The organism is bacterium, assembly GCA_035505375.1.
Taxonomy (GTDB): Bacteria; Hydrothermota; Tepidihabitantia; order Tepidihabitantales; family Tepidihabitantaceae; genus UBA2258.
Window position 1 is genome coordinate 1 of sequence record DATJQV010000078.1, and the last position, 44,942, is coordinate 44,942.

Annotated in this window: 37 protein-coding genes and 1 tRNA gene; 25 read left to right on the forward strand and 13 right to left on the reverse strand. The window is 63.7% G+C overall.

The window, feature by feature from the left end; genetic code table 11:
• Positions 1 to 222: 222 nt before the first annotated feature.
• The gene (locus VMH22_12565; protein HTW92525.1) at positions 223 to 507 is read right to left on the reverse strand and encodes a hypothetical protein; all 285 of its coding nucleotides are present in this window, start codon (positions 505 to 507) and stop codon (positions 223 to 225) included.
• Positions 492 to 809 carry a hypothetical protein gene (locus tag VMH22_12570; protein ID HTW92526.1) on the reverse strand — a complete coding sequence of 106 codons (318 nt, stop codon included), beginning with the start codon at positions 807 to 809 and terminating at the stop codon, positions 492 to 494. Before VMH22_12570 ends, VMH22_12565 begins: the two co-directional genes overlap by 16 nt.
• 593 nt (positions 810 to 1,402) lie before the next feature.
• Here VMH22_12570 and VMH22_12575 point away from each other — a divergent pair.
• The 3 genes from VMH22_12575 to VMH22_12585 all read left to right on the forward strand — a co-directional run bounded on the left by VMH22_12575 (position 1,403) and on the right by VMH22_12585 (position 4,952).
• Entirely contained in the window at positions 1,403 to 3,358 is a 1,956-nt protein-coding gene (locus VMH22_12575; protein ID HTW92527.1) for a carboxypeptidase regulatory-like domain-containing protein, read from the forward strand.
• Between the two features lie 491 nt (positions 3,359 to 3,849).
• A complete protein-coding gene (locus tag VMH22_12580) occupies positions 3,850 to 4,011 on the forward strand; it encodes a hypothetical protein (protein ID HTW92528.1) in 162 nt (53 codons plus the stop codon).
• A gap of 65 nt (positions 4,012 to 4,076) precedes the next feature.
• Complete coding sequence (locus tag VMH22_12585; protein HTW92529.1) at positions 4,077 to 4,952, forward strand: nucleotidyltransferase; 876 nt, start codon at positions 4,077 to 4,079, stop codon at positions 4,950 to 4,952.
• Between the two features lie 126 nt (positions 4,953 to 5,078).
• On the opposite strand, the gene mltG is transcribed toward VMH22_12585, so the two are convergent.
• Complete coding sequence (mltG, locus tag VMH22_12590; GenBank protein HTW92530.1) at positions 5,079 to 6,056, reverse strand: endolytic transglycosylase MltG; 978 nt, start codon at positions 6,054 to 6,056, stop codon at positions 5,079 to 5,081.
• 79 nt (positions 6,057 to 6,135) lie between these two features.
• Positions 6,136 to 6,594, reverse strand: coding sequence for a Holliday junction resolvase RuvX (gene ruvX / locus VMH22_12595; protein ID HTW92531.1), 459 nt, complete (start codon positions 6,592 to 6,594; stop codon positions 6,136 to 6,138).
• A 335-nt stretch (positions 6,595 to 6,929) separates the two neighbouring features.
• On the opposite strand from ruvX, the gene fusA reads away from it, so the two are divergent.
• The 3 genes from fusA (at position 6,930) to VMH22_12610 (ending at position 10,393) form a co-directional block, all read left to right on the forward strand.
• On the forward strand, positions 6,930 to 9,023 hold the full coding sequence (fusA, locus tag VMH22_12600) for an elongation factor G (protein HTW92532.1): 2,094 nt from the start codon (positions 6,930 to 6,932) through the stop codon (positions 9,021 to 9,023).
• A 138-nt stretch (positions 9,024 to 9,161) separates the two neighbouring features.
• A complete protein-coding gene (locus VMH22_12605; protein HTW92533.1) occupies positions 9,162 to 9,713 on the forward strand; it encodes a hypothetical protein in 552 nt (183 codons plus the stop codon).
• A gap of 32 nt (positions 9,714 to 9,745) precedes the next feature.
• Positions 9,746 to 10,393, forward strand: a complete 648-nt coding sequence (locus VMH22_12610; protein HTW92534.1) for a hypothetical protein — start codon at positions 9,746 to 9,748, stop codon at positions 10,391 to 10,393.
• A gap of 31 nt (positions 10,394 to 10,424) precedes the next feature.
• On the opposite strand, the gene nth is transcribed toward VMH22_12610, so the two are convergent.
• From nth to VMH22_12625, 3 genes are all read right to left on the reverse strand, one after another.
• Positions 10,425 to 11,018: an endonuclease III gene (gene nth / locus VMH22_12615; GenBank protein HTW92535.1), complete on the reverse strand. Its 594-nt coding sequence runs from the start codon at positions 11,016 to 11,018 to the stop codon at positions 10,425 to 10,427.
• A 107-nt stretch (positions 11,019 to 11,125) separates the two neighbouring features.
• Positions 11,126 to 11,539 (reverse strand): hypothetical protein, encoded by a 414-nt coding sequence (locus tag VMH22_12620; protein ID HTW92536.1) that lies wholly within the window; start codon positions 11,537 to 11,539, stop codon positions 11,126 to 11,128.
• Positions 11,540 to 11,719: 180 nt separating this feature from the next.
• A tRNA-Gly gene (locus tag VMH22_12625) sits at positions 11,720 to 11,790 on the reverse strand.
• A 236-nt stretch (positions 11,791 to 12,026) separates the two neighbouring features.
• On the opposite strand from VMH22_12625, the gene VMH22_12630 reads away from it, so the two are divergent.
• On the forward strand, positions 12,027 to 13,085 hold the full coding sequence (locus VMH22_12630; protein ID HTW92537.1) for an efflux RND transporter periplasmic adaptor subunit: 1,059 nt from the start codon (positions 12,027 to 12,029) through the stop codon (positions 13,083 to 13,085).
• A 93-nt stretch (positions 13,086 to 13,178) separates the two neighbouring features.
• Positions 13,179 to 16,316, forward strand: a complete 3,138-nt coding sequence (locus tag VMH22_12635; protein HTW92538.1) for an efflux RND transporter permease subunit — start codon at positions 13,179 to 13,181, stop codon at positions 16,314 to 16,316.
• Between the two features lie 926 nt (positions 16,317 to 17,242).
• Here the strand turns inward: VMH22_12635 and VMH22_12640 are convergent.
• Entirely contained in the window at positions 17,243 to 19,963 is a 2,721-nt protein-coding gene (locus tag VMH22_12640; protein ID HTW92539.1) for a beta-propeller fold lactonase family protein, read from the reverse strand.
• A 576-nt stretch (positions 19,964 to 20,539) separates the two neighbouring features.
• Between VMH22_12640 and VMH22_12645 the strand changes: the two genes are divergently transcribed.
• The 11 genes from VMH22_12645 to VMH22_12695 all read left to right on the forward strand — a co-directional run bounded on the left by VMH22_12645 (position 20,540) and on the right by VMH22_12695 (position 28,052).
• Positions 20,540 to 20,923, forward strand: coding sequence for a NusG domain II-containing protein (locus VMH22_12645; protein ID HTW92540.1), 384 nt, complete (start codon positions 20,540 to 20,542; stop codon positions 20,921 to 20,923).
• Positions 20,907 to 22,151: a Gx transporter family protein gene (locus tag VMH22_12650; protein HTW92541.1), complete on the forward strand. Its 1,245-nt coding sequence runs from the start codon at positions 20,907 to 20,909 to the stop codon at positions 22,149 to 22,151. Before VMH22_12645 ends, VMH22_12650 begins: the two co-directional genes overlap by 17 nt.
• Before the next feature lie 106 nt (positions 22,152 to 22,257).
• Positions 22,258 to 22,860: a sigma-70 family RNA polymerase sigma factor gene (locus VMH22_12655; GenBank protein ID HTW92542.1), complete on the forward strand. Its 603-nt coding sequence runs from the start codon at positions 22,258 to 22,260 to the stop codon at positions 22,858 to 22,860.
• 57 nt (positions 22,861 to 22,917) lie between these two features.
• A complete protein-coding gene (locus VMH22_12660) occupies positions 22,918 to 23,379 on the forward strand; it encodes a zf-HC2 domain-containing protein (protein ID HTW92543.1) in 462 nt (153 codons plus the stop codon).
• Positions 23,379 to 23,903 (forward strand): hypothetical protein, encoded by a 525-nt coding sequence (locus tag VMH22_12665; GenBank protein ID HTW92544.1) that lies wholly within the window; start codon positions 23,379 to 23,381, stop codon positions 23,901 to 23,903. The genes VMH22_12660 and VMH22_12665 overlap by 1 nt, the downstream gene beginning before the upstream one ends.
• A gap of 29 nt (positions 23,904 to 23,932) precedes the next feature.
• Positions 23,933 to 24,547 carry a Spy/CpxP family protein refolding chaperone gene (locus VMH22_12670; GenBank protein ID HTW92545.1) on the forward strand — a complete coding sequence of 205 codons (615 nt, stop codon included), beginning with the start codon at positions 23,933 to 23,935 and terminating at the stop codon, positions 24,545 to 24,547.
• Positions 24,548 to 24,684: 137 nt separating this feature from the next.
• Positions 24,685 to 25,527, forward strand: a complete 843-nt coding sequence (locus VMH22_12675) for a carboxypeptidase regulatory-like domain-containing protein (protein ID HTW92546.1) — start codon at positions 24,685 to 24,687, stop codon at positions 25,525 to 25,527.
• A gap of 231 nt (positions 25,528 to 25,758) precedes the next feature.
• On the forward strand, positions 25,759 to 26,244 hold the full coding sequence (locus VMH22_12680; GenBank protein HTW92547.1) for a hypothetical protein: 486 nt from the start codon (positions 25,759 to 25,761) through the stop codon (positions 26,242 to 26,244).
• Positions 26,245 to 26,253: 9 nt separating this feature from the next.
• Positions 26,254 to 27,009 carry a hypothetical protein gene (locus tag VMH22_12685; GenBank protein HTW92548.1) on the forward strand — a complete coding sequence of 252 codons (756 nt, stop codon included), beginning with the start codon at positions 26,254 to 26,256 and terminating at the stop codon, positions 27,007 to 27,009.
• A gap of 156 nt (positions 27,010 to 27,165) precedes the next feature.
• Entirely contained in the window at positions 27,166 to 27,627 is a 462-nt protein-coding gene (locus VMH22_12690; GenBank protein ID HTW92549.1) for a hypothetical protein, read from the forward strand.
• A complete protein-coding gene (locus VMH22_12695) occupies positions 27,624 to 28,052 on the forward strand; it encodes a hypothetical protein (protein ID HTW92550.1) in 429 nt (142 codons plus the stop codon). Before VMH22_12690 ends, VMH22_12695 begins: the two co-directional genes overlap by 4 nt.
• Positions 28,053 to 29,464: 1,412 nt before the next feature.
• Here VMH22_12695 and VMH22_12700 read toward each other — a convergent pair.
• Both VMH22_12700 and VMH22_12705 read right to left on the reverse strand, forming a co-directional pair.
• Positions 29,465 to 30,298, reverse strand: coding sequence for a hypothetical protein (locus tag VMH22_12700; GenBank protein HTW92551.1), 834 nt, complete (start codon positions 30,296 to 30,298; stop codon positions 29,465 to 29,467).
• A 176-nt stretch (positions 30,299 to 30,474) separates the two neighbouring features.
• Positions 30,475 to 32,277, reverse strand: coding sequence for a PQQ-binding-like beta-propeller repeat protein (locus VMH22_12705; protein HTW92552.1), 1,803 nt, complete (start codon positions 32,275 to 32,277; stop codon positions 30,475 to 30,477).
• Positions 32,278 to 32,383: 106 nt separating this feature from the next.
• Between VMH22_12705 and VMH22_12710 the strand changes: the two genes are divergently transcribed.
• The 3 genes from VMH22_12710 to VMH22_12720 are packed head-to-tail and all read left to right on the forward strand — an operon-like array spanning position 32,384 to position 36,979.
• Positions 32,384 to 34,114 carry a PQQ-binding-like beta-propeller repeat protein gene (locus tag VMH22_12710; GenBank protein HTW92553.1) on the forward strand — a complete coding sequence of 577 codons (1,731 nt, stop codon included), beginning with the start codon at positions 32,384 to 32,386 and terminating at the stop codon, positions 34,112 to 34,114.
• 6 nt (positions 34,115 to 34,120) lie between these two features.
• A complete protein-coding gene (locus VMH22_12715; protein ID HTW92554.1) occupies positions 34,121 to 35,917 on the forward strand; it encodes a PQQ-binding-like beta-propeller repeat protein in 1,797 nt (598 codons plus the stop codon).
• A 57-nt stretch (positions 35,918 to 35,974) separates the two neighbouring features.
• Positions 35,975 to 36,979, forward strand: coding sequence for a 7-cyano-7-deazaguanine synthase (locus VMH22_12720; GenBank protein HTW92555.1), 1,005 nt, complete (start codon positions 35,975 to 35,977; stop codon positions 36,977 to 36,979).
• A gap of 61 nt (positions 36,980 to 37,040) precedes the next feature.
• On the opposite strand, the gene VMH22_12725 is transcribed toward VMH22_12720, so the two are convergent.
• Positions 37,041 to 37,682 carry a hypothetical protein gene (locus VMH22_12725; GenBank protein ID HTW92556.1) on the reverse strand — a complete coding sequence of 214 codons (642 nt, stop codon included), beginning with the start codon at positions 37,680 to 37,682 and terminating at the stop codon, positions 37,041 to 37,043.
• Positions 37,683 to 37,783: 101 nt separating this feature from the next.
• Here VMH22_12725 and smc point away from each other — a divergent pair, with 101 nt between their 5' ends.
• Positions 37,784 to 41,284: a chromosome segregation protein SMC gene (gene smc, locus VMH22_12730; protein HTW92557.1), complete on the forward strand. Its 3,501-nt coding sequence runs from the start codon at positions 37,784 to 37,786 to the stop codon at positions 41,282 to 41,284.
• Between the two features lie 3 nt (positions 41,285 to 41,287).
• On the forward strand, positions 41,288 to 42,172 hold the full coding sequence (ftsY, locus tag VMH22_12735) for a signal recognition particle-docking protein FtsY (GenBank protein HTW92558.1): 885 nt from the start codon (positions 41,288 to 41,290) through the stop codon (positions 42,170 to 42,172).
• A gap of 46 nt (positions 42,173 to 42,218) precedes the next feature.
• Here the strand turns inward: ftsY and VMH22_12740 are convergent, their stop codons facing one another.
• A complete protein-coding gene (locus VMH22_12740) occupies positions 42,219 to 43,883 on the reverse strand; it encodes a HEAT repeat domain-containing protein (GenBank protein HTW92559.1) in 1,665 nt (554 codons plus the stop codon).
• Positions 43,874 to 44,236, reverse strand: a complete 363-nt coding sequence (gene cutA / locus VMH22_12745) for a divalent-cation tolerance protein CutA (GenBank protein ID HTW92560.1) — start codon at positions 44,234 to 44,236, stop codon at positions 43,874 to 43,876. Before cutA ends, VMH22_12740 begins: the two co-directional genes overlap by 10 nt.
• 94 nt (positions 44,237 to 44,330) lie before the next feature.
• Here cutA and VMH22_12750 point away from each other — a divergent pair.
• A partial coding sequence (locus VMH22_12750; protein ID HTW92561.1) for an NAD-dependent epimerase/dehydratase family protein occupies positions 44,331 to 44,942 on the forward strand: 612 nt, incomplete at its 3' end.

Consider the following 44,942-nt stretch of genomic DNA (forward strand, 5'->3'; position numbering starts at 1 on the left):
CCACCAATCGTCAGTCGTACTGCGTTGAGTTTGTACTCACGCGTATAGCTCTTTCGCGGTCTCTTCTCCAGACTCATTCATTACCTCCGGTCTCATGCTACACCCACTTACCTTGGTGTCCATGCTACCGGGGGCACTCCACGACATCAGTCGGCAGCTAGCGCGACTCGCGCAACCACAATGTCGTGACTGTAGCCGTGTAGAACAAGAGCCGAGCGTAACTCAGGCCCGCTCCGCTGCCGAACGAGTGTGGCTCCTGTGCCGGGTGATGACTGACTGGTGCCCCAGAGCCCGGACCCGCGCGTGGGCGATCCGGCAGAAGTAATCCGTCATCGCTTCCAGCAGCTCGAATCCCGCCTGCTCCTTAGTGTCAACAGCCGACGGGTCCGCGGTGCGACATGCGATGAGAAACCGGTCCTTGTCTGAACAACTAAGCACCGCCAGGCTGCCGAGTTCCCCGGCAGCACCCGGGGTCGCCGACCTCAACTCGGTTACGATACGACCCACGGTGTCGGGGGTGTCCACTGGGCTGCACAATACAGGGCCGCGCCCGAAGGTGCGGCTTCGTTCCTTACCGGCTTTCGCCAGCTGCCGGCATGGGTCCAGTAACCGGTGAAGCACGTGTGCATGGTCTCACCGCTGCCGCGCGAGATGGTCAAGGCCGCCACCCCGCTCTGCACGACTGCCGTGGTACCCAGCGACGTTGCACCCTGCGGCGTACTCTGGACGGGAGTGAGCTTCGGGTCTACGCCCGCGCAACCTAGCGCCGTCTGGAGCAGAAACACGAACGCCTGTACTATGAACTGCATGATACTTCACCTCCTTTCTCCTAACCTCTTGCTTCTGACATCTAGCATCTGACTTCTGACTTCGTCTTGTCTCCTGAGAATGGGGACAGTCCAAAAGGTGGACACGTCCACGGAGCGACGCGAGGGACGCGTCGCGGATGTGTCCCCGGCGCTTGTCAGCGCGGTACAGTCCCCATTTTCCGCCCTTTTTCCAAGGGCGGCCGGCGGGCTCTCTGCTGGCCGCGTCTGTCAGTTAAGCTCTGACCGAGCCCGAAAGCAGGACGTGCCGGCGACTGCCCCGGTTTGCACCGGGACCTCCTCACCGTGTTCGATTCGGTCGGCGAGAGCAAGCAGAGCCAATGCCTTGACGTTGGCGATGGCCGCGGGGCGAGTCGGGCCATAGTCCGGAAGCCGGGAGTCAACGCCGCGAACGGCTTCCCGAACTGCAGCGGGAGGAACTGCGCGGACCCGCGTGGAACAGCGCCGGATTCCGGGCGGAACGCAGGCATTGACAAGCGCGGGGCGAGGCTGAGAATATGAGTCGAGCCTCCGCTTGTACGGAGGCAAGGGCAAGCGTGCCCGGGTCCCAGCGGATTTCGCCATCGGAGGTGGTAATGAAGAGAATGTTCGTGCTTCTCGCAGGCCTGGCGCTGGTCGCCGGCCTGCACGCAGCGGACACTACCGGTATCTCCGGTATTGTCGCCAACGCCCACAACGGGCACCCGATTGCGGGCGCGGCGGTGTGCACCGGCCACGGCGGCGCATGCACCGATTCCAACGGCTATTATCTCATCCCGATTCAGGCCGGCACCTACCAGGTCACTGCCTCGGCCACCGGGTTTCAGTGCGAGGTGTACCCCGAGTCGGTCGTCGTCGTTCAGGGACACGTTACCGACAGCATCGATTTCGCGCTGGTGCCGCTCGATACTTCGCACGGCACAATCTCGGGCAAGGTGACCGACGCCCAGACCGGGAGCGGGATTGACGGCGCCCTGCTGGTCGCCTGCGGCCCGGACGGAAGCGGCGAAACCCATTCGTATGCCTGCGGCGGGTATCAGATTGCGAGCCTGCCGCCGGGTAAGTACCAGGTCAGCGCTTCCGCGACCGGGTATGAGCCGGCCACGTACCCGGAGTCGGTCGTCGTGGTCGGGGGACAGAATACGCCGGACATCGATTTCGCCCTGGTCCCGACCGGCGGCGGGCACGGCGGCATCGCGGGCTTCGTGTCCGATTCCTTGACCGGCGACGCCATCGCCGGGGCGCTGGTGACCGCGACCGGGCCGCACGGCAGCGGGCAGGAGCATACCTGCCAGCACGGCGGATACCTGATATCGAACCTGCCCGCGGGCAAGTACTCGGTCTGCGCTCAGGCTCAGGGGTACAAGTCCAAGGTGTATCCGGAGTCGGTGGAGGTCATCGGCGGCCAGGTCACCGAGCAGATCAACTTCGCGCTCGCGCCCGACAGCGCCGAGACCGGCGGGATTTCCGGGCAGGTGACGAACTCCGTGACCGGCGACCCGATATTCGGCGCGCTGGTTGTGGCGCATGGCCCCAGCCATGGGCAAGGGAACACCTGTCAACACGGCTACTACTACATCGGCGAGCTGGCACCCGGAATCTACGAGGTCGTGGCCGGAGCGCGGGGGTTCAAGACATCAGCCCCGGAGACGGTCGAGGTCCACACGGGGCAGGTGACGCAACACGTGGACTTCGCGCTCGAACCGGAGGACGGCCAGACCGGCGGAATCTCGGGTACGGTGACCGATTCGGTGACCGGGGCTCCGATTGCCAGCGCCACGCTGTTCGCCTGGGGTCCGGGCGGGCAGGGCTGGGCCACGTCGGATTCCATGGGCTACTACCTGATCCAAGAGCTGCGCCATGGCAAGTACCTGGTGCGAGCCTGCGCGTACGGCTACCACCCGAAGGTCTATCCGGAGAGCGTCCTGGTCGTACCGGGCCAGGTTACCGAGAGCATCGGTTTCGCACTGGCCCCGAGCCACGGCGGCGGCATGGCCGGCTTCGTGTATGACGGTATCTCCCAGACCGAGCTGAGCGGCGCGCTGGTTACCGCCACCGGCTCCAAGGGAAGCGGCCAGGCCTATACCGGCACGTGGGGCGAGTACCGGATTGAGGGGCTTGAGCCCGATGATTATTCGGTGACCATCACGGCGCCGGGCTATCACGCGGGCGCGTACTTCGAGCCGGTCATGGTCCAGACCGACGTGATTACGTCGTTCGTCAGTCCGGCCATCTATCAGTTGACGGGCGTGCAGGAATCACGCGAGCCGGCGGACGGCGTCCGGCTTTCGGTGGTGCCGAACGTGTTCAGCCGCAGCACGACGGTCCGCTGGCAGATAGCGGAGGGCGGCCGGGCGGTGCTGCGGGTGTTCGACAAGGCCGGGAGAGCGGTGCGGACCCTGGCGCATTCGCGGCTGGACCGCGGTTCCTTCTCGGTCGTCTGGGACGGCAAGGACGCCAGCGGCACCCGGCTGGCGCGCGGGACCTATTTCGTGGAGCTTCGCAGTCCGGGCGGCAGGCTTGTTACCCGCGCGGTGCTGGTCAACCGATAGCTGAGACTTAACTGCTTGCGGGACAGCGCCGTGAATCCGACATTGGAGCTTTCGAGCTTCAATCGGAGTTGGCCCCGGCGGCCCCTGTCGGACAGCACGGATTTCGAGTTTCTCTGCTTTCGTGGCTTCAACATCGGTTCCGGGGGCTCAGGCGGGGACTCGACTCGACGTCTGGGAGGTTCTAGAATCGACTTCGTTAAGAGGGCACTTAGCCGAAAGGCAACGATATGTATGATGTGAGACATGCTGGTCGCGCCCCGGTCGAGAGCAGGGCCGGAGCCGGTATGAGGGTGTGTGCCCGGCCGTCGGCAAGTGAGCCTCTATTCCCCGTCCACACGACGCGGACAAGTTCCCCTGTCCACGCGAAATCTGCGCTGTGAACATGAGCAGGGAAATCTGCGTCCGCTTCCCGGGCAGGGTCTCGGGCCGGACCACGGCCTCGCTGCCGCGCGACCTCGATGTCCGCAATCCAGGCGAAGGAATCCGGGCTGGTGCAGAAAATCAGACCGGCGCTGTTACCCGAGGGCGTCGAGCCGCATGCCATGTCCGACAATCCGGAACGCCGGGAAGTGAACCACGCTCCCTCGCGCGTCATCTACCCGTCCCGGGCCATGCCCCATTCGAGCCCGGCGAGCACAGGCGCATCGCCGTGAAGGCAATTGACTTCAGAAGGGAACGGGACCGAGGGGACGAAAGCAGCGGGCGGCAGGGAAAGTAGATGGCGATTCCTGAGATCCAGCTTGAGGCGTGGTCCCACCAGGGACCGGTCGCGACGGCGTTGAAGGCTTGCGCATCGGTGCGGGCCGCGCTTGACGCCTTCGACCAGTGGCCGGATGATGTCTGGTTGGAGCCGTATCTCCGGGGGTCGTACAACAATGACACGAACATCAGCGGAGACAGCGACGTTGACCTGGTGGTGCAGCTCAATTCCACATTCCGGACCAATCTGAGCAGCGAACAGAAGGCCGCCTACAAGATCAGGCCCGCCACCTACCCGCTTCGCGAATTACGTAAGGATGTGCGCAAGGCATTCACCGCTTACTACGGCGAGTTCGAGGTCGAGTCGAAGGGAAATGCGATCATGGTGATGACCTCGTTCCCGCCGACCGCCGTGATCCCCGCCCTGGCCTACCGCCGCTATCCCGCCGCACCGCGCAACGGGGATGACTACGCCGAAGGCATGATCTACTATGAGTTCGAGAGCAAACGCTGGGTAGTGGATTACCCGAAGCAGCACGCCGAGGGTGTCACCGCGAAGCAGAAGGCGACCCACGGCTGGTTCAAGCCTACCGTCAGGGTTTTCAAGAACATCCGGTGGCAGCTTCTGGAAGTGGGCGCGCTCAACATCAACGACGCGTCGTCGTACTTCATTGAGTGCCTGCTGGGCAACGTGCCGGAAGGCAAGTTCGGCCCCACCTACGGAGACACGGTCGCCGAATCCCACGACTGGCTGGTCCAGGCCGACATGGCTCCATTCAAGTGTCTCAACGGCATCACGCCGTTGTTTGGTACGACACCGGATTGCTGGTCAACCAAGAAGGCGCTGCGGTTTCTGGCGGCCGTGCGGGCACTCTGGAAGCAATGGTCTCAGTAGGTGAGCCCGATCCCGCGTTCTTCGTCTGTCGTTGGCCCGGTTCCAGTCCCTGATTCCTGAATTCCGGTCCATCCGAATCATGAATCCGCGCCATCGGCGTACGTGGTTCAGCGGTCCGGCTGCGGGTTAGTTCCCGGCGTCGACGGTGCGGCAGGCAGCGGCGTGCTCGGAGGCCGTGCGGGAGAAGATGTGGGTGCCGTCGCCGCGGGCGACGAAGAAGAGGTAGTCGTTCCGTTCCGGGTTGAGCACGGCCTTGAGGGCGCGACGGCCGGGACTGCAGATCGGCCCGGGCGGCAGGCCCTTGTGGAGGTAGGTGTTGTAGGGCGAATCGAGCTTCGTGTCTTCAACCGAGAGCCGGCCTTTGCGCTCGGGCAGCAGGTACTCGACCGTGGCGCAGGATTGTAGCGGCATGTTCCGGCCCAGCCGGTTGAGGAAGACGCCGGCGATGCGCGGGAATTCGTCCGGAACCTCGGCTTCGCGCTCGACAATTGAAGCGAGAATGACAACATCCGAGACGGCGAGTGGCGATTGGCGAATGGCGATTGGCGAGTTCGAGAGTTCGGAGAAGACGGAGAGGAACTGGCGGACCAGGCGGCGCACGACTTCGGATGGCGGTGAACCGGTCTGGAAGTCGTAGGTCTCGGGAAACAGGCAGCCTTCGGCCGTCGCACCATCAACGCCGAGGTCCCGGAGCAGGTTCGTGTCGGCGCAGGCCGCAAGGAAGCTATCCGCCCGGCAGATGCCGCGTTCCGCCATTGCCTCGGCAACCTGGGGCATGGTGTAGCCTTCGGGAATCGTGACTGAGACGTCGGCGGGCAGCTCGCCGGAGAGCAGCCTGAGCGCACGGCGTTCGCCGGTGCCGACCGCAAACCGGTAGTGGTTGGGCCGGATGCGGCTGCCGTAGTTGTGAAACCAGGCGTAGAGGAAGAACAGCGGTTTGGAAGCGATGACCTGCTTCGCGGCCAGCGTGTCCGCAAGCGCGCCGATGCTGATGCCCAGCGGGACGGTTACCTCGACGCCGCGGCCGTTCGTTTTCGGGCCGTGCGTGGCACAGGCGAGCGAACCCAGCAGGGCAAAGGACAAAGTGATAAGGACAAAGGACAAAGCAATTGGGAAAGGACAAAGTAAGGAGTCCCGGCCGGTTTTAGCCTTGGTACTTTCCACTTGCTTTGTCCTTACGACTTTATCCTTTGGAGTTCTCCGCAAGAAAGTCCTCCAGGATGATCGTTGCCGCAATCCTGTCCACCGCTTCCCGGCGCTTTTTGTCCTTGCCCGTGGCGGCGCGCCGGCCGGGCGTGAGGTCTCTGCGTCCACGGGTTTCCTCAAGCACCTCAATCGCCCGCGCCGTTGAGAAGCGCTCGTCGAAGGTGGTCACCGCCAGGCCGGTTGCCTTCTTCAATTGCCCGGCGAAGCTCCGCACCTGTTCCGACCTGCGGCTGGGCTTGCCGGACTGAGCCACCGGGAGACCGACGACAATCTCGTCCGCTTCCTGTTCGGCGACGAGGCGCTTGAGCGCCGCGAGCAGCTCGTTCTCGCTCGCGTGGTGGATGGTCGGCAGGGCCCGGGCGATGGTGCGGGTCGGATCCGACACCGCAACGCCGGTATGCCGCTCGCCGTAGTCAATGCAGAGGATGCGACCCATAACCCTAAAGTGTAGGAGACACGCCGCGCTCTGTCCAGCGAACGGGATCAGTGCAGCAAAGGACAAAGTGACAAGGACGAAGGGCAAAGCAATCGGGAAAGGCCCAAGTTCCCAGGTCTGGCCGCTTCCGGCTTGTTACTTACCTCTTGCTTTGTCCTTACCACTTTGTCCTTGTTACTTAAGGAAACTATCCAAGGGGCATCTGGGTCGCCCAAACTGCGACTGGCGTGCCGGCTGAAGGCGCGACGCGGGCGGGCGGGTCGGCTGTTCGACGCGGCTGATGGCGTCAAGCGTTGCTGGACATTCCTCCGCCCCCGGCTACAATGGTGGTCAACATGGCACGAGAGTTTCCAATCGAGAAGGTCCGCAACATCGGAATCATGGCCCACATCGACGCGGGCAAGACCACGGTTTCCGAGCGCATCCTGTTCTACACCGGTAAGTCGCACAAGCTGGGCGAGGTGCACGACGGCGAGGCCCAGCTCGACTGGATGGAGCAGGAGCGGGAGCGCGGCATCACCATCACCAGCGCGGCCACGACCACGGTCTGGAACGACCACATGATTAACCTGATCGACACGCCCGGCCACGTGGATTTCACGGTCGAGGTGGAGCGGAGCCTCCGAGTGCTCGACGGGGTCATCGGGCTCTTCTGCGCGGTCGGCGGGGTCGAGCCGCAGTCGGAGACGGTCTGGCGCCAGGCCGAGAAGTATGCGGTGCCGCGCATCGCCTTCGTGAACAAGATGGACCGGGCCGGCGCGGATTTCTACAGCGTGGTCGAGCAGATACAGAAGGAACTCGGGGCCAATGCGGTGCCGGTGACGATTCCCATCGGCGCCGAGGAGAACTTCGCGGGCATCATCGACCTGGTTGACGACGTCGCGGTCTATTACGACGAGACGGACCAGGGGATGACGTGGCGCGACGAGCCGATTCCCGACGCGATGCGCGACGTCGCCCGGAAGTGGAAGCAGAACCTGCTGGAGAAGGTGGCCGAGGTCGACGACAAGCTGCTCGAGAAGTTCCTGCGCGATGAGCCGATCGGCAACCGGGAGCTGTCCGCCGCCATCCGCGCCGCGACCCTGTCCCACAAGATTTGCCCGGTCATCTGCGGCAGCGCGTTCAAGAACAAGGGCATTCAGCGCCTGCTCGACGCGGTCGTCTCCTACCTGCCGAGCCCGGTCGATCTGCTCCCGACCATCGGCACGCACCCGGGCGGCGAGGAGGTGGAGCGGGTTCCCTGGGACGACGGGCGGCTGGCCGCGCTCGCGTTCAAGGTTGTTGCGGACAAGCACGTGGGCAAGCTGGTTTATGTCAGGGTTTATTCGGGCACACTGAAGGCAGGCAGCTACGTCTACAACTCGACCCAGGAGAAGGACCAGCGGGTCGGGCGGCTGCTGCGGATGCACGCGAACCGACAGGAGCAGGTGGAAGCGCTCTATTCGGGAGAAATCGGCGCCGTGGTCGGGCTGTCCGATACCGTCACCGGCGACACGGTCTGCGTCCGCGAGGCACCGATAGTATTGCAGGCGATTGAGTTCCCGGCGCCGGTCCTCTCGATCGCCGTGTCCATCGCCGACCGGAACGACCGCGAGAAGCTCTCGCACGGCCTCGCGCGACTGGCCGAGGAGGACCCGACCTTCATTGTTACCGCAGACCCGGAGACCGAGGAGACCGTGATTTCCGGCATGGGCGAGCTGCACCTGGAGATTATCGTTGACCGGCTGCGCCGCGAGTTCGGGGTCGTGGCCAAGACCGGAGCCCCGCAGGTCGCCTACCGCGAGACGGTCACCGGCCACACCGACATCAATGAGAAGTACGTGAAGCAGACCGGCGGCCGCGGCCAGTACGCGCACGTGGTGATGCGGCTGGAACCGCTCAAGGCCGGCGAAGGGTTCGAGTTCGTCAACAAGGTGGTGAGCGGCCGCGTGCCGAAGGAGTACATCCCGGCGGTCGAACGCGGCGTGGTCGACGCGATGAAGAAGGGCGTGTATGCCGGGTTCCCGGTCGTGGACATCCGCGTCTCCCTGCTCGACGGGTCGTACCACGAGGTGGACTCCAACGACCTGGCGTTCAAGACCTGCGCCGGGCGCGCGTTCCGCAAGGCGTTCATGCAGTGCAGCCCGCAGTTGCTCGAACCGGTGATGAGCGTCAACGTGGTGACGCCCGAGGATTCGGCCGGCCCCATCATGGGCTCGCTCTGCAACCGGCGCGGCCTGATTTCGGGCATGGACCAGCAGGGCAACGCCAAGGTCATCAAGGCGCTGGTGCCGCTGGCGACGATGTTCGGGTACGCGACCGATCTGCGCAACCAGAGCCAGGGCCGGGCCGTCTTCACGATGCACTTCGAGCACTACGAGGCGGTGCCGTTCTCGGTGGTGGAGGAAATACTGGCGAAAAGGGGTAAGGACTCCAAGGCAGAAGACTAGGATGCGAACGAAGCTGGAACGCAGAGCCGGACCAGCACTTCTGCCATCTAGCTTCTAGCATCTGGCTTCTGACTTCGCCTGCGCGGTTGCTCCCCCTGCCGTCCTTGACTTCCGTTCCGACAGTCGCACAATCTCCCCGTGACCAAGGCGACCCGCGAGAGTCTTTTCACGCTTGCCTACGTGGCAGCCGGAATGGCTGCGGTTCTCATCGTCGGATACCTCACATTCCACCACCGGTTCTTCCATATGCCGCGCCCGCTGCTGCCTTTTCTCATCGTCGGCCTGGCCGGCTCGCTGATGTACGCGGTCGTGCAGATGCGCGGGGCCGGCCTCGGCATCCTGATGATAGTGCTGCTCTACCTGATTCAGGTCGCAATGATGCCGCCCATCCGGCCCTACACGCTCGCGTCCGCGGCCGTCTACGCCCTGCCGGTAGGATTCGCGCTCATGGCCGGGGCCTACGCGCAGAAGGCGCTGGGCAGGCGCCTCAAGATCGGCCGGTTCACCGTCATGGGGCTGATCCTGGCGGCCGGGTACGGTTTGATGATGGTGCTGTTCCTCATCCGGTCGCGCTACGACATTCACGCGGGAACGGTTTTCGGGCAGGCGTTCATCGGGTTCAAGCTGGGCGCCGCAATGGGGTTGGGATTCGAGCTTGTTGACCTTGTCGGGCCTCGGCCGCAGGCCTGATTACTCACCCCCGGTCCCCGGCCGCTGACTTCTTGCGCCTCTCATCATGGTCCGCCGTCCTTGACCGACATCGCCGGCGTTACCCGCTGCTGCGGGCCCAGGATATCTACAAGCTCGCCCATCAGGGAGTGTTCGGACCGGGGCACATCATCAGCAGTGCGGGCGCAGCCAGAAGGTCGCTGCGGGAGGAGGTCGCCGCGCTGCAAGTCCGAAGTCCGAATGACGAATGTCGAATGCCCGAGCCGCGGTTTGAGCCGTTGGAACCCGAGGGAAAGGTCGTGCGTGTGAATTTGAGGCCGCTGCTCGCAAGAGGCGGAAGGATGAGGGATGAACGAGGCAGGCACGGAACGGGCGGCACGGACATCGGCTGGCTGGCGGAGGCGTTGGTCGAGAGCGCGCGGCGGGTGAAGGGTGACCCGGAGCGGATGCGTCGCAGGCTGGCGGCTGCAGTCAGGTGGTGTCGCGGTCGCCTGCCCCGGCAGGCAGCGGCACTCGAACGCCTGGCAGCGGTGGCCGCGGAATCAGGCTATCCGGCACTCCACCATTCGCGCACTTATGCCCGCGCCTATCGTCCGGCGTACCGCGTGATACTCAGGTCCTGCCTGGGCCCGAGGTTGAAGTCGAGCCAAAGGGCCGGAAGAAACGACAGGCGAAGTCAGAAGCCAGAGCCTGGAAACTAGATTTCAGAAGTGCCGGAAGCTGTTCTGCGCTCTAGCTTCTCGCTTCCACCTTCGTCTGTCCTGTCTGCGCTACCCCGCGCTTCGGACAGAGCCGGGTGAGCGGGCAGATTGAGCAGAGCGGCATCCGCGGCCGGCAAATGGTCTGCCCTAGTGCCACCAGCAGATGGTTCCAATCCTTCCAGATATGGCGGGGCAGAGTCTCCATCAACCCGCGTTCGGTGTCGACGGGCCGTGCGGTTCGCACCAGGTCAAGCCGGTTCGAGATGCGCTGGACGTGGGTGTCGACCGCGATTGCGGGCAGTCCGTAACCCTGACTGAGAACGATGTTCGCGACCTTGCGGCCGACCCCGGGAAGTTCGAGCAGTTCCGCCAGGGTCCGGGGAACTTTGCCGTCCGGGCGTGCGACCAGCATCCGCGCCAGTTTCGGCAGCAGCCCGGCCTTGGTACGGTAGAACCCGACCGGGTAGATGAGTTTCTCGATGGCGGCCGGGTGCAGGCGGGAAAGCGCGCGCGCGTCCGGAGCGCGCCGGAACAGGCGAGCCGAGGCCGCGGCGGTAACAGGGTCCTGCGTGCGGGTGGAGAGAACCGCGGAGACGAGAATGCGGAACGGGTCTTTTCGCGGCATCAGCTTCACCGGTGCGTCCATTGCCGGATAGGTACGGAGCAGGGTTGCGCTGATGAGCAGGGCGCGGCGGCGGTCGGCAAGGGGCGGGGACGGGCGAACGGGTGCGGTCAGGAGTGGGAAATCAGTTTCAGCCCGATGAGGAACGCCATGGTAAGCATCAGGGCGACTGACGCAGCCAGAAGCGTACCGTGCCAGCGCATGTGGGGCGGCGTCTGGCCCGGCTCGCTGCGCGTGAAGGTCAGTAGCGCGGCAACGAACGCGGCGACCAGCAAGATGATGGACACCAGCTTGTGGCCGGAAAGGGTGATGCCCCGATGGATGTTCTTGAGGGCCATGTTGGCAAGCAGGCCGATGACGAAGTTGGCGATGCAGAGCAGCAGGAAGGCGATCGACCGGCTGCGCTGGCGGCGCATCGGGAAGTCCCAGTCGCTCACCTTGGACAGGCTGGTCTGGGCAGTCATCAGCCCCAGCACAATCGTGCCGATGGCGATGACCGGATGGATGAAAGCATACCAGGGCATGGCTAAGAGAGAAGTCCTAAGGACGAAGTACGAGTGACGAATGCAGGAAGTGCCGGCCGATAGTGGCCGCTATGGCCAATAACGGGCGAAATCCGAACGCCCGAATTCGGCATTTGCCTACATTCGAGCTTCAATCGGGTTTCAAGCTTCGTCATTCGAACTTGGCCTAGGTTCCAGAAGAGCGGCCAACGGGAATCGAACCCGTGTAACCGGCTTGGGAAGCCGGAGCTCTACCCCTGAGCTATGGCCGCATGTTACAATACTAAAGGAGGCTGCGTCTCAGTCAAGCTATGGCCGGAGCGAGGGCATGGGGGCAGAAGCACGCGGTCAGTGATGTAGCTCGCCCGGCACTGCCATCAAGTGCTCCGGCGGGCCGGGAACATCCGCCGCGGGCGCCCCGCCGCAGGGAAAGCAACCGGCTTGTGTCTTAATAGTATCTTTATACCACCCGACAAACTTAGTCGCTATAATCACTGACCAGAGAGTCATGAAGATCAAGAAATCCCATACGGCGGTCGGCATCGTCGTCCTGGTACTCATCGGTATTGCCGTCGTGCGGATTGTCACCCGTGGCTCGGCCCGCCATGGGCGGCGCCAGGGCACGTCGATTGTGCGGGTGGAGATACCGTCGCGGGACACGATTACGTACACGCTTCAGTCAACCGGCGACGTGGTCGCGATGCAGGCCGCGACCATCGTTGCCAAGGTCGGCGGCAGTCTGGAACGGGTGAGCGCGAACATCGGGGACGAGGTGCAGGCAGGCCAGTCCCTGGCGCTGATTGACACGATCGAACTGGCGCTGGCGGCAAGGCAGGCCGAGGCGACGTTCGCCACGGCCCGTGCCACCTATGAACGGGCCGGCCAGTTGCGGGCCGACAGCCTGGTGTCGCCGCAGGATTTCGACAACGCCGAGGCGGCGGAGAAGGTCGCGGAGACGAATTTCCGGACCGCGCAGGTTCGGCTCGGGTATGCCAATGTCACCGCGCCGTTTGCGGGCACAGTCACCGTGCGCCAGCTCGACCCCGGGGCCGTGGTGACCGCCGGGACCATGCTGTTTACGCTCGCGGACTTTGACAGCGTCAAGGTTGTGATTAACGTCGAGGAGAAGGACGTACCACTGGTGACAATCGGATCGCGGGTCATGGTGGTGGCCGATGCCCTGCCTCAGGATACGTTCGTGGGCCGTGTGGGCCGAACCAGCGATGCCGTTGACCCGGCGACGCGGACCATGCGGGCTGAGGTCTTCGTGGCGAACCCGAAGCATCGGCTTAAGCCCGGAATGTACGCAACCGCCAGCCTCTTCTTGTTCCAACATCCCGACGCCGTAACGGTGCCGGCGGCCGCTGTGCTCAGCGTCGCCGGCGACACGTTCGTCTACGTGGTGAAGGGTGACACCGCACGGCGGGTGGCGGTGCGCACGGGAATCGAGCAGGGTGCGCGGACCGAGATCGTCTCCGGACTTGCCGGCGGCGAGAGCCTGATTACCACCGGGCAGCAGTACGTGAAGGACGCTTCGCCGGTCACGGTCCAGCCCGGCGGTCGATGATACGAACGGGGTCAAGGAACAGAGGAATCCGGGATTCCAGTGTCCGGCACTAGACCGCTCGAACCCTTGAATCCTCGAATCCTCTCCTAGACTATGTGGTTCACGCGCATCGCTCTCCGCTACCCGGTAACGACATTTCTCATCGCGGTCACCATCACCGTGCTGGGGTTCGTTTCCCTGGCCCAGTTGCCCATCGACCTGCTGCCGAACATCACCATCCCCACGGTCAGCGTCTCGACGAACTATCCCGGCGCGAGTCCTCTGGACATGGAACAGACCGTGACCGCGCCCATCGAGCGGGCGGTGAGCTCGGTGAACAATGCGGACTACGTCCAGTCCTCGACCCGTGAAGGCACATCAAGGGTACAGGTCTACTTCAACTGGGGCGCAAATACCGACGTGGCCATGGTCGACATCATCCAGCGAGTCAACCGCGCGTTGCGCAACATGCCCACCGGCGTGCAGCAGCCGATCGTCCAGCGGTTCGACGTCACCAGCCGGCCGGTCTGCAATATCGTGGTGTTCGGCGACATGGACCAGCGCGAACTCTACGACCTGGCTGCCAATGTCATCGAGCCCCAGATTGAGCACCTGCCCGGCGTGGCCCAGGCGCCCGTGTCCGGCGGCCTCATCCGCGAAATCCACGTCACCCTGGACCGTGACCGGCTCCTAGCGCTCAAGGTCCCGGTTCAGAGCGTGCTCACGGCCATCGCCAACTCCAATCTCATCCTGCCGTCGGGCGACCTGAAGTCCGGGCCCTACGACTTCGCGCTCAAGACCGAAAGCCGGTTCAACGTGGTCCAACCGATGCAAGACATCGTGGTCAAGACCGTGGCGGGCGTGCCCATACCCATCAGCGCGATCGGCACCGTCGAAGACAGCTACCAGGAGCAGACTGAAATCGTCCGTATCAACGGCAAGCCGGGCCTGACCCTGCCCGTGCAGAAACTCGCCAACGCCAACACTGTCAACGTCGTCGACCGCGTCCGGCAGGCCCTGCCGCATCTTGCCGGCGTGCCGCCGACCGTGCAGCTCTCGATATCCTCGGACCAATCGCTCTACATACGCCAGACCACATCGGGCCTCGCGCGTGAGGCCCTGCTCGGCGCTATCCTGGCGATGCTCGTCATCATCGTATTCATCCGCAGCTTCCGGGGTACGGTTATCACCACGATCGCCATACCGCTCTCGATCCTCGTTACCTTCATCTACTTCCGGTTCGGGGGCGTGACGCTGAACATCATGACCTTCGGCGGACTGGCGCTCGCGGTCGGACGGCTGGTCGACGATTCCATCGTCGCCCTCGAGGTCAGCTCCCGCCACTATGCGATGGGGGCCAGGGGTCAGGGGTTGGGGGTCGGGGCTGACAAGATGGCGGCGACGCTCGAAGCGGCGCAGGAAGTGGCGTCCCCGATTCTGGTCTCCACCCTGGCCACGGTCATCGTTTTCCTGCCGGTGATATTCCTCACCGGGGTCGCGAAAATGATGTTCGTCCCGTTGACCATCACCATCGCCGTGGCCCTGTTCGGTTCCTACTTCGTGTCGCGCACCGTAACCCCGCTGATGTGCTATCAATGGCTGGAGCCGGAAAGGCCGCTCGACCGAACCGCGACAGGACTGGGCGAGAAACTCCGTGTCTTCTTTCACGATGCGGTCGAGCGACTCGACGCCGGGTACGAGAAGGCCCTGCGCTGGACCCTGGCGCGGCGGCGACTCGTCATCCTGAGCATAACCGGGCTCGCGCTCATCTCCGCTCCGCTCTTCAAGTTCATCGGCAGCGAGTTCTTCCCGGACCAGGACGAAAGCCAGTTCACCGTGTCGCTCCGCCTCCCGGTCGGAACGCGGGTCGAAGAGACCAGCCGCATCGCGGCCCAGATGGAACAGGTACTCCAGAAGAACGTGCCCGAGATACAGGCCATGATTACCGACGTCGGAGTCCCGCCGGGCGGCGGCGGCGGGAGAAGCGCGGGGACTCATGCCGGGACAATCCAGGTTACGCTGGTCCCGACCAACCGGAGGCACCGTTCGGTATTTCAGATAGTCAACGCGGTACGGCCTTTGCTGCTACGCATCCCCGGCACGACTGCGACCGTCTCCGCCGGCGGGTTCTTGAAATTCCTGCTCAACTTCGGCTCCTCGGCGCCGATCGACATCCAGATACAGGGCTTCGACCTTGCCGCCGGTTCACGCCTTGCCGCCCAGGTTGCCGGCATCGTCCGCTCCACGCCGGGAGCAACGGACGTCCAGGTCAGCCGCGAAGACAATCTACCGGAACTCAGGGTGAATATCGACCGGGACAAAGCCGGGGCGCTCGGCATCAGCGCGGGCGACGTTGCCAACGCGGTCAGCGCCTGCATCACCGGCGCGGTCGCCTCGACCTTCACCGACACCGTTACCGGCACCGCCTCGAACGTCCTGGTCCGGCTGGACCAGCGCTTCCGTTCCAGCCCCGAAGACCTGCAGGATATTGTCCTTGCCACCAGCGGCGGGCAAACCGTGCTGCTCGGCAACATAGCCACCATCACCCGTGCCGCCTCCCCGGTCCAGATCGACCGGAAGAACCAGCAGCGACTCGTCGATGTCACCGCCAACGTTACCGGCCGCGACCTCGGCAGCGTGGCCGCCGATATCGGGCGGAAGACGAGCAAGCTCGACTTGCCGGCCGGGTTCAGCATCACTCAGAGCGGCAACGTCGAGCAGCAGGGCAAGACATTCCGCGGCCTGCTCCTCGCCTTCGCGCTCGCCATCCTGCTTGTCTACGTGGTCATGTCCTCGCAGTTCCAATCGCTGGTTGACCCGTTCATCATCATGTTCACGGTCCCACTGGGAATGGTCGGAGTCCTCTGGGCCCTTTTTCTCACCAACACGACTCTGTCCGTGACTTCCTTTCAGGGCATCATCGTCATGGTCGGCGTCGTGGTCTCGAACGGCATACTGCTCGTTGACTACACCAACCGGCTACGGGCCGGGGGCATGGAACTGCACGAAGCGGTGGTCAAAGCCGGTCGGACCCGGCTGAAGCCGATTCTAATGACGTCCCTGGCGACCGTGCTCGGCATGGTCCCGATGGCTCTTGGGCTCGGCGGCGAATCAACGCAAGCGCCGCTGGCGATAGCGGTCATCGGCGGCCTGAGCGTTTCAACCGCCCTGACCCTATTCTTCGTGCCGAACCTCTACACGTTGTTCGAGGTACGCTTCAAACGCAAGCCGGCGACGCCTCCTTTGGCGTAACTCACCACCCGCTTTTCGCCTTTCGCCAATCTCCAATCCTCAATATGGAATCTAAAATGCCCTCGAGTGCTCCCTTCAAAGCTCGCCGGAAAGCTCGTCTCAAAGTTCGCCGGAAAGTGCCTTAGAAAGCAAACTCGAAAGCTCACTTCAGAGCATCCTCCATCGCTCACTTCAGAGCTCACTTCAGAGCTCGCTTCATCGCTTCGTGCATCGCTCGTCTCAAAGCTCAGCGCATTGCTTCTCACATCGCTCGCTGCAAAGCTCAGCCAAAAGCTCGCGTCAAAGCTCGGCTGAAAGCTCAATTCAAAGCTCGCTTCGAAGCTTGTTCCATGGCTTCGTCGAAAGCTCCCCAAAAGGCAAGCCCCCAGGCGACCCCTATATGCGGACTTTTCGTCCTGCGACTGGCACTAACCTGCCGGAGACGGGGAAGTTAGGCTCGGTCGGTCAGAATCGCTAAGCCTCCAGTTCTTTTAGGGCTTTCGGCGAACCCGAAGTCCGCCCGCGCGTCAGGAATCGCCTGCCGTGATGCTGTGATCTGGAGGCGGTGAGCCGCAGGCCGCAAGCTGTCGGCTGTCATCATCGTCTAGACCGAATCCGCTATCGACTTACGGCTCACGGCTAGCCGCTCCGGCGTGTTTCTGATGCCGCATCCGACCGAGGCCGCAAGCTGTAAGCTGTCAGCCGTTAGCTCTCCACGTCGTGCCTTGACGCCTTCATCTGATAGGGAGACTGTCCCTGATTTCCTTCGTGCCGAACCTCTACACGTTGTTCGAGGCACGCTTCAAACGGAAGCCTGCCAGTCCGGAATCGGCCGCCTCGATATGATTGTGGGCGCGGAACGCGCAGCGCCGAGCGCCGGTCCTGACCGGAATTGAATAGAAAGCCGGGCTGGTGCCCGGCTTTCATGACACGGTTTCGGGTATCGGTTACTCGACCACGAGCTTCCGCGTTGCGTGGGAGCCGTTGCTCTCCAACTTCAGAATGTAGATGCCGCTGGCGAGTGTTCCCTGCCTGCCGTTCGCGGTCAGAGGCAAGTGGTGAGTCCCGGCCATCTGGCCACCGGTTGCGATGGTGCGGACCAGTTTGCCCGCGACGTCGTAGAGCTTCAGGCTGACACTACCCGGTCTGGGTAGAGAGTAGGTAATCCCAGCTCTGCCTGGACAGGGATTCGGAGCGACGTCCAAGGCCAGCGTCCGAACGCCGGGTTCCTGCCGCCCAGCCGCGACACCGCCGTGAGCCACCATCCGATACAGCGGGTACACGTCGAGGTTGCCGGCAAATGGCGTGCCCATGCCTTCGTTGTTGGTGGTCCCTGCATCGGATTCGAGCGGCTGGGCACAGACAAAGTTCTCTCCCATTATCAGTGAGTCTGAGCCCCACGCATAGGACCAGTTGATGGAGTCCGTGCCTGCGCCGGAGGTTACGGACGCCCAGTCCCACCTACTTTGTGCGGTACCTGCGCGGTTGCACACACCCATCATCTTCGTCCGACCCGGTGTGGAGCGATTGACTCCTTTGCCGGCCAGGGCCGGTCGGGCGGCCGCGGTGGTATCGCCCGGGAGTCGGTTGAATGCCGCGTGCACTTTGGTGTCATAGACCGGCGCATCGGTGATTACCGTCACCTTGCCGCTGTGTTCGCTCGCGACGTAGATTCTGTTCGTAACCGGGTTCACGGCCACGCCAAAGGGAATTGAGTCTACCGCTACCGTGGTAGTGGCATTGGTCGCGCCGTCTATAACCGTAACGTTGGCGCTCAGGGCGTTGATGACGTAGGCCTTGTTCGTCACCGGGTTCACACCTATGGCCCAGGGATATGATCCGACCGGCACGGTGTGCGTGCTGTTGGTCGCGCCGTCGATAACCGTCACGCTGGAGTTCCCGTGGTTGACGACATAGATTCTGTTCGTGACCGGGTTCACGGCAATGGCAGAGGGGTTTGAGCCGGCGGGCACGCGCGTCGTGTCTTTGGTCGCCCCGTCGATCACAGTCACGTCATTGCTGGACCCATTGGCGACGTAGATTCTGTTCGTGACCGGGTTTACTGCCACGGCATCGGGATTAGAGCCGACTGTTACCAGCGTCGTGTCGTTAGTGGCACCGTCTATGACTGTCACGTCGGTTCCGCCCTGGTTCGCTACGTAGATCCTGTTGGTGGCCGGGTTCACGGCCACGGCGTAGGGGTCAGAGCCGGCGGGCACCAGCGTCGTGTCGTTGGTCGCGCCATCAATCACGGTCACGTCATTGCTGGAGCCGTTGGTGACGTAGATCCTGTTCGTGACCGGGTTCACTGCAACGGAACCCGGCATTGAGTCTGCCGGTACGAGAGCCGTGCTATTGGTCGCTCCGTCGACTACGGTGACATTGCCGTCGCCGAAGTCCACAACGTATATCTTGTTAGTGACCGGGTTCAGGGCCATCGCATAGGGCGCCGCGCCAACGGCCACCAGTGTCGTGTCGTTGGTCGCGCCATCGATAACGGTCACGTTGGCTCCGCCTTCGTTCGCGATGTATATCTTGTTGGTGACCGGGTTCGCCACCGCAGCATATGGCGTCGAACCCGCGGCCACCCGGGTCGTATCGTTGGTCGTGCCGTCGATAACCGTCACACCGTTGCTATTGTAGTTCGTGACATAGACCTTGTTGGTGACCGGGTTCACCGCCACGGCTTGCGGATTGGTGCCAGCGGTCACCGTGTTCGTATCGTTGGTCGCGCCGTCGATCACCGTGACGTCGCTGCTGCCGGAATTCGCAACGTAGATCTTGTTGGTGACCGGGTTGACTGACACCGTATAGGGGTAAGCGCCAGCGGCCACGAGCGTGGTGTCGTTGCTCGAGCCATCTATCACCGTCACGCTGCTACTGCTGTAGTTCGCGACGTAGACCTTGTTGGTGACCGGGTTCACCGCTACGTCACAAGGCGCCACACCCGCTGCCACCAGCGACGTGCCCTTGGTCGCTCCGTCTATCACCGTTACGTTATTGCTGTTGTAGTTGGTGACGTAGATCTTGTTGGTGACGGGGTTCACGGCCAGGGCAGAGGGATTTGTGCCGGCGGGTACCGTCGCGGTGTCGTTGGTTGCGCCGTCAATCACGGTCACGCTGTTGCTCCCGGTGTTCGCCACATAGATCTTGTTCGTGACGGCATTCACCGCTACGGCCCGGGGTGTGTTGCCTACTGGCACTGTCGTCGCGGCGTTGGTCGCACCGTCGATTACTGTCACGTTGGCGCTGGCCTGGTTCGTTACATAGATCTTGTTTGTGACCGGGTTGACCGCCACGGCGCGGGGATTCGCGCCCGCGGCCACCAGCGTCGTGTCGTTGGTTGCGCCATCGACTACGGTCACGGTATTCTCGAAGAAATCCGTGACGTAGATCCTGTTCGTGACCGGGTTGACCGCCACGTCCCAGGTACTCGTGCCTGATGGAACCAGCGTCGTGTCGTTGGTAACGCCGTCGATTACCGTCACCTCGCCGGTGCCTGCGTTTGCGACGTAGATCTTGTTGGTGACCGGGTTCACAGCCAAAGCCCAGGGGTTCGCTGCCGCGGGCACCGTTGTCGTGACCCAATCGGCTGAGGCGGTACCGAAGCCGGCGAAGGTCAGGCAGAATGCCAGCATCCCGACTTTAATACTCTTTTCCGATATCATCTTCGGTTCTCCTTTGTGGTGCCCAAACGTGCCAGTGAAACTGCGGCGGCGACGGAGCCGCCGCCAATGCCGGCTCAGCATAGCGACAGGTGTCACCCGGTCAACATCGGGGACATGTGCAGGTGCCGGCTGCGCGCAGTCCGGGCCGCAGACCGAAATCCGCGACTCGGTAGCGACAAGTCTCCAGTCGAACTGCGTATCTTGTCTACGACCGATGAGTTGGTGCGCGCGCGGAAAACGGGGACTGCACCGCGCCGAGCAGGCGCCGGGGACACATCCGCGACGAGTTCCTCGCGTCGCTCCATGGACGTGTCCCCTACAAAGACTGTCCCCTGTTTTCCGCAGGGGTTGAGGACGAACCCCAAGGTGCGGAGCTTGGTGGGGTCGCGGACTCGGACGCTTCGTCTGGCGCGGAACATGGTTCTTCCGGATGACGGGGGTCCGCTCCCGCGCAGTGAGCAAGCTGACTACCATCTAGATTGCGACTTCTCTCTGCAGGGCCCGTTCATTCTCGGGTCCTCTCGTTTGTTCCCACCGGTTGCCAATCTGACCTAATCCGCCTAGACTGTGGTCTTGTTGAACCGACAACTCGGCCGGCTCACAGTTCTCGACGTCCTGCTTCTTGCCGCGCTGATTGCGCTCCCCGGCGCGGCGCTGGTAAGGTCGTGGACCAGACGCAACGAGAAGCCGGTGGCCTTCGTCTACCATGACAATCGGTTGGTCGGCGCGTATCAGCTTGACCGGGATCAGTCTGTGTTCATCGGTGACAAGACCCGGCCGGACATGAAGATCGAGATCAAGAACGGAGCAATCCGGGTCGCGGAATCCGACTGCCCCAGAGGCATATGCATGCAAGCCGGCTGGGTGCGAACGCCCGGCCGGTCAATCGTGTGCGTACCGAACCGGGTGTTGATTGAGATCCGGGGCGAACGCCAGGGATACGATGCAGAGAGCTACTGAGGGCAACGCGGAAGGCGGAGGGCGGAAAACGGAAGACGACGGCGTGGCCCGGCTCGCGATGCTCGTAGCCTGCGCGTCGGTGCTCCAAGTCGCCGAGTCGCTCTTCCCGCACCCGCTGCCCGGCGTGCGGCTCGGGCTCGCCAATATCATAACCGTGATCGCCCTGGTCTACATGGGTCCCGGCGTCGCAATCCAGCTCGCCGTGCTACGCACGCTGGTGAGCTCCATGGTGCTCGGGACGTTTCTGACCCCGACCTTTGTGCTCTCGTTCTCCGGCGGCGTGGTCAGCGCGGTGGTCATGGCCCTGCTCTACCGGCTTTCGCTTGGTGGACGACCACTCTTCAGTCTCGTCGGCATCAGCGTGGGCGGCGCGGCGAGTCACGTGATGACACAGGGAGCGCTCGTCTATCTGCTGTTCATCCGATCGAGCGGCGTGCTGTGGCTCTGGCCGTGGCTCTGCCTGGCCGCGGTGGCAACGGGCCTGCTCACCGGCCTGATTGCCGTGCAGGCAGTACGGCGGCTGGAGGCAGGCCAAGGGGTCAAGGAATCGGGGATTCAAGGCTTTCAGTGTCCGGACACTCGACTCCTAGAATCCTCGAATCCCGGAATCCATTCCTTTGTCCGCCGCCTGCGGCCGGAGTTGAAGATTGCCGGAGTTGTTGTTCTCGGCCTCGCCGTAGTCTTTTTCTCTGACTGGAGGCTGTATGCTGCAGTTTTCGGTCTGCTTGTCATCCTTTCAGTGCTGGGGCGAGTGCGTGTCAGCCGCCTGCTGGCCGGGCTGAAATGGGTGTGGCCGCTGGTGCTGGCCTCGCTCGTGATGCCGGTCGTCTTCTCACCGTGGGGCAGAGCATTGCTGGAACTCGGGCCGTTGCGGGTGACGAGTGAGGGGCTGCATGAGGGGGCGGTCTTCGCCGCGCGCATCCTGCTCCTGGTCTTCGCGACAGCAGTACTGGCGCAGACGACCGCGCCGCACGAACTTGCGACCGGGCTGGAGAAACTGCTGCGGCCTCTGCGGGTCTTCCGGGTTGAACCCGGCCAACTGGCGCGTTCGCTCAGCCTCTCATGGTCTCACTTCCCGCAGCTCCAGCAGAGCGTCCGGCGCATGGTCGGCACGAACCGTGGCCGCAGAGGCTGGCTGGACCGGACCATCCATCTTCCCGGCGACATTATAGCGGACATGTTCCGGCTGGCCGGGCAGGGCGCCGATTCGGCACAGGGAAGAGGATGACGCGGAAATCGCGGCCGGCTGCCTTCCGCTATTGACTTAAGTGCTGGAGAGCGATATCCTCACGCCGAACATGAAAGGAAGACGGTGACGGCGGCAGAGACTGGAGATGCGGGCACGTGACCAAAGTGAAGGGAGCCGGTTCCTGACCGAGCCCGAAGTCTCGTCCCCTGACGACCACGAGCTGGTGCTGCAGGCGCAGTCCGGCGACATGGCCGCGTTCGAGGAACTGGTGCGCCGGCACCAGCGCGGCCTGTTCTCGTACCTCTACCGGATGTGCCGGAACACCAGCGACGCCGAAGAAATGGCACAGGCGGCGTTGATCAAGGCCTGGGAAAAGCTCTCCGGGTTCCGGGGTGCTTCGAGCTTCAAGACCTGGCTCTATCGCATCGGCACCAATCTCTGTTTCAACCTCCGCACCCGGAGGAAGCCGACCGAGGAACTGACTGAGACCCTGACCGCGCCCGATTGGGAGAGGCCGGAATCCGCCTACAATCAACGGGTGCGCGAAGAAGCGGTGCGGAAGGCGTTGGCCCGTCTCTCGGCCGACCAGCGTGCCGCACTGGTGCTCTCGGTTTATGAGGACATGAGCTACAAGGAAATTGCCGAGACACTGGGCAAGACGGTGCGGGCGGTCGACTCGCTGCTGTTCCGCGCCAAGACCAACTTGCGCAGGGCGTTGGCCGAGGACCGCGCAAAGGGAATCATCTGATGGGTCACATACGTTGCATGGGTCTCATTCCGGATCCGCAGTAATCAGGAGGATATCGTGTCTAAACCTTCAGTGAATTGCGCACAGGTAAAACGGCTACTGCCTCCCTTACTTGATGAAGAGCTGTCGGGCGGGGAGCGGGAAACGGTCTCCACCCATCTCGCTTCCTGCCCGACCTGTCGCGCCGAGCTAGCGTCTTTGAAGACGGATCTTGGCCTCCTCGAACAGGTGGTTGCACCCGAGGTTTCGCCGTTCCTTGTAACGCGCGTGATGGCCGAGATCAGACATTCTGCCAGGTCCGGAGCCAAGAGTAAGTCGTTCGGCGTTCGTTTTTGGCGACTCATCGGGTCAGTGGCCGCAGCACTCGTAGTCGCCGTCTCCATCGGCGCCGGTGTCTTTCTTGGCTCCGGCCTGGCTCAAGCCTCCACCGAGACTGCTTCGGACAGCACCGAGGCCGCGGTCAGCTACGTAGAATCATCCAACACCAGCATGTACAGCCTGATGTGGGGAGGCCAGTGATGCGCAGCCGCTGGCTGGTCGTCGTCACGGTTGCATCCCTCTGCCTCAATGCGGCGGTGGTCGGGGTTTTCGTGGCGCGAACGGCCCGCCGCTTCCGACATAGACGGCTGGCCTGGCTCGCGCCCGAGGTGCGCCAGAAGCTCGTGATGGCTCGTGAGGCGGCAGTGCCGGAGTTCGCCAACCTGGCTGGGCAGGCCGAGTCCACGGACTCGCTCCTGTGGACGGAGATACGCCGCGAAAGCCCGGACAGTGCCCGGGTCGAATCGCTCTGCCAGGACCTTGGTCGGACCCACGGCCGGATGAGGGCCATGGTCTTCCGGCAGGTGCACCGGGAACTTCAGTTGTTGCCGGCAACTGCCCGCGCAGAGTATTTGGACCGCATGATGAGAATGAGGCCCGGATTAGGCGCGCTCGCACAGGCAGTCGGGTGGCGCCAGCGCTTTGGCCCCGGCATGCCCCCGCCTCCGGGTGGCGGGCCGCCCCCGGATGTCACGCCGAAGCCGCCGCCCGAATCCGGACACTAGATCGAATTGCAAGACAACCAAGGAGAATCATGAGAAACAGAACGCTCGCAATACCGATGGTGCTGGCTTTGGCTGGAGGGCTTGCGCTCGGGCAACCCGGGCCGGGCGCGACACCGCCGACGCCGGCTGCCAAGCCGCAAGCCCCGATGGCCTGCGGCATGCAGGGAATGCAGGGGATGAAGGGCATGCAGGCAATGATGCCTGACCTGACGCCGGACCAGTTGGAGAAGATGGACGCGCTGCGCGAGGCGAACCTGAAAGAGATGCTGCCGATACGCACGGACCTTGAGATCAAGCGAATCGAGCTTGAGGCCCTTTGGCGTGCCGACGAACCCGACGCCAAGAAGATCGTGGCCAAGGTCAAGGAAATCGGCGACCTCCAGGAGAAGATGGAAGTCGCCCGCATCAACCACATGTTCGACATCCGCAACCTCCTCACGCCCGAGCAGCGCAAGGCCATGCGGAAGATGGGTCCGGGCATGATGGGTGGACGCAGGGGCCGCGGAATGATGCGCGGCCGGATGGGCGGCTGCCCGATGGGCGGCCAAGGCTGTGGCATGCCGGGCGGAGATGATTTCGAAGGCCCGCAAGGGCCCATGGGTCAGGGCGGCCAACCCGGCTGTCCTGGCTGTAACATGCACTAGCTCCGACAGGGCTAGTGGTTTGGCTCGGTAGAAGCCGGGGCCGTTGGGCCCCGGCGTCTTTTTCAGCATAGAGTCTATAGGTCCAATAGATCCTATTCCCTGCTTGCGCTTGAGCTTGCGCTGACCTAAACTCGGACGTGGCCAACGCGCTGGTCGCTCTCGTCCTTGCCCTGACCGCGTCATCCGCGTTGGCCTCAACGGCCCCTGTCGGACAGAACGGGGCAGAGATGCAGGTCCGGGTCCGCGTGCGCAACGGTGACACCGGGCAGTGGCTCATGGGCGCGAAAGTCAAGGCGGGTGAGGACGCAGCCTTCACCGACACGAACGGTGAGTGCTTCGTAACGGCAATCGCGGGCCAGCGGTTGATTCTGACGACGTCGATACGCGGCGCATTCACTGCAATCGACACATTTGTCCCCGGCGGACCGGACGCGCAGCTCGTGGTCAAGCTGTACGGCACGCAGCCAAGAACCGCCATCGGCTTCGTGCGGAACGGCAGCAGCGGCAAGCCGCTGGCGCGAGCCCTGGTCAAAGTGATTGGGGACACGGCGCGGACGAGGACCGATTCGACCGGCATGTTTGCAATCCCCTTCCCGCCGGGCGACCGGGAACTCATCGCCGCCCTTCCGGGATTCCGCGGGTTCGCCCGGCGACTGACGGTCAGGGCCGGCGACACGCTTGCGTGTGACCTGCCGCTGTACGAAGAGTCGCTTGCGGTCGGCGAGATAGCGGGCCATGTGGATGTGCAGGGCCTGACCGCTGCCATTGGCGCGAGCGTGACGGTCGAGGGCACGCAACTCGGCACCGCCTCGAACCGGACCGGCGACTACATCATCACCGGCGTACCGGCCGGCGAACACCGGCTCATCATCACCTATGCCGGGTGCAAGAAAGCGATGCGGGTCGTCACGGTACAGCCCTGGGAGACGCTCGAAGTCGACGTCGAGCTTGTTCCAAGCGTCTCCCCGGTCAGACCCTAGCTCTGCGCCCTGGATCCGACAGAGAAGCTCACCACAAAGGCACAAAGTCACAAAGAGGGTGAGGAACGAAATCGGCCTTGGCTGCTTGGTGTACTTTGTGTCTTAGTGGTTCTATGTCGGGTTTGGGGTCTGCACCGCCGACTTGACACCCCCGCCCGCGAGTTCTAGAATCGAGCATGTCAAGGTCGCACGGTGCTGAGAGGCGAGTGCTTGCATAACCCTTAGAAACTCATGCCTCCGGGTCTGGTACTGACGAACACTGTGGTGGGGTTGCTGGGCATCGGACTTGCGTTCTTGTGGCGAGGCCGAAGCCGGTTCATGTTCTGGGTAATGGTCGGCGCGGGCGTATTCCTCTTTGTCCCGCTCGGGTTCGAACTGCTGTTCAGGACACGCTTGCTGGGTGGCTATCAGTCCTCCCTTCAGGTTCTACTGCAAGTGCTCATCGCGTTCTACTCGCTAAGATGGGCGGCATACGGACTGCTGGTTCTGGGGCCTCTTGCGTTAAAGTTCAGCCGTGCGGATGACCCGTCACTGACTGGAGCCACGCTGCCCGACAGGTTCGACCACGAGTCGGACGCGGATGCCGGAACCGAGGATTCCGGAGAAGGCAGAACCTGGGTAGCCGCAGGGGGAGCTTCGGGGTACTCCACACAGGACTCAGATGCCGGTCAACCGCACTCCGCCCGCCGATTTGACAATCCCGCCCGCGACTTCTAGAATCCAGCCATGGCGAGGTGCCACCTGACGCCTTCAGGGCTCGGCCGAAGGACCGGCCGTCTTGTGGTAAGTCTGGCCCGGCTCTCCGGTGCCGCCATCCTCTTGTTTGTCGGCGGGTGCATCTGGACCTTGTCCGACCATAACGCGTTCCAGACCGGCAAAGTGCTTGCGCCCGGAGCCGTGCGCCTCTCCGCGACCACGGTGCTTCTCAACTATCCGCTGCATGCCTCGGCCGACGTCGGTCTGGGCCGGGGATGGGAGGCCGGTGCCGGATTCGGCCAGATGCTCGACTGGGGTTGGTCCGGCGACTTGAGCCTCACCCGCAGCCTCTATTCGTCCCGATATGTCTACAGCAGCGTACAGCTTCAGGGCGAGCTGGCTAATGGCTCCGGCGGCCAGCCGCACCTGGGCCGAGTGACAGCAGCGGCGGCGCTCAGCTACTGGCCATCCGAATCCTTCGGCTTCTACATGCCGCTGCGGTTAAGCATGCTCTTCGCACCATCGGTTACGCGGCCGTATCATGGAGGAATCCATGGCGTCGGCCTCGGAGATAACATAGCGGCGTCGGGGGTGCAGACCTTCCGCGCGCTGCATAACCCGGTGTTCACGCCCGGGCTCGGCCTCGCGTACGAGCGCGGGCGGTTCTACTCAAGGTTCGCGGTCACTATCCCCGTCGCCGGGCTGGATGCCGAAGAAGATAGCACCACCATCGGCTTCTGGCTCGCGCCGTATGCGGGGTTCCAGTTCGGCGTGAGGGTATTCTGACACCTCCGGCCCCGAGACTTGGGCTCGCGTCCGAGGAGCGCTATTGAACGGCCACCGGAAGTTCTTTCTCGATATCGTCGACGACCCGGCAAGGACGGCCGTGGCCGATGAGCGTCTGGCAGCGGTCGGCGTACAAAAGCCGGACGGGGGCGGCAGATGAAGCACAAGGGGTTCTACGTTGGGCTCGTGCTGTCGCTCTCCCTCAATGCCGGGGCGATGTTTCTCTACGGGCTCGACAAATACGAGGTCCGGCGTCTCCGCCAGGAGAACGCCGAGCGGTTCAAGCCCGGTGCGTCGCAGCTCCAGGTTAACCGGTTGCAGGACGACCTGCACAAGGCCCTGGCGCCGGCCGCCGATACGATGCGGACGGCAATCAAGGAACTGGGGCTGCTGGCCCTTGAACCGGAGCCGGATTCGGCGCGGGTCAATGCGGCCCTGGACCGGATTGCCTGGGCCCAGCGGGAGAATTCCAGGCTGTGGCGTGAATTCAGCCGGGCCGTGCTCCGGCTGATTCGTCCGGACCGGGTCGAGCTCATGCGCAACGAGACCAAGTCGTGGCGGGACCATGAGCTCGGGGCGGAGTCAAGTCGGGTCAGTGAGCCGCGGGAACCAAGATGAAACCGAAGTGGGCTGTGAACCTGCTGGTTTTGTCTTTGCTGGGGAACGTGGTCGTGCTTGGGTGGTACGGCTGGCACTTCTGGAGCGGCGCGTTGAAAAACCCGCGGTACAGCCCCTACCAATGGATCCCGGATTACGTGTGGCGGGGTGGCCGGGGAGTCGTGGTCCGGTCGTTTGAGCCGAAGATGCAGACGCTGTGGCAGCGCAAGAAACGCTGGATGTTGGAGTCGCGGTATCAGGACTTCCAGGAGCCGCCTGACACCGCGATGGACCGGATAGCGCTCGACAGCGAAGCCAGCATTGCCCGGCAGGCGTTCAAGCTGATCTACCAGTCGCGCCGTACCCTGCCGCAAAGCAGAGATATCGGGCCGCTCAAGCGGATAATGGAGAAACGCTGGCGCCAGCAGATGGGCCTCGACGACTGACCGGCCGCCCGCCCACCATCGCCAGGGATTTCCTGCCCAACCCCGCTCCGTACCTCGGCCACTCCTGACCGCCAAGGTCCAGCCTCAGAAGTCTGGATTGTCGTAACATCGGCGAATGCGGCTCACGGCCTCGCCGCGCCTGCCACCGAGGCCGGAATCCTGACGTGACGGGGCCGCCCGAAGCCCGCCCGGTCCTGACGGGCACATAGCTAAGCGTCTCGGCATTACCTGCGCCAAGGCTCTCCCCTGTCAGCCCCTGGAGCGCAGTGTCGCGTGTGACAACCACAGAAGCCTCGGTCGCTGACCACACCCCTCAACCTTCTGCGGCGGTAGCGACCATTCCTGATACCTTGCTGAATGACGCCGCGGCTGCGAAGCGAAGGCCAAGCCCCGAAGCGGCATCGCGATACCCGCTGGAAAGTACTCAACATAGCACTGAACCATTCACTTGGCATCTTGTCTAGTAAATGACTAGGCAAATCACTCGGTAAGTAGTTCGGCAAGTAACTCGGCGAGTCACTTACCCAGTCACCTGGCAAGTGACTTACCGCCTCACTCGGCAAGTCACTTGCCGACTCACTAGACGAGTCACTGGGCAAGTAACTGGGCATGTCACTTACCCTGTCAGTCGGTAAGTCACCAGGCGAGTCACTCGCCCAGTCACTCGGTAAGTGACTGGGGGAGTCACTGGGGGAGTGACTTACCGAGTGCTGCCGTGAGCCATGCGGCACACAAGTTATCGTCTTAAGCATCAATAAGTTATGCTTGCTCATGACTGTGCTTGATGAGACGAACTGCCTCCGGCATGCTGGTGCGGCTAACGACGTGAAGCGGATGGAGGAACCGCGTGACTGGCCTGAAGGAGAGAGTGGACCACTAGGAGGCAAAGTGCGACCTGAAACGAGTCGGGGAGACGCTTGGCGACCTGCGCGAGGACCTGGCCGTGCGCCAGGAAGCAACCATTCCCCGGGTGACCGCCATGGAAACCAAGGTCAAAGAGGTCATCAACGCCTGCGGGGTCTCGACGCAATGCCTTCCGATCCCGCCGTCTGAATCCTGCAACCTGCCAACTGGAAACTGGTAACTCGCGCCGTAGGCGCGTCAGGTCCTGGCCGAGATACGCAAGGACGTCTTCGACGTCGACGCACCGAAGTGGCCGCCACACTGGTTCCTGTCGTTCGGTCGCTGGTCGTCAACCGTAAGCCGCGGGCGGATGTCGTTGCATTGCACGCGCTGGATCGTTCACACGGCGCAACGGATTGAAGATGGGCGGACAGGACGAATTATCCCGTCCGTCCGTTGTTCGCGTCGGTCGGGCATGCGCGGGGAGGAAGAGGTGATGAGGTAGGCGGAGTCGCCGGCTGCCGCGTCTGGTATTAGAGGACGTCTACAAGCCGGATGCTCGCAAGACGCTACGGCACGGTGACGACTACCTGCCGTTGGCTGGTCCGGCCGGCAACGGTGACACGCACCAGGTATATACCCGCCGAAACCCGGTCCGCATGCCACACGGCTTCGACGACGGCGCGGCCGGGCTCCCTCGAGAACTTCGCGACGGCGCGGCCGGATACGTCGAGCACTTCGATGCCGACGCGCGAACCGACAGCCGCGGCGCACCGGATGGCGAAGTCATGCCCGATGCTGGGCCTGACGTCGAGTGACGGCTCGGCAACCCGCATCTTCCCGCCCTCGGCGACGCCGGTGGGCAGGAACCCGACGCGGGCGTAGTATGCTTGCACGAGGTCGGTCTGGCCAATCGCAGCAGTATCGTTGCCGACCTTCCAGGCACGGCGCGGGTCGACGCCATTGACACTGCGGTAGAAGTTAACGGTGCTGCCCGCGTCATCCCGCCACTGGATCTCGAAGATGAGATTCCTGGTGTTGTCGTACATGAACGAGCACGGGAAGTAATACCACGTGTCCGGCGTGCCGACCAGCAGGGTGTCGGCCTGGAACACGAGATCGGGCGTATTGCCGTCATAGTTGTTCGCGAACACGGTGTCGAGGCTTGTACGTGTGGTTTGGCACAAAGACACGCGGACATTGTAGAACTCGGCCGCCGGGTTGCCGGGCGAGCCGAGGCCGAATGCCACGATTTCGCCTGAGAATCCGAGTTCGTCATGCAGGTATAGAGCCTGGAACCGCATGGCATCGGTGCTGTGACCGCAGAATGGTATGATGTTCTCCGCGTCGGGCACGCCGCACACGACCCAGGTCGTGTCCGCGAGTGCGGGGACTGCCATCATGCAGGATACGAGTAATAGAGCACAAGGTGTCTTCAACAGTTCTCCTTTGGGATTGGCGCGGCGCGAGGCCAGGCCGAACCGCCCGGCCCATGATACCGCAGGCCGGGTGTCAGTCCATCTCGACGCGTCCAGCTCTTGCTTGCGGGACTTCCGGGGATTCGGGACGCCATAGGTCGTCACTGGGGCCTGCCGGCCCAGCCGGAGTGCGCGGCGTCGTGGTTGTAGGTCGGCCAGGCCGTGCCGGCCAGGCGCAGGTCGGAGCTCGAGACCCAGAACAGTCCGTCTTCGCAGGCGAGGTAGAGGTCTCCATTCGGCCCGATGACCGTCGAAGGGCAGTTGTCGCCTTCGGCTACGCGCGCGCGACGCTTCGCGTAGTCCAGTGAATCCCACATGGAGAACTGCCACTTTGCTGAGCCGTCGCTTGCACTCAGGCCGTACAAGTAGCCCTCCGCGTCGCCGACGATGATGGTGCTGTCCTGGGCGACGCAGGGCGTGTTTCCGCCGCTGATTTCGAGGGCCGTCTGCCATCGCTGCCCGCCATCGGAATCGAAGCTGGTGACGTTGCCGTACTTGTCGGTCACTATGACCTGGTCGTCGCCGGCGACCGCGGTGCAACTGGTCCAGAGCGCGTTCGTCGGGACTTTCCAAGCCACGGAGCCGTCCGGGTTGAAGCAGTAGAGGTACAGGTCCGGGCCCGCGACCAGAATCCGATTCCGGCTGTCAATCACGGGGGAGCCGACGCCCGAGCCATGCATGGTGTCTTTCCACAGCACCTTTCCGCCTGTGTCTATCGCCGTCAGGGTGGAGAAACGTTGTACGTCGTCGTAGCCGGCTGCGTATATCACCCCGTTACGGCCGAGCACCGGCCTGCAATCACTGCCGTTATCTCCCATCGACACGCTCCAGTCGACCGCCGCCGAATCGCCGTGGTCGCGCACGCGCTTCAGCACAGCGTCGGAGTCGAATGCCGCAACATAGACGGCGCCGTCCGGCCCGACCACGGGCGTGTAGCCACAATTCAGGGCAAGCGCCCATTTCCGTCTGCCGGTTGCGGCATCAAAGCCGACCAGTCCCCAGTTGTAGTCGGTCAGGTAGAGGCTTGAACCATCAGGGCTCAGTGAGGCCGCGAACCCGGTGCCGGTCGAGAGGGGTGCTCGCCACTTGGGCTGCCCGTCCAGACCGTAGCAATCCACTCCGTCGCAGGCCTCGCAGTAGAGGACGGGCGCTCCGGCAATCGCGCCGAGCGTTGGAGTCGCGTCATAGGAGCGGTCGTCGTCGAAGTTGGTCCAGAGAATCGCCATGGGGCTGATGCTCACTGTCACCGCTTCGACCGGACTGGATACCATGCAGCCTTTGTCTTTGAGCACAATACTGACTGTGTGAGAACCTACGACCGACCATTTGCATGAGTCGGTGATGACGCTGCCGCTCGGGACAAAGGCGGACCAGCCGGCCGCGGGCAGGTCACCCCAGAGGAACTTGACCGCGACGCTGTCTCCTTCCGGGTCCGAAACGCTCAGCGACAAGTGGTACCACCGGTCAACCGCCCAGTGCAACGGCCCGGCTACGATATCACCCAGTTCCGGCGGCCTTGAGGGCTTGAAGCGCAGCGACGGAGACCAACCTGATTCCGCACCCTTTTCGCTGCGGGCTTTGACACGGATGTAGCGGACGACCGAGCCCGCGAACTTGTGCGCGTTCCAGACCGTGTCGCCGCTCATGAAATAGTCGGTGGTTGTCGTGCTCCCGTCGCCCCTGTCGAAGACGTAGCAGACCTTGAGACCGCCTGGGTCGGTGCTGGTGGTGAAGAAGCTCAGCGAGTCGTCGGCCAGGTCCGCCCACGGCGTGACCGGAACCAACGGCTTTCGCGCGCATCCGAGCAGTTCGAGCGAGCCGATTAGGGCGAATGCTGTCAGAACAACGTACTTCATCACTGCCTCCTTTGTGACGAACGCGGGCTTCGCTAACTTGTAGCTCAAAGCGTGAGAGAAGTCAAGTTCGAAAAGGGCTTGACAGAATGCCCGTGCTGCCGCACAATATTACGGCGGCTGGCGCGACCAAGCGGCCGTCAGAAGCGAGGTCAGCGTGAGTTCACGACACGTGCTCGGCGCGGCGATGGCCGCGGCTATCCTCTTGTGTCTGAGCGGCTGCGATGAGTACTACTGGTACGGGCAGCCCTATCTCAGTATCTACATCACGTCGGGGACCGACCATGCAGGCCCGTGCGAACCCGCGAGTTTTGCGTTGACCAGCACCGCGTACGGCTGCAACCCTTCTTTCCGCTACTTGGTGCATTGGGGGGATTCGACGACGTCGATCAGCAGTGTGCAATCGGTCGGAGACACCTGCGTGATGAATCATGACTGGGACTATCCGGGGAACTACGAAGTCTGGGCCACTGCGCAGGTCGACAGCCACTCGACCTCAATCACCGTCCATCCATCGGCGTACCGGATGGTATCCGTTGTCAGCGCAAGCGCGCCGGTGATTGACTCGGCGCAGCTAGCGGCGCAGCGGCATCCGGTTGAGCTTCGGGTGTCCGCACACAGTCCGGTCGGAGATAGTCTCCGGTTGGCCGTGGCCTGGGGAGACGGCAAGGCCGAAACCACAGCTTTCCAGTCCAGCCCGAGTCAGTTCAGCGTCATGCATGCATACGCGATTGACAGCGAGGTGAAGGTGGTGTTCAGGGCCCTTAGTTGGTCGTGGGCCGGCTCTGCCGAGGAAACACTGACGGCAGTAGTGAGCTCAACCGGTGGTGTAGCGTGGTGCAGGAAGGGCCATTTCACCGGCTCGCCGGTCATCGTCGGCGACGTCGTCTATGTTGTGGGTCAGGACGGGCTATACGGCCTGCGTGATGCGTCAACGGTGTACTTTTGTCCGGGCGCATTCATCGGACAACCGTCGGTCTCTAGCTCAGCCCTGCACGGGTACGTCGGTTCGCAGGCCGGCCGTTTGTGCGCCTTCACCCAGGAGTTGACTCCGGTCTGGCAATACCCCGCTCAGGAATCCGCGCCCCTCGGGTACTGGGGTCCGGCCGCGATCAACGGGAATCTTCTGTACGTGCCGTGCTGGAATGACAGCGTCTACTGCCTGATTGACAGCGGGACATCGGTGACGCGCAAGGCGGCGTTCGCGGCCGCGCAAGTGGACGCGTGTGTGCTCGACGCTGCCGGGAGTGTCTATTTCGGCGCCGATTCCGGGTACCTGTACAAGCTCACGCCCGACCTGAATCTTGTCTGGCGCACGCAACTGCAGCCGAGCGGCAGGGTGTTCGCCCCGGTGCTCGGTGCCGACGGTACGATATACTGTGCCGCCGCTTTCGGCCACATGTTTGCCGTGGACGCGGCCGGCGGAGCCGTTAAGTGGTCGGCCCAGCTCAGCTATCAACCGTTTCGGCCGTTGGTGGGCGCGGATGGCTTGTATGTCGTCGACAGCAACAACCTGCTCTCCAAGCTCAGTCTGAACAGTGGCGCATTTGTGTGGACGAAAAATATCCCGTTCGCCGGCTACACGCCGGTTCTTGCGTCCGGTGGATACTTGTACATCCGCACAAATGTTGACCGGCTCTATTGCCTGACCCAACTGGACGGTGATTCGGTCTGGGTCTGCAACTGCGCCGACTACCTGCCGCCCGGCCGCGCCGGAACCTCCGATGACATATCGAGCCCCACGGTAGATGCCGAAGGGAATGTCTACTTTGTGGGCCCGGATGCTATCTACAAAGTCACCGCCAACTCGCCGCTGGACGCGACCGCTCCGTGGCCCAAGTGGCAGCACGACCTGTACAACTCGGGAAACGCGGGCGGGGGAAGATAGCCGAGCATGAAGTCGCGGCTCGTCGCATTCGCCATCTCTGCCGCGGTCGCTGTGTTCCTTATCGGCGGAGGTTGCAGCCGCAAGCTGTACCCGCCGGAGTTCCTCTCCCTGCCTGACTCGGTCTATGCCGGCGAACCCGCCCTGGTGCGAGTGTTCGCAAACGGCAGCGGGTACGACTCGGTTCGCTATGTAGTGAACTGGGACGACGGCGCCACCGACACGACCGGACCAGTCGCTTTGGGCGAAGCGGCCACCGCCTCGCACGTCTGGACCGCTGCACCGGACACACGCTACGTCAGGGCGGCGGTGTTTCCGGTCCAGGACCCGAAGACAATCACATGGGCCGAGCAGGAACGGGTTCTCGTCGTGGCGGGCGGTTCGCGCGCGCCGGTGATAGATTCTGTCCGAGCGCCGTCGCTCATCATGAGGGGAGTCGCGACTGACTTTCTTATCAGTGCCCATGACCCGGACGGCGACAGCATCCGAATACACATCGACTGGGGTGACGGCAGGGATACGACTTCGGAATTGCTCGGCGCCCCCCACTATGATGGCTTCTATCCCACGCACGCATTTGCTCAGGCCGAAACCGCGAAGGTGGTCATCACCGCGCAGGATCGGAAAGGTGCTGTGTCCTTGCCGGATACTGCGGTCGTCCGTGTCGACACCACCGGCGGCGTCCTCTGGTCCTATTGGGCGCCTTGGGTATCGCCACTGGTGGTGAACGACGGGGTCGAGGACTGCATCTACTATTTCGAAGAGGACTTTGGGGAAGGCGATTTCCACGCCCTCACGGTGGAGGGCAGTCTCAAATACGCGCCCAGCGGGTCATTTCCATCCGCCGGCGTGGCCTATTGCGCTGCGACGCAACATATCGTTGGCGGCGGCCTGGGTTTGTGGGCCATGGACCGGCAACTGCACGTCGTGTGGAGCTGTGAGACCCCTGAGTCCTCCGGTTGGAGCGACCCTGCGGTCAGCGGCGACAGGATATACCTCGGCAACGACGACACTCTTTACTGCTTCATCGACAGCGTTGACCACGGGGTACGTGCGGCAGCATTGGTTGCGCAGGGCGTCATCGTTGGTGCGCCTGTTGTTGACGCCTACGACGCGGTCTACTTCGGCACCGACTCGGGGTTCCTGTACAAGGTCGGTCCGGGACTGGACACCATCTGGCGTTCGCGCCTGACAAGCGGAGACGAGGTGTATAGCCCCATCATCAGCCCCAGCGGCATCGTCTACTGCGCGTCCAGTTCTCAACGTGTGTACGCAGTGGACGCAGCGACCGGAGCCACGGTCTGGACTGCGACCCTGGTCGGCGTGCCGAGCCAACTTGCGCTGGGCCAGACACTCCTCTTCACCGGGACCGACAAGGGCAGAGAGTATGCTCTGAATCCCGCGGACGGCGCCATCTGCTGGGAGAAAACGCTGAGCTCCGGCAGCGCGGCATCGGCTCCGATCCGCAAAGCCCCCGTGGTCGCGGCCAACGGCACCATGTACACCCAGAACGACAGCGACGTAGTGTTCAAGGTGAACCAGGCCGACGGCGCCGTCATTTGGCAGTGCGACTGCCCGAGTTACTTGCCGGCCTACCACGTCGATGCCGCCGGGCGTTACCGCCGGATGGCTCAATCGCAAGACCCACCGAGCCCGACGATTCTCCCTAATGGCAACATCATCGTCGCTGGCCTCGCACTGTATTGCGTCGCGGGCGACCCCGCCGGTCCGCTCGACCCGCTCGCGCCCTGGCCCAAGTGGCAGCACGACCTCTACAACACCGGTTGCGTGAGTGGAGGAAGATAGCCGGAAGACGCATTGGCCAGTGTTTGAAAGCCGCCACGATGCGGCTATTCTCTTGTTATGACTGACAAGCCAATCGCCGTCGCGCTGCTATCGGGCGGGCTGGATTCGACACTCGCCGCCAAGGTCGTTATGGAGCAGGGCGTCACGGTCATCGGGGTGAACTTCGCCGGCGCGTACTGTCCACGACCGAGGGTCGGCAGGAGCAATGCCGAGAAGGCAGCCGAGCAACTGGGCATCGAGCTCGTGACCCTGCCGATTGGGGCGGATTTCATCGCGATGGTCAAGCACCCGAAGCACGGCCGGGGCAAGAACATGAATCCCTGCATCGACTGCCATACCTTGATGATTCGAAGAGCGTGGGCATACGGACAAACACGGGGCTCGGGTCTTGTCGTCACCGGCGAAGTACTGGGCCAGCGACCGATGTCGCAGAACCGCCAGTCGCTAGGGGTCGTGGCGAAGGACTCCGGGGTCGGCGACAGGTTGCTCCGGCCGCTGTCCGCTAAGCTGCTCGACCCGACCGAGCCGGAACGTAGGGGGCTGGTTGAACGCGAGCGATTGCTCGACATCGAGGGCCGGAGCCGAAAGCGACAGATGGAACTTGCCGAGCGCCACGGTATCAGGGAGTACCCGAGCCCGGCTGGAGGATGCTTGCTGACCGAGAAGGTCTTCTCGAAGCGATTGGCGGAGGCGTTTGACCATGGCGAGGACTCGCTTGAGATTGTTGAACTGCTTTCGCTGGGCCGGCACTTCCGGTTGCCCTCCAATGCGCGGCTGGTGGTAGGCCGCGACGAGGCGGAGAACGACGAACTGCTGAGACGCAAGCCGGCGGGTGCGGTGGTAGTCGACGCGAGCGACTTGCCGGGCCCCCTCGGATTGGTGCTTCCGCCTTCGTGTCTTAGTGCCTTGGTGGTTGATTCAGACCGGATGCTGGCCGCGAGGATTTGCGCCAGATACAGCGACAGACGCAAGCAGAAGCTCGTACGGGTCATAGTCGCCGGCGAGGCGGCAGACGTCGAACCCGCGAGCGAAGAGGAGTCAGCCCGCCTCCTGATTGCATGAATAGGACCAGCCAATAAATGGGGACGCTACCCGTTTTATCTTGACTTCGGCGTGGGTGGCGCTATCGTCGTGCGTGCCACGCATGGCGCGAGTCGTAGTCCCGGGCGTCCCACACCACATCACCCAGCGCGGCAATCGTCGCGATAGCGTCTTCTTCGTCCGGTCTGACTATCGTAGATACCTGCGTCTGCTTGGGGACTACGCTGCCGAGTGTGGACTCGACATCCTCGCCTACTGTTTGATGCCCAACCATGTGCATTTGGTCGCAGTGCCGGCCGAGGCCCGTTCGCTTGCCGCCGTGTTCAAGCCCGTACATCTTCGGTATGCCCAGCATGTCAATCGCTCGCAAGAATACGGTGGTCGGGTCTGGCAGGGTCGCTTCTACTCTTGTCCTCTCGACGCCGAGCACACCGCAGCGGCGATTCGCTATGTCGAGTGCAATCCCGTGCGCGCCGGTCTTGAACCTCGCGCTGCGAACTATGAGTGGAGCAGCGCAGCCGCCCACTCGGGATTGCGGCGCGACCGTCTGCTGGCGACGGATATCGACAAGTGGATCTCCGTTGGCAACTGGTCGGATTGGCTGGCGGAGGCGGAACCGGAAGACCTTGTTGGGCGCCTGCGCCTGTACACTCGCACCGGACGTCCCTTGGGTGTCGATGCATTCGTCCAGGGACTCGAGACGCAAAGTGGCCGCAGACTGCACGCGCTACCCCGCGGCCGGCCTGCCGGCCGGCAGGAAAATGGGTAGCGTCCCCATTTATGGTGCTTGACTTGAATGTGGTCGCTTCTATAGTCTAGCCCGACGTGAGAATCAAAGAGCTTCAGCTCATCGGGTTCAAGTCCTTCATGGACAAAGCTACGCTGCGGTTCTCCCCCGGCCTGAACGCCGTCGTCGGGCCGAACGGCTGCGGCAAGACCAACGTGCTGGATGCACTCCGTTGGGTCTTGGGCGAGCAATCGTTTACGCTGCTGCGTTGCGCGAAGAATGAGGATCTCATTTTCGGCGGCACAGCAGCGGTGGCACCGGTGAACTATGCCGAGGTCAGGCTGGTGCTGGACGACGTCGCGCCGAGCGAAGGCCAACCGGCCGCCGAAGTCGAGATCCGGCGCCGCTATTTCCGCTCGGGCGAGAGTGAGTACTACCTGAACAAGCAGCCCTGCCGCCTGCGCGACATTCAGGAGGTGTTCTTCTCGTCAGGCGCCGGCACCAAGGCTTACTCGATCTTCGACCTGCGCCAGATGCGCGAGATCATCTCGGGCAACATCCGGAAGATGTTCGAAGAGGCGGCCTCGCTCGCCAAGTACCAGGATGCCAAGGCCGACTGCCTGCGTAAGCTGGAACTGACCAACAGCGACCTGCTGCGTCTCGATGACATCATCGCCGAGCGCGAACGGTACGTGCGCAGCCTGCAGCGGCAGGCGGGCCGGCTCCGGGCATTTGACAAGCTGAAAACCGAGGAGAAGGGGCTGCGCCTGGTTGAACTCAAGGCCGACTTTGAGGCCATGCAGCGTGACCTGCGGCAAGCGCAAGTTGACACCGAGTCGATGGAGCAGGCTGAGGCGACGCGAGTGGCCGACATCCGACGGCTCGAAGAAGAACTGAAGACACAACGTGGCCGCGTGCGGGACCTGCAAGTGCTGAAGGATGAGTTGGGGGCGAAGGTGCAGGCCCAGCGGCAGGTGGTCTCCGACCTGGAAGGACGGAACCTGCTTGCGCGGCAGCGAATTGAACTGCTCACCGGCGCTACGGCACAGGGCGAGACCGAGCGCGCCGCCCTGGGGGAAAACGTCCGGCAGATGGAACAGACGTTCGAGCAGACCTTGGGAAAGCTGGCCGCGGTCAATGAGCGGCAGGCTCAGTCGCAGGACAAGCTCGAGCACCAGCGGGCCGCAGTCCAGAGAATCGAAGAACAGCTCTACGGACTCCGCAGCCACGAGGCCGAACTTCGGCGGCAGGCGCAGGACCGGCTCGAACAGGGGCAGAGCAGCCGGCAGGAACTGGTCCGGCTCGACGCGGCACTCGAGAACCAGCGCGAGACCAACGCGCGGCTCAACGCCGAGGCGGACGGCGTGAAGGCGCGTCTGGCACGCAACCAGGAGGAGGTCGCAGCCACGCGTCAGAAGACGGCCGAGGCGGAAGCCGCAATCGAGGCGGGCCGCAAGCGGCTTGAGGCGCTGCGCACGGAATTGGTCCGCACCCGCGACGAACGAAACCGGTTGCGCGACCGGGCCGCGAAGCTGCGCGAAGAAAAGGCCGGGCTTGAGACCGGGCTCGCCCTGCTGCGGGCCGCGATTGCGAGCGCACAGGCTGAGACCAGCCGCGCCGCGCTGGCCGAAGGGCTGCGCGGAGAGGCGAGCGCCTTCCTTGACGTCGCACCCGGCTGGGAGCGGGCGTGCGAGGCAGCGTTTTACTCCATTGTCGACTTCCTCGTGGTCGACGCCGGCGCGGAGAAACTGGCCGCGACGGCCGGAATGCGGTCCGACCTCCGTTTCGGCTTCCTCACGTCGTCGGTGACCGATGCCCAGAATCAGCCCGCTACGCCGGCCGGCGATGCCGTCATCCACCCGCTGTCGGCATTCGTCAAGGTCAAGCCGGGGGCACCGGCCGCCTTGCGGCGCCTGGTAGAAACATGCCTGGTGGCCGAAAGCGTTTCGGAGCTGGACCGGCTACCGACGCAGTTCCCGGGTTGGTCGGTCGTCACCCGCGACGGCATGTGCCGGTTCCCGGACGGGCGCCTGGTGATCGAGGGGCACGAGAGCGGACGGCTCAGCGCCGGCCGGGCCATTCGCGACAAGAGCGAACGTCTGGCTGCGGTCGATGCCGAGCTGGAACAGACGGCGGCGGGCGAGATCGCGCTCGCGCTGGGCCGGGAGGAATTGGAGAAAGAGATCGGGCAGGTCGAGTTTGAAATCGGCGAGACCGGACGTAAGAAGGCCTCGCTCGACGCCGCGTTCGAGCTGACTGCCGCGAGCGGCGACGAATTGGGACGGGACGTGGAGCGGCTGCGGGCCGCACAGCAGGCCACCGCGACCCAGATGCGCACTCTGGAGGAGCGACGGGCGACACTGGCCGGAGCGGCCGGGGAGCTCGACGCTCAGACCCAGTCAGGCGTGGCCGCGCTCCAGCGGATCGAGACCGAGACCCGGGACCTTGAGCAGCAGGTCAAGGCCGGGCTGGAGCTTTCGTCGCAGGCCCTCGCCGAGCTATCGGAGGCGCGCCAGATCGGGTCGCGGCTTGAGGCCGAGAATGCTTTTGCCAAGCGCCAGATCGACGATGGCCGGCGCAGACTGCAGGAATACGTTACTGCCGCAGAGCGGAATCGCGAGGAAACGAAAGTCCTGGAGACGGGAATCGCCGAACGCGCGACGGAGATCGAGCAAGCGCGCGCGGTGCTGTCTGGCCTTGAGGATGAGTTCGGGAAGCTGCAGATTGCCGAACTGGCCCGCGCCGAGGAGACGCTGGAATCGAACTTGACCGAGCTGCGCCAGGCGCAAGAGCGGAACCGTAATGTCATGATGGAACAAAGGATGAAGCTGTACGAGCTGAACCAGCGGTTCGCCACCATTGCTGAGGAGGCCCGGTCGAGCTATGGGACCGACATCGCCACCTTCCAACCCGACGCGACCGAAGGTGCCGAGGAACGGCTCGCTCAGGTCCGGCAGCGGATCGAGGCGCTCGGCCAGGTGAACCCGCTGGCGGCCCAGGAGTACGCTCAGGAGAAGTCGGATCTGGCAAAACTCGCGACCCAGCGCGAGGACGTGGCCGCGGCCAAGACGAACCTCGAAAGCGCTCTGACCGAGATTGACCGCCACGCGCAGGAGCAGTTCGCCGCAACCTACGGCGAGGTGCGAGGACACTTCCGTAACATCTTCCAGGCGCTGTTCCTCGAAGGCGAGGCAGACCTCGTCATGACCAACGACGCAAACCCGCTCGAATCAGAAATCGGCATCATCGCCAAGCCGCGGGGCAAGAACCCGAAGCGACTTGAGCAACTCTCCGACGGAGAAAAGGCGCTGCTTGCGGTATCGCTCCTGTTCGCGTTCTACCGAGTGAAACCGGCGCCGTTCTGCTTCCTGGACGAGATTGACGCGCCGCTCGACGACGCCAACGTCGGACGATTCGCCGACTACCTCAAGAGCATAGCCGATAGGACGCAGGTGGTCATCATCACTCACAACCGGCTGACCGTGGAGCGCGCCGACGTCGTGTTCGGTGTGACCGCGGAGCAGCCCGGTATCTCAACGCTCGTGTCAGTCAGTCTGGCCGAGTACCGCAAGCAGGCACAGACGGTCACCGCCAGCTAGCCCGTGAATCCGTTCGCCCGAATCGGTGTCGGCCTGAAGCGTCTTGCGGGCAGTCTGGCCAAGACCCGCCACGTTTTTCAGCGGCTGCTGACGGCGGCCAACACCGAGGAGTTGGAGGAAGCACTGCTGGCGGCCGACGTGGGCGTCAAAGCGACCGATATCCTTGTGGAGAAAGTGAAGCTGGCGGCCGGCGACCGGCGCGAGGTTCTTGAGACCGAGATCGCCAGACTGCTGAGCCCGAAGTCGAGCGTCGAGAAGGACGGACCCGCTACGCCTCCGAAGGTAGTGATGATTGTCGGTGTGAACGGATCCGGCAAGACCACCTCCGTCGGCAAACTGTGCCACCTTTTCGCCGAACAGGGGCAGCGAGTGGTCGTCGCTGCCGCAGACACCTATCGCGATGCTGCGGCCGAGCAGCTAGGTATATGGGCAGACCGAGCCGGAGTCGAGATCGTCTCGTCCCTGCAAGGGCAGGACGCGGCGGCGGTAGCGTTCGACACAATCCAGAAGGCGGTGCAGAAGAAGATCGACGTCGTGCTGGTCGACACGGCGGGTCGGCTCCACACCCGCAAGGACCTGATGGACGAGGCGGTCAAGATCAAAAGGGTCTGTGCCAAGGTGAAGCCCGGAGCCCCGGACGAAATCTGGCTGGTGCTCGACGCAACCGTGGGCCAGAACGGCCTGCGTCAGGCCGCAGCTTTCAACGAGCAGCTCGGGCTAACCGGCCTTGTCGTTACCAAGCTCGACGGCACGGCCAAGGGCGGCGTGCTGATACCGATTGTGATGGAGCTGGGCTTGCCCGTGCGATTCATCGGCACCGGGGAGGGGATCGACGACATGCAACCGTTCGACCCGAATGCCTACGCCACAGCGCTTTTCGAGGACTGAGCAGATAGCTGGAAGTCCGCAACCCCGACTCCGGGGCGGCGCCTGCCTACGGGGAGTTAGTCCCTTGCTGCTTGTTCTCGGCGGCTCCCTCCGCGTGCGGCCTTAGCGCGTTATCCAGCTCGACCGCTGCCTCCAAGGCCAGGACTGCCCGCTGGGCCGCGTCACGGACCTCGTTCGGCTCCTTTCCCATCGGCCAGTGCCGGGCCATCCTCCGCAGCCTCGGCAGCAAGCCGGTCACGCGCAGAGCTGCCAGACCGTCAATCGCAGCACACCGAATATCAGCTTCCGGCGCGTCCAGCGCCGGCTCCATGAATGGAATCGCGGCCGGGTTGCCGATGCGGCCGAGAGCACGCAGGGCATTGATCCGAACTAGGTCGTATTCGTCGCCGAGTAAGTTCAGGAGCGGCATGGTGCCCGCGAAGTCCCGTAGGCTGCCCAGGGACTCGGCTGACGTCGCTCTGACCACCGGGTCTCGGTCTCTAAGGGCTCCGATCAGAGCCGGCACCGCCTGGATTTCGCCGACCTCGCCGAGCGCGTGAGCCGACTCGATCCGCACGGAAGCGACGCCGTCAGAGAGACCCCGGATCAGCCGGTCACAAGCACCCTTGTGCCGTAACCTGCCTAGCACGTCGATTGCCTGCACGCGGACGTCGGCCGATTCGTGATTGAGCAGTGCGAAGACCGGCTCGACCGCCAGGTCGCCAAGCGTTTCCAGTCCGTCGACGGCCGTGGCCGCGACCCTGTTGTCCTGGTCCTCGAGCAGGCGGGCCAGAGTCACGGCCGACCGGGTATGCCGGATGCGGCCAAGCGCGTGCGCTACCGAAAGCCGAACCCGGGTATCCGCGTCGGCCAGCGCGCCGATCAGCGAGTCGAGTGCAGCCGCGTCGCCGAGCACGCCCAGCAGTTCGGCGGCCGCGGTGCGGACGGTCGGCTCCTCGCTGGCGAGCAGCCCGGTCAGGGGCAGGACCGATGTCTTGCCCTGGTCAAGTAACTTCCCGAATGCGCGGATGCGTTCGCTGAGGTCATCGCCCGTCAACGCCTGAATCAGTGGGGTGACCGCCCCGGCACTGACACGGCGCAGCGCGGTCGTCGCCGCATGGCGGACGTTTGCATCCGGGTCCTCCGCGCATACGCGGGACAGGATGTCAATCGGCTTGTCACTATCGATGCGGCCGAGCGCCTCCGCCACAGTGGCCCTGACCGCAGGGTTCTCGTCGGCAAACTCGTCAAGCAGGGCGTCTACGGCAGCCGGGCTCTTGACTTCACCGAGGGCCCGGGCAGCGGTAATCCGGACTTCATCAACCAAGTCGCGCAGCAGTTCTAGGAGTGGCGCCACGGCGTGTTCGGTGCCGATTCGACCCAGAGCGTCGGCGATCGCGGCACGTGTGGCGGGTTCCGGGTCAGCGAGATGTGCGACCAGGAAGTTGAGCCCGCGTTCGGTGCGCATCCGCCCGAGCAATTTCGGCACGAATGGGTCGACCGGCGCTTGCCACGTTTCAAGATACCGCGTCAGCGGTTCGACCGCGTCGGCGCCGAGAGCCACGAGGACGTCGCCGACCAGTGTCCGGACGGAGTCGTCAGGATCCCGGAGCATTAGCACCAGCACCCCGGCGGCTTGGCCCCCGCCCGTTCGACCGAGCGTTTCTACGGCCCGACGTCGCGCGGCCGGGTCCGGGTCCTGCAGTCCGGAGATGATCTCTCTCAGCTGCAGGCAGACCTCCGCTTACGACCACGCCGGGCGGCAGGCGGGCGCACCGACGCGGCCAGCCATTCAAGGTAGCGGCGGCTGCCGGCGACAATCGGCAGCGCGACTACCTCCGGCGTGTCGTATGAATGCAGGGCGTCGATGGCGGCGGCCAGCGCGCGGAAGCGAGTCCGGGTGGTCTTCATGAGACAGAGCCACTCTTGGGCGACCTCAAGCTTCCCCTGCCAGCGGTAGGTGCTCTCAATCGGTCCGACAATCTGTACGCAGGCGGCCAGTCGACGGTCCACCAACGCCTCGGCCATACTGCGGGCAGCCGCTCGGCTGGAGGTCGTGGTTGCTACCTGAACGAACTTCTCCACCCTGCAAGTGTCCGCAAAGCCGTGCATGAGTCAAGCAGAACAACGTGCGCTCGGCACGCTGGAGTACTCGCGCTCAGGGTGCGTACATGGTAGTGTGAAGTGGTCAGGCCGTTCCCGGCACATCGAAGGCGATGCCCGATATCGGTTCATTCGCGGGCGCATCGAGGACCCGGCCAAGGTGAAAGAAGCAATGACCGGGGCCGAAGCCGTCGTCCACTTCGCGGCCGAGAGCCACGTTGACCGGTCAATCGCCGACGCCGCGCCGTTCATTGCCACCAACGTCCTCGGCACGCAGGTCCTGCTCGACGTTGCGCGCCAGGTCGGGGTCGGGCGGTTCGTCCACGTATCGACCGACGAAGTCTACGGCGCGCTCGGCAAGGAAGGCGTGTTCACGGAGGCGACGCCGCTGCGGCCGCGCTCGCCCTACGCCGCGTCCAAAGCTGCGGGCGACCTCCTCGCGCAGACCTGGTGGGAAACCCATAAACTGCCCGTCATCGTTGTCCGGCCGTCCAACAACTACGGCCCGTACCAGTTCCCGGAGAAGTTCATGCCGGTGATGGTCACTAACCTCGTCGAAGGCCGCAAAGTACCGGTTTACGGCCGGGGAGAGAACGTCCGTGACTGGCTGCACGTCGACGACTGCTGCCGGGGAATCGCGCTCGTGCTCGAACGAGGCCGGCCGGGCGAAGCCTACAACATCGGCGGC

What these genes read in the sequence shown, in the direction of transcription:
- VMH22_12640 (HTW92539.1), bottom strand. Translation starts at nt 19,963, where the DNA reads ATGATATCGGAAAAGAGTATTAAAGTCGGGATGCTGGCATTCTGCCTG.
- VMH22_12635 (HTW92538.1), top strand. Translation starts at nt 13,179, where the DNA reads ATGTGGTTCACGCGCATCGCTCTCCGCTACCCGGTAACGACATTTCTC.
- VMH22_12685 (HTW92548.1), top strand. Translation starts at nt 26,254, where the DNA reads ATGGCGAGGTGCCACCTGACGCCTTCAGGGCTCGGCCGAAGGACCGGC.
- VMH22_12680 (HTW92547.1), top strand. Translation starts at nt 25,759, where the DNA reads ATGCCTCCGGGTCTGGTACTGACGAACACTGTGGTGGGGTTGCTGGGC.
- VMH22_12665 (HTW92544.1), top strand. Translation starts at nt 23,379, where the DNA reads ATGCGCAGCCGCTGGCTGGTCGTCGTCACGGTTGCATCCCTCTGCCTC.
- VMH22_12650 (HTW92541.1), top strand. Translation starts at nt 20,907, where the DNA reads ATGCAGAGAGCTACTGAGGGCAACGCGGAAGGCGGAGGGCGGAAAACG.
- VMH22_12690 (HTW92549.1), top strand. Translation starts at nt 27,166, where the DNA reads ATGAAGCACAAGGGGTTCTACGTTGGGCTCGTGCTGTCGCTCTCCCTC.
- VMH22_12715 (HTW92554.1), top strand. Translation starts at nt 34,121, where the DNA reads ATGAAGTCGCGGCTCGTCGCATTCGCCATCTCTGCCGCGGTCGCTGTG.
- VMH22_12700 (HTW92551.1), bottom strand. Translation starts at nt 30,298, where the DNA reads ATGATGGCAGTCCCCGCACTCGCGGACACGACCTGGGTCGTGTGCGGC.
- VMH22_12575 (HTW92527.1), top strand. Translation starts at nt 1,403, where the DNA reads ATGAAGAGAATGTTCGTGCTTCTCGCAGGCCTGGCGCTGGTCGCCGGC.
- VMH22_12630 (HTW92537.1), top strand. Translation starts at nt 12,027, where the DNA reads ATGAAGATCAAGAAATCCCATACGGCGGTCGGCATCGTCGTCCTGGTA.
- ruvX (HTW92531.1), bottom strand. Translation starts at nt 6,594, where the DNA reads ATGGGTCGCATCCTCTGCATTGACTACGGCGAGCGGCATACCGGCGTT.
- VMH22_12655 (HTW92542.1), top strand. Translation starts at nt 22,258, where the DNA reads ATGCGGGCACGTGACCAAAGTGAAGGGAGCCGGTTCCTGACCGAGCCC.
- fusA (HTW92532.1), top strand. Translation starts at nt 6,930, where the DNA reads ATGGCACGAGAGTTTCCAATCGAGAAGGTCCGCAACATCGGAATCATG.
- VMH22_12620 (HTW92536.1), bottom strand. Translation starts at nt 11,539, where the DNA reads ATGCCCTGGTATGCTTTCATCCATCCGGTCATCGCCATCGGCACGATT.
- VMH22_12670 (HTW92545.1), top strand. Translation starts at nt 23,933, where the DNA reads ATGAGAAACAGAACGCTCGCAATACCGATGGTGCTGGCTTTGGCTGGA.
- VMH22_12720 (HTW92555.1), top strand. Translation starts at nt 35,975, where the DNA reads ATGACTGACAAGCCAATCGCCGTCGCGCTGCTATCGGGCGGGCTGGAT.
- VMH22_12585 (HTW92529.1), top strand. Translation starts at nt 4,077, where the DNA reads ATGGCGATTCCTGAGATCCAGCTTGAGGCGTGGTCCCACCAGGGACCG.
- nth (HTW92535.1), bottom strand. Translation starts at nt 11,018, where the DNA reads ATGCCGCGAAAAGACCCGTTCCGCATTCTCGTCTCCGCGGTTCTCTCC.
- VMH22_12695 (HTW92550.1), top strand. Translation starts at nt 27,624, where the DNA reads ATGAAACCGAAGTGGGCTGTGAACCTGCTGGTTTTGTCTTTGCTGGGG.
- VMH22_12570 (HTW92526.1), bottom strand. Translation starts at nt 809, where the DNA reads ATGCAGTTCATAGTACAGGCGTTCGTGTTTCTGCTCCAGACGGCGCTA.